The organism is Mesorhizobium sp. M0598, from assembly GCF_040320865.1.
Taxonomy (GTDB): Bacteria; Pseudomonadota; Alphaproteobacteria; order Rhizobiales; family Rhizobiaceae; genus Mesorhizobium.
The window spans coordinates 1-45,000 of sequence record NZ_JAMYQL010000038.1 but is presented as its reverse complement, the minus strand read 5'-3'; the positions used below and the strand labels follow the sequence as shown (position 1 = coordinate 45,000).

Below are 45,000 nucleotides of genomic sequence, written 5' to 3'. Positions count from 1 at the left end.
AGCAGGCGAAAGCGCCACCCGCGCAGGGCCTTCTATAAGAGACCAAACGGCGCCTCCCAGGCGCTTCCTATAAGAGACTAAAGAGAACCCATAGAGACAGACGTGTGATTGGGGATTTCGGCCGGGGCCAGGCGCTTCGTTGACTTCACCCGCCGTGACAGGCAAATGTCATGGCCACAACAAGAACGACAAGCCGTTCCGCCCCGGGGAAGAAGCAGCCTTTCTGGATGCCAGACACGGAAGATGTCATAGCCGACCTCGGCAACGAGCCGCCGCTGATCGCGGACGGCCGCAGCGGCCCTCCCGACCGGCGCGAGGTTTCGGCGCGCTGGCTGTCGGGCACCTTCCTTACCGGCGTGACCTCGAGCGTGCTGATGGGCGTGGCGCTGTTTGCAGCGCTTGACGGCCGCCAGCAATTGGCGACGCCACCCGAGATCGCCGAACTGATCAGCCTTGCCAGTGGCGACGATTCCGGTGAGATCGCCAAGACGACCAGGCTGGTGGCGCTGCGCCAGATCGCCAAGGCCAAGGATCGCCGGCGCATGGAAGTGTCGATGGTGACCAAGGTCGGCGACCGCGATGTCATCCACACCATGCCTTTCGTGCAGATCAAGATGGCGCTTGCCGCCGGTCACACGACCAGCCGGGCCTATCCGCCTTTCGACCCGATGCAGGTGTTTGGCAATGGCGACGATAATGCTGCCCAGCCGGCAGCCGCCGCCGCCAGCCAGATCTATGGCGCCAAGGTCGAAAGCGAGATGAGCCTGAAGACCGTCGATTTCCCGATCGAGACGGCGGCCTTCGACGAAAAGAGCGACCTTTCTGCCGACGAGGTGGAAAAGGTGGTGCACGAGGCCGGCACCGATCTGAGCGACGGCGCCGTCCAGGTCGCGTCGCTGCACTATGTCGACCCACAGCGGTTCGGTGACGGCTTCGCCGAGAGCATGGCCGGCTCCTATGACGTCAAGATCGTCCCGGAAAACGTCTCGGTGTCGCCGCGTGCCGCGGTCAACGATCAGGCGCCGGCCTTCGCCGAGGAAATCATCCCCTTCACCAAGGATCTCGACATTGCCGAGGCCTTCGCCGATTCGGGCTATACCGGTGACGACGCAACCGGGATGGCCGAGGCGATCGCCAAATTGCTGAATGCCACGGCCCTCAAGGCAGGAACCGTGCTGCGCGTTGGGCTCGAGGTCCATGGCGACGCCGCCAAGATCGTTCGCACCAGCGTGTACGACAGGACCCAGCACATCGTCACCATCGCGCTCGACGACCACGACCAGTACGTGCCGGCGCAGGAGCCGGAGCCAAATCCCGAATTGCTGACGGCGTTCGACGATTCGCCTGCGCCCATAGTGCGCGGCAATCTGCCGAACATCTATGACGGCATCTACCGCACCGCCTATTCCTACGGCATGTCCAAGGCGATGACGCAACGGCTGATCAAGTTGCTGGCATCCAGTGTCGACTTTCAGTCGCGCCTCAATCCTACGGACCGCATCGAGGTGCTGTTCTCGCAGCCCGATGGCGACGACCAGGCGTCTGACGAATCCGAGCTGCTTTACGTCTCCGCGACTTTCGGCGGCACGACGCGAAATTTCTACCGTTTCCAGATGCAGGACGGCAGCACCGACTACTTCGACGAAAATGGTAGCAGCGCCGAGCAGTTTCTGCTGCGCAATCCCTTGCCCAATGGCCGGTTTACGTCCGGGTTCGGTGCCAGGCGTCACCCCATTTTGGGGTATGTGAAAATGCACACCGGCACCGACTGGGCAGCTCCCGTGGGATCGCCGATCATTGCCGCGGGCAACGGCGTCGTCGAAAAGGCCGGCTGGGCCGGCGGCTATGGCAAGCAGATCATCTTGCGTCACGCCAATGGCTACGAGACGTCCTACAATCACCAGAGCGCCTTTGCCAAAGGCATCGAGCCGGGTGTTCGCGTTCGCCAGGGTCAGGTTATCGGCTATCTCGGCTCAACCGGCCTCTCCACCGGTCCGCATCTTCATTACGAACTGATCGTCAACGGCACAAAGGTCGATTCGATGCGCGTCCGCCTACCGGTCGGCAAGACGCTGAAGGGCGACGACCTCGTCGCCTTCAAGCGCGAGCGCGAGCGCATCGACGACCTGCTCAAGCAGGAAGACAGCAATCAGTTGAAGGTCGCGAGCGCCAAAATCGAAGGCTGAGCCGACGTTTTTCGTCGTCAGCCCTGCTGATTCGCTGTGTCGCGCGCCCATGGCAGCCGCTCGCCGGAAACCGTCGTCCACGCGGTGATTGCCGAAAACAGGCAAAGCAGCGCGGTCACCGCGGCAACGCCGGCGAATGCCGCGTCGCTGGCGGCAAGTCGTGCCGCATCGAGGCCGGTCGCCAGGCCGGCTGGCGGCGGTTCGCCGAAACCCGGAATGCCGGAGCCGGCAGCGGTGCCGAGCACGCCAGCATAGACCCAGGCCGCCAGCGATCCCATCGCCGCCACGGCAATCAGGCCGCCGATGCGCGAGACGGCGTTGTTGATGCCCGAGGCCGCACCCGTATCCTTGTCCTCGACCGCCGTCATGACGGCGGTCGACAGCGGCGATACCACCAGCGCCATGCCGAACCCCATCAGAGCCATCAGCGGGAATACCCCGATCCAGAAATTGTGGATGCCCCAATAGGCCAGCAAGGCAAGTCCGGCAAAGGCAAGAGCCACAACCAGACTGCCGCTGGCGATCGGAAAGCGAGGCCCGATGCGGTCGGACCACTGGCCGACCGGTCCGGACAACACTGCGATCAATGCCGACAGCGGCAGGAAGATGAAACCGACCTCGGCCGCGCTCAGCCCCCATCCGGCGATCATGAGCATCGGCAGATAGAACAGATTGGCCGACAGCGCGAAATAAAGGAAGAAGGTCGCCACATTGGCGCCCGCGAACGCGCCGATCCGAAACAACGACAGATCGATCATCGGCTCGCGCCGCCGGCGCTCGAAGACGATGAACACGACGAGCAAAACCGCACCGGCGGCAATACTCGGGCCGGACATCAGCCCCTCCCCGTCGCCGCTCATCGAGGTCAGACCGTAAGCGAGAGCTCCGAACGCCAATATGGCGAGTGCAGCGCCGCCGAGATCGAGGCTGCGCTTTTCCGCCGGCGCGTCGGCAGGGACCTTGGCCAGCAGAAGATAGACCGAGATAAGGCCGAGCGGCAGATTGATGGCGAAGATCGCCCGCCAGATGCCGTCGCCGAACGCCGACAGCACGAAGCCGCCCAGCACCGGGCCGAGCGCCGTCGTCAGTGCTGATGCTGCGGCCCAGATGCCGATCGCCCGGCCGCGTTCCTTTTTCGGATAGGCTTTGGCGATAATGGCCAGGCTGCCCGGCACCATGATGGCCGCTCCGACACCCTGGATAGCCCGAAACGCAATAAGCACCGCCGGGTTAGGCGCCAGCGCGCAGGCAAGCGAGGCGGCAATGAACAGGACGATGCCGGCGACGAAGGAGTGGCGCAGGCCGAAGCGATCGCCGGCGGCGCCGCCGACGAGAATGAGGGCTGAGAGTGTCAATGCGTAGGCATTGGAAATCCATTGTGCCTCGGCGAGGCTGGCGCCGAGGTCGACGCGGATCGCCGGCGTCGCAATGGCCAGGACCGACCCGTCGATGAAGCCGAGCGCAGAAGCCAGGATCGCGGCGATCAGCACGAACCGCCGCTGCGCCTGCGGACAGAACGTATCGGCGGGAAGTGAGCCGGTCAGGGGAACGGCGCCGGTACCGACTTTGGTTGGCGTGTGCATGCCGCCTTACCTAGATCGCCGGCGCGCCGGCGACAACCGGCCAGCACGCTGTTCTCGTTGAAACCAGGCCCAACCTGGCCACACAGGCAGGATCACGCCGCTCAGGGTGCAAACGGCAAGTGCCGTGCTAGGCTTCTCGCAGCGCTACAAACAAGGGGGAAATACCGCATGAAACGACCGCTCGAACCCTCGGCGGAAGGACGCGGGCGCGTCGTCGGCATCACGGACGGCGTGTTCGCCATCGCGCTCACCCTGATCGTTCTCGAGATCAGGGTGCCGGCGCATGAAACGGTGCATTCCGAACGCGAGTTGATCACAGCGATCACAGCACTGGCGCCGCGCTTCCTGACCTATGCGCTCAGCTTCCTGACGCTGACCATCTTCTGGTTCGGCCAGCAGGCGCAACACGGGCTGATTGCAAAATCCGACCGGCGGCTTGCCACGCTGAACCTCTGTTTCCTCGGCTTCATCGCCTTGCTGCCGTTCTCGACCGACCTTCTCGCCGACTTCCTCGAATTCAGGACTGCGGTGCTCGTCTACTGGTTCAATCTTTTGATGCTCGGACTGACGCTGCTCGCCAGTTGGCGCTACGCGGACAAAAACGGATTTCTGGCCGAAGGTGTCGACGCGGAGACCACCCGAACGGTCTATCTGCGCATCGTCAAGGCACAGATCCTGTGGGCCGTCGGCGCTGCACTCTGCCTGATCAGCCCGTCGCTCAGCGTCGGCTTCATCCTGGTGGTGCAGCTGATCTATGCCGCAGCGCTGCGCCACTGCTGCGCAAGGTCATCGGGTGATTCGGGCGCAGGCGTTGCGCTTTAGTCGACGAACTCCACGATAACGCCGGGCGTCACGATCTTGGCAAGCTCGCGCGCGTCCCAATTGGTCAGCCGCACGCAGCCATGGCTTTCGGTCTTGCCGATCTTGGACGGATCCGGCGTGCCGTGAATGCCGTAGGTCGGCTTGTCCAGCGCAATCCAGACCGAGCCGACCGGGCCGTTCGGCCCCGGCGGGATGGTCAGGATCCTGTCGTTTTCGCCCTGCTTGAAATTGATGTTCGGGTTGTAGGTGTAGTTCGGGTCCAATGCGACACGCGACACCGCATGCGTGCCGGACGGCGACGGCGTGTCGGACGAGCCGATAGTCGCCGGATAGGCTGCGACCAGCTTGCCCGCCGCATCATAGGCGCGGACCTGCTTATTGGACTTGTCGGCGATGATGCGCGCCACCGGCGTCGCCACCAGCCTGCCGAAATTGGCGACCTTGATGATGGTGCCCGGACGATTGAAATTGGCGTCCGGATTGAGCTTGTTCAGATAGGTTTCATCCATATGGAAGCGCTCGGCCAGCGCTTCGGGTACCGACGTGTAGCCCATCCGATCGAGCTGGGCCTTTTGGCTGTAGTCCTCCGGTATCGAGGCGACATAGGGACCGGCCGCATCCTCGGGCGTGATCGTATAGGAGGCGAAGGCATCGCCGCCGGATTGCGCCAGGGCCGCCTGGATGCCGATTGCGTCGGTCGATTTCAGATTGCTGCCGGTGATCTCATTATAGGCGGCGAGCGCCTTGTCGACATTCGAGCCGAAGCGTCCGTCGATGACGCCGGGCGATGCACCGGCACGGTCGAGCAGCACCTGCAGTGCCGCCACGTCCTCGCGGGCGCCGAGCGCAAGCGACGGGTCGACCGCCGTCTTGCCGCCAGTGCTTGGCGGCGGGGCTGTGTCTGGCGGTAAGGCCGCCTGCTCGTTCGGCACCGTCGGCTCGACCGGCTCGATCGAGGCCTCGTTGAGCGGCTGGCGCTCGATGGTGCGCGGCTTTACCGGCTGCGCTGCCTCCGGATAACCGTTGCCGTAGCCGTCATCCCGTGGCGCTTCGGGGAAGGCTTCCACCGAATTGTCGCCATAGGGGTCGTACTCGTCAGCCGGCGGTATGATGACCCTGCCCTCGTCTTCCATCTGCCTGCGGCGGAACCGCGCCGTGTCCTCAGGGTCGTCGAGATAATAGGGGTCGTCCTCGACCGGTCCGAGGTTGCGCAAGCGCTCGCGGCGCAAGGCGCGGCGGTCGAGCCTGGTCTGCGGCGGCTGGATGGCGATGACCTTGCCGGTCTCCGCATCGACGATGACGCGGTTTCCCCTGGCATCGTAGTAGATATCGAGATTGCCGTTCTGGGCGACAAGAATGCCGCCGCCATTGGCGGCACGAACCACCCGTGGCGCGGTATCCACTATTGGCGAGGCCATCGCATTCGACGCCAGCTGCCCGGCAGCAAGCGCTGAAAGGGTGAAGATGGTGCGCAACATGATGGCCAAATTCTCCGGTCCGTAATTGCCGCCGCCGGCATTGTCTCTTCAAAGCGCCGCGCGTCTTTTTCGACGCGCAAAGGACGCTCTAACGCTTTAAATCTCCGCATCGTGCTTTGCGAAAATCAAAACTCGATTTCGGGCCGATGTGGTAGGCGAACCCCTTCGCCAGCAAATCAGTTGCCAACGATAAGGTTCCAATATGAACCGGGCATGAAGATGGCGGATTTCTGACCGATTAACCGGCAGCGAGTCCCAATTCCTTGCGCGCCTGCTTCGTCAGCTTCAGCACGACAAGACGGTGGCTTTCGCGCAAATAATCCTTCAGCGCGCCATCATCCATGCTTTCGCCGGTCTGGCGCTGGATCCATTTCATGCCGCGTGAGGCAAGATAGGGCGCGGGCCGAAGGCCCGGCTGCTCCCTCAGCACGTCATAGGCGATATCGGAGCATTTGAAGGTAACGAACGGCTCCTTGCCCTCACTCCAGCCGCCGATCGCGAAGACCTTGCCGCCGACCTTCCAGACATGGGCGCCGCCCCACTGCACGACATGGGTCGCCGAAGGCAGCGAGGCGCAGAAGCTGTTATAGTCGTCCAGCGTCATCTGCGCCCCGCCAGTGATGTTGGACCATGAACCGAAGGCCGGCGTAACAAAAGGGTATGCCGGTTTTTCGGAAAGGATCATGGTCGAGATTGAAGATAGGAATTCCATCCCGATTCGATCGGGATGGAACAGGCTCTTGGCTTGAGCTCAGGCGGCCGCTTCGGTTGCCACGACTGCCGGCTTCGAGCGGAAGTTCAAGCGGTCGGACCCAGCGGTGACCTTGACGGTCGAGCCGTCGAGGATCTCGCCGAGCAGGATCTTTTCCGCCAGCGGGTCCTGCAATTCCTTCTGCATCACCCGCTTCAGCGGCCGCGCGCCATAGGCCGGGTCGTAACCCTTGGCCGCCAGCCAGTCGATCGCCTCCTGATCGAGCGAAAGCGATATCTTGCGGTCAACAAGCAGGTTTTCCAGCCGCTTGAGCTGGATTTGGACGATCTGGCCCATATCCTGGCGGCGCAGCCGGTGGAACAGGATCACCTCGTCGATGCGGTTGAGGAATTCCGGCCGGAACGAAGCCCTGACGACATTCATCACCTCGTCGCGCACGACGTCGACATCCTGGTCCTCGCCGAGATTGACCAGATATTCGCCGCCGAGGTTCGACGTCATGATGATCAGCGTGTTGCGGAAATCGACCGTGCGGCCCTGCCCGTCGGTCAGCCGGCCGTCGTCCAGCACCTGCAGCAGCACGTTGAAGACATCAGGATGCGCCTTCTCGATCTCGTCGAACAGCACGACCTGATAGGGCCGGCGCCGTATCGCTTCGGTCAGCGCGCCGCCCTCCTCATAGCCGACATAGCCGGGAGGCGCGCCGATCAGCCGGGCGACCGAATGCTTCTCCATGAACTCCGACATGTCGATGCGCACCATCGCGCTCTCGTCGTCGAAGAGGAAGCTGGCCAGCGCCTTCGTCAGTTCGGTCTTGCCGACGCCCGTCGGCCCGAGGAACATGAACGAGCCGAGCGGCCGGTTCGGGTCCTGCAGGCCGGCGCGCGCACGGCGCACCGCTTTTGATACCGCCTGCACCGCCTCGCCCTGGCCGACGACGCGCTTGCCGACCTCGTCTTCCATGCGCAACAGCTTGTCGCGCTCGCCTTCCAGCATCTTGTCGACCGGGATCCCCGTCCAGCGCGACACAATATGGGCGACGTGATCGGGACCGACCACTTCCTCGACCATGCCGGCCTTGCCATCCCTGGCTTCAGCCTGCTTCAGCTGCTTTTCGAGTTCCGGGATCTTGCCATAGGCAAGTTCGCCGGCGCGCTGGAATTCGCCCTTGCGCTGGGCAATGGCAAGTTCGTTGCGCGCCTCGTCGAGCTGCTTCTTGAGGTCGGCGGCAAGCCCGAGCTTCTGCTTCTCGGCCTGCCATTTCGAGGTCAGCTCGGTCGATTCCTCCTCGAGGTTCGAGAGTTCCTTCTCGAGCCGCGCGAGCCGGTCCTTCGAGGCATCGTCCTTCTCGACCTTGAGCGCCTCGCGCTCGATCTTGAGCTGCATGATGCGGCGATCGATCTCGTCCAGCGCCTCGGGCTTCGAATCGACCTGCATGCGAAGCCGCGACGCGGCCTCGTCGACCAGATCGATCGCCTTGTCCGGCAAGAAGCGGTCGGCGATGTAGCGGTTTGACAGTGTAGCGGCCGCGACCAGCGCCGAATCCGAGATGCGCACCTTGTGGTGCTGCTCGTATTTCTCTTTCAGGCCGCGCAGGATCGAGACGGTGTCTTCGACCGTCGGCTCATTGACGAAGACCGGCTGGAAGCGGCGGGCAAGGGCCGCATCCTTCTCGACATGCTTGCGGTATTCGTCGAGCGTGGTTGCGCCGACACAATGCAGTTCGCCGCGGGCGAGCGCCGGCTTCAGCAGGTTCGACGCGTCCATGGCGCCATCCGCCTTGCCGGCACCGACAAGCGTGTGCATCTCGTCGATGAACAGAATGATGCCGCCGGCGGCAGACGTGACTTCGGAAAGCACCGCCTTCAGCCGCTCCTCGAACTCGCCGCGGTATTTGGCGCCGGCGATCAGCGACCCCATGTCGAGCGCCATCAGCTGCTTGTCCTTGAGCGATTCCGGCACATCGCCATTGACGATGCGCAGCGCCAGCCCTTCGGCGATCGCCGTCTTGCCGACACCGGGTTCGCCGATCAGCACTGGGTTGTTCTTGGTGCGGCGCGACAGCACCTGGATGGTGCGGCGGATTTCGTCGTCGCGGCCGATGACCGGATCGAGCTTGCCCGCGCGGGCGTCCGCCGTCAGGTCGCGCGCGTATTTCTTCAGCGCGTCGTAGCCCTGCTCGGCGCTCGCCGAATCGGCAGTGCGACCTTTGCGTACGTCGTTGATGACCTGGTTCAGCGCCTGCGGCGTGACACCCGCCTTGGACAGGATGTCGGCGGTCTTGGCCGATTTTTCCATGGCCAGCGCCTGCAATAGCCGTTCGACGGTAACGAAGCTGTCACTGGCCTTCTTGGCCAGTTCCTCGGCGGTCGAAAACACCTTTGCCAGCGGCTGCGCCAGATAGAGCTGGCCATTGCCGCCCTCGACCTTGGGCATTGCCTCCAGTGCCGTTTCGACGCCGAGCTTGACGTCACGGACATTGCCGCCGGCGCGCTCGATCAGCGACGCAGCCAGGCCCTCGTCGTCATCGACAAGGACCTTGAGGATATGCTCGGGGGTGAATTGCTGGTGATTGCGGGAAAGCGCCATGGTTTGCGCGGACTGGATAAAGCCGCGCACACGCTCGGAATATTTTTCAAGATTCATGCCTGTCTCCTTCCGTCACCGGCCCGCTTCGCGGCACCGGATCAGATTGCGGTGACGGACCCGCCCGTTCGAGCCGGGTCCTGTTCACGCAAGATATGGGACGCAAACCACGGACCCTCAAGACGCCTCGACACTGGCGAACGCATAATATTCCGAGCGCGCAAAACAAAAACGGCGGAGATTTCTCTCCGCCGCCTAGGGTACGCTAAGATCGCCTGAGCGTTTCTTCGATCAATTCTCGACGTCGGCAATAATAGGTTGACCGCCAGCGTCTTCAGTCGGCGCCGCATCGACATTGCCAGTCTCGGCACTGTCAGGGCCGGCATTGTCGTTGCCGCCATTTGCCTGTTCGACATCGAGGCGCGGACGGCGCGGACGCCTGGGGCGGCGTGCCGGGCTGTTTTCGGCCGCGGCTTCGTTGAGCTCGGCCTGGGCGGCGAGACCCGCCGGCGAAAGGTTTTCGAATTGCGGTGCGGGCTCGCTCACAAAGACCGGCTCAGCGGCCGGTACGGGCTCCGCCTGCGCCGGCGTCTCGTCGCGCCGTGGCTGTTCGACGCGCTGGCCGCCCTGCTCGCCGCGCGCGCCATACTCGCCGCGCTGGCCGTTCTGGCCGTAACCGCCATTGGGGCGACGGTCGCGGTGGCGTCCGCCATTGTTGTCGCGGCCGTCACGGTTGTCGCGGCCGCCCCGATTGTCGCGGCTGTTTTCCTGGTTCAGCGCCAGCTCGGCCGGCGTGCCATCGATGACCGGCTGCGGGCCGGCCCCGTGATTGACCGCCGAACCCGACGTCTCGTTGGCATTGTTGTTGCCGGCATTGTCGAACTCGTCGCGATCCTCGTCGCCGTCATCGTCGAAATCGTCGCGATTCTGCTGGGCGTTCTGGATCGGCATCTGCGCCTGAGCGGCTGCGATGATGCGGTTATAGTGCTCTGCATGCTGGAGATAGTTTTCCGCCATCACCCGGTCGCCGGAGCTTTGCGCGTCACGGGCAAGGGTTGCGTACTTCTCGGCAATCTGCTGAGCCGATCCGCGGATCTTCACGTCCGGGCCGTTGCTCTCATAGTTACGCGTCAGGGGATTCGGCCCCTTACGATTGTTGTTGTTATTGTTGTTGCCGCCGCCGCCACTGTTGTTGCGACCGCGCATGCGCCTGTTTTGCTGTTGTGGCCTCATTAGACTCTCTTCACTTTGAAATTTTCGAAAAACTCTTCACGAACGGAGGCGCTCATGCGGCCAGCCGTTTCGTTCCTTCACCGGCGTTCGCCCGCATCAATTGCGTTGGCGCCACGTGCCATCCTGTTCCGGTTACTTCACTTGCCGGACGATTCCCGCACGAAGCTTGGGCGTCGTTTGCGCAAGAAGGCAGCTATTTCCAAGGAAAACCGAATCGCTAAGAGCACTGCCTGCTTCGTCTCATCCGGTTATGGCGACCCTAGCCGCATTCCCCGGTATTGCCAAGCGCTTTTTTCGCACTGCATCACGGCTTCCACCGTTCGAACACAAGAACTCTGTCGTTTCCGCCGAGATCACGAAACACCCCGACCGAACGGTACCCGGCCGCGGAGAATATCTCCGTAACCTGTTGGTGCTGCGTATGGCCGATCTCGACCGCAATCCTGCCTTGGAGTTCCAAATACGCTGCCGCTCCTGCGGCGATCTTCCTGTAGGGGCTCAGACCGTCCACGCCGCCATCGAGGGCCTGGCGTGGATCGAAACCGCGGACCTCGTCCTGCAGATTTCCAATGTCGTCTGAGGGTATATAGGGAGGGTTTGCGACAATTACATGGTACCGGCCAGAAACTTTTTCAAACCAGTCGGATTTGAGCGGCGTGAACCGGCCGGCGAGCCCCAATTCCCCGGCATTACGCATGGCTGTGGCCAGCGCCTCCTGCGAAATGTCACCGCCGGTGGCGGTCGCGGCCGGAACGGCGCTGAGCAGCGCCAGCGCGATGGCACCGGTACCGGTCCCTAGATCGAGGATGCGGCAGCCGCCCTCGCGTGCCGCCATTGCCTTGACGAAGGGCAGTATAGCCTCGACCAGCGTTTCGGTATCCGGCCGCGGCTCCAGCGTTTGCGGCGAAAGCGAAAGGCGCAAGCCGTAGAATTCGCGGTAGCCAAGGATCCGGTGTACCGGCTCGCCGGCGATGCGCCGCCGCAAGGCGGCTTCGATTACCGCCGTCACGTCCGCATCGACAGCGCGCCCGGGATCGGCGATGGCCTGCGTGCGACTGGTGCCGGAAAAATGCTCGACGATCAGCCTGGCATCGAGCGCCGGATCCGCGATCCCGGCTGCGGTGAGCCGGTTTCGCGCCTCCCGCAGCAGCGGCGCCAGCGTGGCGGGCAGGCTGTCAGCCATCGATGCCGATATCGGCGAGCAGCTTCGACTGGTGATCGGCGATCAGCGCGTCGATGATCTCATCGAGTTCGCCCATCATCACCCGGTCGAGCTTATAGAGCGTCAGGTTGATACGATGATCGGTGACGCGACCCTGCGGAAAATTATAGGTGCGGATGCGTTCCGAGCGGTCGCCCGAGCCGACCTGCGACTTGCGCGATTCGGAACGTTCCTCGTCCGCCTTGCTGCGCTCGAGGTCGTAGAGCCTGGCGCGCAGGATCTGCATGGCCTTCGCCCGGTTCTGGTGCTGCGACTTTTCCGCCTGCACCACCATGATGCCGGTCGGCAGATGGGTGATGCGCACGGCCGAATCGGTGGTGTTGACGTGCTGGCCGCCGGAACCCGAGGCGCGCATCGTGTCGATGCGGATGTCTTCGGCCCTGATGTCGATATCGACCTCTTCCGCTTCCGGCAGCACCGCGACCGTCGCCGCCGAGGTATGGATGCGCCCGCCCGCCTCGGTCGTCGGCACGCGCTGCACCCGGTGCACGCCGGATTCGAATTTCAGATGGGCAAAGACGCCCTTGCCCGAAACGGTGGCGATGATTTCCTTGTAGCCGCCGACCTCACCCTCGCTGGCCGACACCGTCTCGAAACGCCAGCCATGCGCCGCGGCATAGCGCTCGTACATGCGAAACAGGTCGCCGGCGAAAAGCGCCGCCTCGTCACCGCCGGTGCCGGCGCGGATTTCGAGGATGGCGTTCTTGTCGTCGGCGGCATCCTTGGGCAACAACAGGATCTGGATGTCCTTCTGCAGCGCCTCGATGCGATGCTTGACCTCCGGCAGGTCGGCCTCGGCCAAGGCGCGCATCTCGGCGTCGGTGCCCTTGTCGGCGAGCATCGCCTCCAGATCGCCCTGTTCGTGCTCGGCGGCGCGCAGTGCCCTGATCTTTGCCACCATCTCCTGGATATCGGCATATTCGGAGGCCATCCTGACATAGGCGTCCGGCGCTGGCCCGGCCGACATCTGCGCTTCGAGCATGTCGAAACGCTTGACGACTTGATCCATACGGTCGCGGGGCAGGTTGATCATGGCGAAGTCTATAGCGGTATAGAGCGGTCGTCGGCAAAGGCTTGCAGCAGCGCCCGCATCGGCAGGCCATGCGCCGGCGCCATCAGATTGTCGTCGAAGAACGCTTCCAGTTCGCTGAGCGGCAGTTCCGTCAGCATCGCCTTGACCGGGCCGATCGATGCCGGCGACATCGAGATCGAGCGATAGCCAAGGCCGATCAGCGCCATCGCCGAGATCGGCTTGCCGGCAAGTTCGCCGCACAAGGTCACCGGCGTCTGGTTGCGCGCCCCGGCGTCGGCAATCTGCTTCAGGACGCGCAGGAACGGCGTCGACAGCGGGTCGAAGCGGTCGGACAATTGGGTGTTGCCGCGATCCACCGCCATGACGAACTGGAACAGGTCGTTCGAGCCGACCGAGACGAAATCGACCGCCTTCATCAGTTCGTCGAGCTGGAACAGCAACGACGGCACCTCCAGCATCGCCCCAAGCTTCAGGCTGGTCGGCAAATGATGGGCAAAGCGCGACAGATGCCGCACCTCGCGATCGATGATCTCGCGCGCCTGCGCGATCTCGCCGAGTTCCGTCACCATTGGCAGCATCAGCTTCAGTTCGCGCCCGCCGCACGCCTTGAGCAGCGCGCGGATCTGGGTGCGCAGCAATCCAGGCCGGTCGAGCGTCAGGCGGATGGCCCGCCAGCCGAGCGCCGGATTTTCCTCCTGGATCGAGCCCTTGAAATAGGGCAGCACCTTGTCGCCGCCAATATCGATGGTGCGGAACGTCACCGGCTTGTCGCGCGCCGCCTCGAGCACGTCACGATAGAGCCGCTCCTGGGCTTCGGCGCGCGGAAAGGTCGAAGCGACCATGAATTGCAGCTCTGTGCGGAACAGGCCGATGCCGGCCGCACCCGCTTCGGCCAGTTGCGGCAGATCGACCGCCAGCCCGGCATTCATCAGAAGATCGACCTGGACACCGTCCTTGGTCACCGACGGCTTCTTGCGCAGTTCGCGGTAGACCTCCTGCCGGCGCGCCCGGAAACGCACTTTCTCGGCATAGGCCGCCTCGAGGTCGGGCTGCGGGCGCAGATGGATCGCGCCTTCCTCGCCGTCGACGATGATGGCATCGCCGTTTTCCGCCATGGAAACGGCGCCCTTCATCTGGCCGGCGACCGGTATGCCCATGGCCCGCGCCACGATGACGACATGGCTGGTCGCGGCGCCGTCCTCCAGCACCAGCCCGCGCAGCTTGTCTCTGGGATAATCGAGCAGCTCCGCAGCACCCATCGAGCGGGCGACGATGATGGCGTCCTTGGGCAGCGAGGCCGCGACGTCCTCCGGTCCGCGCCCCATCAGCTGCCGCAGCAGCCGATTGGCGAGATCGTCGAAATCGCTCATCCGTTCGCGCAGATACGGATCGGTCATGTGCAGCATGCGGGCACGCATGTCGCTCTGCACCTTTTCGACCGCCGCTTCGGCCGTCAGGCCGTTGCGGATCGCCTCCTCGAGCCGGCGCACCCAGCCGCGGTCGTTGGCGAACATGCGATAGGCTTCGAGCACCTGGCGATGCTCGCCCTCGAAGGCGACGTCGCGGCGCTCCAGCATGTCGTCGATGGAGAGCCTGAGCGAGCCGAGCGACGCGTCGAGCCGCCTGACCTCTTCCTCGCTGTCCTCGTTGAAAAGATTGGTGACGACGATGCGCGGCTCGTGCAGCACCACATGGCCGAGACCGACGCCTTCGTTGAAGGACAAGCCGGTAAAGCTTACCGGGCGGCGCAGATCGAGCTCGAGGCCGGGCCTTGTCAGCCGCTCCAGATCGCCGGTGGCGATCATCTCGGCGATCACCATCGCCGTTGTTTCCAGCGCCTCGACCTCGTCGTCGCGATAATGGCGCATGGTCTTGTTCTGCACGACCAGGACGCCGAGTGTCCGCCCTGCCCGCAGCACCGGCACGCCGAGGAAGGAATTATAGATTTCTTCCCCTGTCTCCGGCAGGTAGGCGAAGGCAGGATGCTCCTGTGCATTGGAGAGGTTGAGCGGCCGCGCCGAGGCCGCGATCGTGCCGACCAGGCCTTGGCCCAGCCTGAGCTGCGCCAGGTGGACGGCGTTCGGGTTCAGGCCTTCGGTGGCGTAGAGTTCGAGCACCGAATCGGCGCGCAGCACATAGAGCGAGCAGACCTCGGCAACCATGTTGGAGGCGATGTCGCGCACGATTCGGTCAAGCCGCTCCTGCGGCTCCAGCGGCTCTTGCATGAGCTCGCGGAGCCGTTTCAGCAAAACGCGCGGGCCACTGGCCGAATCACGCATCGCGGCTTCTTCTCCAATAGCGTTTCAACCGGTGCAGGTTGCCCTGCACAGCGGCACAAACGCAACAACTCAATTAGAGCGCCATCGTCCAATTGGACGCATAAAGACCGCTCCAAGATTTTCGATCCGCTGCATCCTGCCTTCCGAAAATCGATTCCGATTTTCGGGCCGATGCAGTCTGCTACTGCTTATCCAGACCGTACACGGAATGCAAAGTGCGAACTGCTAGTTCCGTATAGGGACCGTCGATCAGGATCGAAATCTTGATTTCGGACGTCGTGATGGCGCGGATGTTGATCGCGCGGTCGGCAAGCGCCTTGAAGGCGGTAGCGGCGACGCCGGCATGGCTGCGCATGCCGATGCCGATGACCGAGACCTTCGACATGCCGGCTTCCGACTGCACCACGTCGTAGCCGATCGTCGCCTTCAGCCGCTCGAGCACGGCGAGCGCCTTGTCGACGTCGCCGGATGGCACGGTGAAGGTCATGTCAGTGAACTTGCCGTCCTCGGAGATATTCTGGACGATCATGTCGACATTGATGTTGGCCTCGGCCAGCGGCCCGAAAATGCCGGCGGCGACGCCCGGCCGATCGCCGACGCGGCGCAACGAAATCTGCGCCTCGTCCTTGGCGTAGGCAATTCCGGTGACGACCTGCTGTTCCACGATCTCTTCCTCGTCGCAAATAAGCGTTCCCGGCGGATTAAGCAAATCCCCCATTCCGGGTGCGTCGGGATCGTCGAAGGACGACCGCACGAAAGTACGCACCCTGTGCACCATGGCAAGCTCGACCGAGCGCACCTGCAGGACCTTGGCGCCGAGCGAGGCCATTTCGAGCATTTCCTCGAACGAAATCTTGGCCAGCCGCCGCGCCTTCGGCTCGATGCGCGGATCGGTCGTGTAGACCCCGTCGACATCGGTGTAGATATCGCAGCGGTCGGCCTTGACCGCTGCCGCGATGGCGACAGCGCTGGTATCGGAACCGCCGCGGCCGAGCGTCGCGATCCGATTGTCCGGCCCAATGCCCTGGAACCCGGCAACCACCGCCACCTGGCCTTCGCCGAAGCGCTTGATCAAGAACGCGCCGTCGATGTCGAGAATGCGCGCCGCGCCATGCGCGTTGTCGGTCTTGATCGGGATCTGCCAGCCTTGCCAGGAGCGGGCATGCACGCCGATATTCTGCAGCGCGATCGCCAGCAAGCCGGCAGTGACCTGCTCGCCGGAGGCGACCACGGCGTCATATTCACGCGCATCGTGCATCGGCGAGGCCTCGCGCGTCCATTGCACGAGCTCGTTGGTCTTGCCGGCCATCGCCGAGACCACGACGGCGACCTCATGGCCGGCGTCGACCTCGCGTTTGACATGACGCGCCACATTGCGGATGCGGGCGATGTCGGCGACGGAGGTTCCGCCGAATTTCATCACGATGCGCGCCATAGAAGCGAAATGCCTTTGACTGGATGCCGGACCGGAGGCCGAAAAGCGGAAAAATGCGCCAAGCTGTGGCCGGGCGCTCAATGCGCGGCCTCCTTAGCCAAATGATAGCGGTTTCGCAAGGCGGTGAGGATTCCGTCGCCTTGCCCCGTCCATCAACCAGATTTCAAGCCATGCTCTTGGTGAGTTTTGGCTTTTGCTGCTCGACACGGGCGAGACCCGCTCCGGCGATGACGCGGTCACGGCCCTCAGCCTTTGCCTGATACAAAGCGCGATCCGCGGCATTGACGATCTCCGCCCATGAGGCGCCGAGCTCCGGGAAGGCGGCGACCCCGAACGACGCGGTGATGGTGCCGAGCGTGCGGTCGCGGTGCGTGACATGCAGCTGCTTGATCGCCTTTCGCAGAGCTTCGGCGCGATCGGCGCCATCGGCCAGTGACGTTCCCGGCATCATCAAGGCAAATTCCTCGCCGCCGTAGCGCGAAACCACGTCGCTTTCCCTGACATGGTCGACCAGCGTGGCGGCCACCTGCTTGAGGACGAGATCCCCCGCTTCGTGGCCGAACGTATCGTTGAACTGCTTGAAATGATCGACGTCGAGCATGATCAACGTCAGCGGCTGCTCGGCACGTTCCAGGCGCCTGAGCTCGCGGCTGCTGGTCTCCTCAAGGTAGCGGCGATTGTAGAGCCCGGTGTTGGGATCCCGGATCGACTGCTGCCGCAACGTCTCGCGCAGACGCAGATTGGCAAGCGCCAACGCCAGCGTATCGACGACGCCACGCAGTATCTGCTGCCGTTCGGCAAGCCACTCCGGCTTGTCAACGGCATTCGGCTCGCACAGATGCAGGATGCCAAGTGTCTCTCCCTGCGCTGCTAGAGGCATACAGACATAACCGCGGCCGCCATTTTCGGTGATGTGGTTGCAGCGCGGCGTCAGCATGCCTGGACCGGCGACGTGCTCCTGGCCGCGCCGCAGCGCCCAACAATCTTCCGGTCCGAACTGGCCGACGCTCGACCGGATGGTGCCCCAATGCGCCATCTCCTCCACGAGGTTGCGCGACGCACTGGTCAGGTGAACGGTTCCGCTCAATCCGCCGAAGAAATCAGGCATGGCGGAGCCGACGACGGAAAATGCCTCGCGAAAAGTGACGCAGGCCTGAAGCAGTTCGCCGAGCTTGACCAGGCGGGTCGCTGAGCGTCAGCACGATGCCGCCATCGGCGCGGTTGAGCGGATTGCAGCTGACGACCACGGGCAAGGAGGTCCCATCCGGTTTTGCCAGCCTCACCTCATTCTGGTGGCGGCGGCCGGTGGTCATGGCCAGTTCGACCGGAGATGTTCCCGACGCGGGCTTGTCTCCCGACGGCCCCCTAATATCCAGGGCCGACTGCCAGTCCTGCCCCACGACCTTGTCGCTGCGCCGCCCGATGATCTCGGCTGCCGCCGGATTGACGGACACGACCTGACCCTTGCCGTCGATGACGGCGATGCCTTCGGCAACGGTCTGGACGATGTCTTCGATGTAGGCCTTCTGATCGACAAGTTGAGCGCGCGAGGCTTCGATTTCGGAGGCCATAGTGTCGAAACCTTGCGCCAACTGTCCGAACTCGTCATCGGAGGTGCGGCCGATACGGGCCCCGGCGTCGCCGCGCGCCAGCGATTCGATGCCGCGGTTGAGACCAGCAAGGCCTTTACTGAAGCCTCGCAACAACAGGAAGGCGGAGGCCGCCGCGATCAGCACGGCTGCCGCGGTACACAGGCCCACAAGCCACAGCATATCATTCGTGCGCTGCTGTGCGGCACGCAGCAGCGGCGTATACTCGAACAGGACGGCGCCGACGATCTTGCCGGGTGCATCCTCGATCGGCACCGCAACCAGGTCAATCGGATCGGCCACGTCGGCACTGGCCTCGACGAAGTTGCGCGGCACGCCGTCGTCAATCGTCCGGGCGATTTCATTGCCGGGATCGTAGTCGAACGTCGTGCCGATATTTTGCTCTTCTCCCGGAACGTCGGCGAAAATAACCTTGTTTTTGTCTACGATGACGAGATCGCGTTTCGAGCGGCCGTGCTGCAAAGTCACGAATTCGCGGAGCGCATCGGGTCTCTCGAATAATGAACGCGGCGCGTCCGATGCCCTGAAGGCAATAGTTTCGGCCAACTGCCGTGCGACGCTTGTCGCCTCGGCCAGCGCCACGGATTTGGTCAGCGATATCTGCGAGACGATCGCAACGCCGCCAACCAGGCCGATCAAGGCCACGGCGCTGAACAATGTCGCGACTATCTGGGTTCTTATGCGCACCGGGCTGCCCTACTCGGACAGCAATCTAAATGCCAAACACTGACCCAACGTTAAGAAACCGCCAATATCGTAAATTTGCCGTTAAGCCACACCGGCCAGTTGCACTCCCAACGCGGGCGGTTCAGCCCGTCCGCACGATGGCCTGCCACAGGCGCGGATAATCGAGGACGAAACCGAGCGACGAGACCTCCAGTGTCTCGTGGTAGCCGAACATCGGGGCGGCATAGGCGTAATGTGCAGCATCGACGCGCTGATAGGTTTGCTCGAGGCGAACGAGCCTGAGTTCGGGAAATGTCAGATAGGCTGCCGGCGCGGGCGTCGCCATACCGACATCGAGGGCAAAACGGCGAAGCGCCAAAAGGTTTGTGGCGGGCGTGAAGCCGAGATCGACATCGATGAGACCGTCGACTTCCGCTTGATGCTCGCCGTTCAGCGTCCATTGGCGCTCGGTCAGCCGGTCGATCCTGTAATCCAGCTCTTGCGTGCCGAGAAAGCCGTCGGCGCGCGCCGATCGTGTATGCCAATCGGCGTCGCAGTCCGCCTCGTAGGCGATGCTGCACGGCTCGCCGTCCTGGACGAAAAGCGCGTGTCCCCTGAGGTTCCACCCGGAACTCGCTTCCGACAGAAGGCAAGCGTCGTGGCCTTCCTGGTCAAGCCGGCGCCAAAGAATGGAAGCAACCGCTCGCATCATTGCGCACTCCTCCGAACCCGATGTCTCTGCTTCGTCCGTCAAGCCTAGGCGTTTCCTTCCGGCACACCATCAACTGACACGTGCTGACACAAATGCACCGGCAAAAGGCGGCGCCGGAAGGCATCGCGCGCATCGCACCGCCGGCGGTGAATTTCGCGCCTTGACATTCGCAGCCTCGCGCCCGACTTCCTAGCGTCCGAGGAGACCACGCCATGCCAGAGCCCCGACGATCGACGATCGATGCCGGAGAGGTGGAACGCTTTTCCGCCCTTGCCGCCGAATGGTGGAACCCGAACGGCAAGTTCCGCCCGTTGCACAAGTTCAACCCGATCCGGCTTGCCTATATCCGCGACCAGGTGGCGGCCCGCTTCGGCCGCGATCCGCGTACGGCACAGCCGTTCGAAGGCCTGCGCTTCCTTGACATCGGCTGCGGCGGCGGGCTTTTGTGCGAGCCGATGGCGCGGCTTGGCGCCGAAGTGGTCGGCGCCGATGCCTCCGCCACCAACATCGAAGTGGCCAAGCTGCATGCGGCGGAAGTCGGCGTGAGCGTGGATTATCGCGCCACGACCGCGGAAGACCTTGCCGATGCCGGCGAAAAATTCGACGTCATCCTCAACATGGAAGTGGTCGAGCATGTCGCCAATGTCGATCTGTTCCTGGCCAAATGCGGCGAGATGGTCAAGCCTGGCGGCATCATGTTCGTCGCCACCATCAACCGCACGCTGAAGGCCCTGGGCCTGGCCATCATCGGCGCCGAATATGTGCTGCGTTGGCTGCCACGCGGCACCCACCAGTTCGGCAAGCTGGTGCGCCCCGAGGAACTGGAAAAGGCGCTTGCCGGCGCCGGCCTGGCCGTCATCGACCGCACCGGCGTCACCTACAACCCGCTCGCCGACCGCTGGCAGCGCTCGAAGGACATGGACGTCAACTACATGGTGCTGGCGGAGAAGGCATCCGTCTGAAGCTTACGCCTTCTGGCCCCTATGGCCTCTGGCTTTGCGCCTTGGTGGTGATGAACACGCCGGCGGTGATGATGACGGCACCGGCCCAGGTCAGCAGTTGATAGCGCTCGCCGAGGAAGAGGGTCCCGGCAAACAGCCCGACCGCCGCCGCGACGTAGCCGATCTGGCTGAGATAGACCGGGCCGCCGACCGCTTGCAGGCGGAAGAAGAAGGCGAACATCGCCGAGGCTGATGCCACCTGTGCCGCAGCGACCAGCGGCACGCCGCCGAGCGAGCCGAATGCATTGCCGCCAAGCAGGACCAGAATGCCGGCAAACAGCATCAAGGCTGCTGCCAGGTGGCTGCCGACGGCGAGCTCGATCGGGCCGGTGCCTTCGGGCCAGTCGACGGTACGGTAAATGTTGCCGGCGGCGAGGCTGACCGGGATGAGCAGGCCCATCGCAACCCAGAAAAATTCGGCCGGCTGGCCCGCTTCGCCGCGCGTCACCGCCACCATGACTGCGCCGACGAAACCGACGACTATGCCGACGATGCCCAGCATGGTCGGGCGCCTGACGCCGAGCAGCATCGAGAACACCAGCGTGACGACCGGCGACAGCGTGAACATGATGCCGCTGTAGCCGGCGCCCAGATGCGGAATGGCTGAAAACATCAGCAGATTGGGGATTGCATATGAGACGGCCGCGGTGACGAAGAAATAGCGCAACCTGTGCGGCGTAAGCCGCATGCGCTTCCCGTTGAGCAGCAATGCGCACAAAAGCACGCCGCCGGCACCAAGCGAGATGACGAAGGCCCAGACCATGGCAGCCACGCCGGCCGCCGTCGCGATCTTGCCGAACGGCAGCGTCAGGCCGAGCAGTCCACCGGTGACAACCAGAAGGCCAAGCGCCGAGTCCCAGAGAAATTTCATCGCACCGTCCCGTCGCTCGTTCGCGGCACTTGGCCAACATCGCAAGCTGAGGTAAGATAAGGTAAAGATTCTTCACGTCAAGATACATAACGGTGAGAGACATGGATCGCGCAGCAAAAGCGATCGGGCAATGGAAAAAGGAACGGCCGGATCTCGATGTCTCGCCGATGGCCGTGCTCGGACGGTTGAACGAGGCCGCCTCGCTGATCGCACGAGAGCGGCTGGCGCCGCTGTTTGCAAGTTACGGGCTGCAATCCGGAGAATTCGATGTGCTGGCGACGCTGCGTCGTTCCGGGCCGCCATACGCGCTGACGCCGACGGCTCTCTACGAGGCGACGATGGTGACGTCGGGCGCGATGACCAACCGCCTCGATCGGCTCGAGAAATCCGGCCTGATCAAGCGCGGGCCGCACCCCGACGATCGCCGCGGCATTGTCGTGCAGCTGACTAAAAAGGGTCTGGCGTTGATTGACGAGGCGGTTACCGCTCACGTCGCCAACGAGCACCAGATACTTTCCGGCCTGATACGCCCGGAGCAGATCATGCTGGCTCGCCTGCTCGAAAAATTGATAGCGAGCCTAGGCTAACCCAAACGGCAACCACTGGGACTCTGCGATCATTGCATTGGGAGTCGTAACTGCCAGAGGAGTTTGCCGATGACAGAACATGCAGTCGTGATTGCCGGAGGAGGTCCGACGGGCCTAACCCTGGCAGGCGAGTTGGCGTTGGCAGGCATTGACGTAGCCATTGTCGAACGCCGCCCGAACCAGGAGCTTGCCGGTTCGCGTGCTGGAGGTCTGAGTTCACGCACTCTCGAAGTTTTCGATCAGCGCGGCATCGCGGACCGGTTCCTCGCGGAAGGACAAATAGCCCAAGTCACGGGATTTGCGGCGATGCGTTTAGACATCAGCGATTTTCCGACCCGCCACAACTACGGGCTGGCGCTGAGACAGAAACACATTGAGCGCATTCTCGCTGGATGGGTCAGCGAGCTGGCAGTGCCGATCTATCGCGCCCGTGAATTGACGTGTTTCGTGCAGGACGACGCCGGCGTCACCATCGAACTGTCCGATGGTGCGTCGCTGCGGGCAAGCTATCTCGTCGGGTGTGATGGAGGCCGCAGTCTGGTCCGCAAAGCTGCTGGCATTGAGTTTCGAGGATGGGATGCGACGACCAGCAGCATCCTCGCCGAGGCCGAGATGGCGGAGGAGCCGCCACTGGGCATTCATCGCACCGCACTTGGCATCCATGCCTTCGGCAGGGAAGAGTACGAAATTCGTGACGGCAAGGTCGTCTTTGCCGATAAAGGTCCCATAGGCGTCATGGTCACTGAAAAGAATGTCGGCGCCACGACCGAACCCACGCTGCGCGATCTCCGCGAAGCGCTCGTCGCCGCATGCGGAACAGATTACGGAATCCATAGCCCAACCTGGATTTCCAGGTTCACGGACATGTCGCGGCAGGCGGCGGCTTACCGCAAGGGCCGGGTTCTCCTAGCGGGCGATGCCGCCCATGTGCATTCCCCGGTGGGCGGACAAGGCCTCAATATCGGTGTGCAGGATGCGGTGAACCTCGGTTGGAAGTTGGCCCAAGTGGTGAAAGGAACATCGCCTGAACGCTTGCTCGACACTTATCACATCGAGCGGCATCCGGTTGCGGCCCGCGTGTTGCGTACGACAATGGCACAGGTCGCATTGCAACGCACTGATGATCGCACTGAAGCCTTGCGTGAAATCGTATCAGAGCTCCTTGGGATGGAGGAGCCTCGCAAACGGATCGCTGCCGAGATGTCCGGACTTGGTATCCATTACGACCTCGGCCAGGGGCATCCGCTGGTCGGCCGCCGCATTCCTGACCTCGACCTGGCCACGCCTGATGGTCCCATGCGCGTATTTGCGCTCCTCCAAAAAGCGCGGCCAGTGCTCTTGAATCTCGACGCGCCGGGCAGCCTCGACATCAAGCCGTGGTCAGACCGCATTAAGTCGGTTTACGCCAAATGGGACGATCCATGGGAGTTGCCTGCGCTAGGTTTGGTCTCCGCTCCAACCGCAGTTTTAATTCGGCCCGATGGATATGTTGCTTGGGTAGGCGACAGGACGCAGGATGGTCTTCAAGACGCGATGAACACCTGGTTCGGACCACCGGGCTAAAAACCGCAAAAACCAGTTAGCTCGAATGGTCCCGAAATCAAACGGCTACGGACGGCAAAAACTCAGATCCTGGTCGCCGAGCCTCGTTTGGGCCGGCGAACAGCTCTGATCTTGCCGCTGTTTCCGCCGCCACAGAAAAACTGGTCGCCGCCATCGGATTCGAGCCCCGACACGCCTGTTCCCGGCGGCATATCGAGCTTCTCAAGGACCTTTCCCGTTTCAGGATCGATCCGCCTGACATCGCTCTCCTCACCCTCCCAGGTGCCATGCCACAGCTCGCCGTCGACCCAGCTGACGCCGGTGACGACGCGGTTGGAAACGATGGTGCGAAGGATTGCCCCTGTCTCGGGATCGACCTGATGAATCTTTCGGCCCCGATGCTGCCCGACCCAGAGTGTTCCTTCGGCCCAGGCGAGCCCGGAATCACCGCCATTGCCGGGCGCCGGGATCGTCGCCAGGACCTGGCCATTCTTCGGATCGATCTTCTGGATACGATCCTCGGCGATCTGATAGAGGTGCTGGCCGTCGAAGGCCGTTCCGGCGTGTGCCGCGACGTCGATCGAGCGCACCACTTTGCCGCTCGCCGGATCGAAGGCGTTCAATCTGTCGCCTGAGGCAAACCAGACATGCTCACCGTCGAAGGTAACGCCGTCCACGTGGTCGACACCCGGAAAGGGTCCATATTCTCGAAGGATTTCGGCTGCGGATCGTTCCATGATTCCATCCTAGTAGCCCGGCAGTGGGCCGGGGAGTAACAAGATTGTCGGGAAACCCGTCAGCGGCGGGGTCATCCAGCGACGCGCCCGTCCGCGGCCGAACGACTGCACCTTGCCGGCCTGGGCGAGCTGCTCGAGCGCTCGCTGCACGGTACGCGAACTGGCTCCAAGCGCAATCGCCAGGGCCGAACTCGACCAAGACTCGCCGTCGGCGAGGAAGGCGAGCACGGCGGCATGCTCTTCTTCGACGGGTGGCGCCAGCACGACGACCTCACCTGCGCGGCGCGGGGCCAGCGCAAAGCCCCGCTTCGTCGCGCTCACATCCGCCAAGCTCCGAAGCTCCGCGCGAAGCCGCCCGACTTCGACGCGCAATCGTGCGCGATGTGATTCGTCCGCGTCCTTTCCGCGGAAAGCGCGCGCAATGAGCGTCGCTCTTGCCACGTCCCCCGGCCAGGCTTCGGCCAGCGCGCGGGCCAGCGCGAACAGCACCGGGCGGGTCGCCAGCGAGACGACGGTGTCTGCGACCCGCACGACATTGCGGCATGCATCCACCACGAGCGCCCCCGACGCCAGGAGCGCTTCGACTTCATTGAGCAGGAGGGGCCGTTCCCCGCCACGCGCGACAAGGCGTGCGGCCGGCGTGTCCAGCACCAGCGATGCGCTCTCCACCTCCGCGATCAGCGCGGGGATGCCCGCCGCGCGCGCCCCCCCCCCCGCCCGGGCGAGTGCGGCGCGCGCAGGGCCCGGCCGCCAGCGGCCGATGGCGCTCCCGGCGCCCGCCAGCTGGTGGGCCGCCCGCGAAGCCGGCGGCAGCGGCGAGGGATCGAAGCCGTCCAGCCTGCGCTCGGCTTCGTCGAGATGGCCGATCAGCAGCAGGCGCCGAACGTCGAGGTTGCGCGCATGCGCGGCGTTGACGCGGTCGCCATGCTTTTCAAGCGTCGCCCGTGCGGCGTCGAGTGCCTTGGCCGGCCAGGTAAGGTCGCGCGAGACGAGCGCGATCTCGGCCTCGGCGACGATACACCGCGCGCGGGCCACGGCCTCCCTCGGGCTGAATGCGTGCGCCGCCCTCTTGAGGAGAACCTTCGCCCTATTCAGGTCGCCAAGCTGCGCCATCGCGATACCGCGCAACGCCAGTGCCGGCGCATCGTCGCGCAGCGCAACCCGCTTCAAGGCGCCGAGCGGATCGCCCGCCGCAAGCGCATGCGCCGCGGCCGTGATCAGCGAGTCCATCGGAATCCCGTCACACTTGTCACTCCCATGGCTTCGATGCCCGGCGCTAAGTCCATCTCACCAACCAGTCGTATCGACAACGGCGACTGTAGCCAACCTGAGTTGCGGCGCGCCAACCTTGTGTCGCGGCTAGACCGTGCACTGGGCTCGAACACAACGATAAGCATTAGGAGAGACGCAATGAAGATCGAAGGTACAACCATCCTGGTGACTGGAGCCAATCGGGGCATCGGTCGGGCACTGGTCGAGGAAGCCCTGAGCAGAGGCGTAAAGCGCGTCTATGCCGCAACCCGCCAACCGATGGCTCATCCGGACCGGCGTGTGACGTCCCTGACCATGGATGTGACCAACGCTGCGCAGATTGGGGAGGCGGTCGAGAAGATCGATGCTCTTGATATCCTCATCAACAACGCCGGCGTATCGCCCATCGATGACCTCAGCGACCGTCGTGTGCTCGAACAACAGCTCGCCGTAAACCTCTTCGGCTCGTACGACGTTACCCAGGCTCTGCTGCCGTTGCTCGCCCGGTCGCGGGGAGCCATCGTCAACATTCTGTCGCTGGCCTCGATTGCCGCCGTGCCGTTCAGTCCGGCTTACTCCATCTCGAAGGCGGCCTCGTTCTCGCTGTCGCAGTCGTTGCGCACGCTCCTGGCCGGACGGGGTGTCAGCGTCCACAGGGTCCTTCCCGGCCCGGTGGACACGGACATGACACGGGGCCTGGACATCGCGAAAGCCTCTCCGGAGTCTGTCGCGCGGGCGATCCTGGACGGCGTGGAGAACGGCGAAGAGGAAATCTTCCCCGATCCCATGTCGGAATCCCTGGCGGAGGGCTGGCGCAGCAGTGCAGTCAAGGCGCTTGAACGCCAGTTTGCAGCCTATGCGGAAGCAAGTCCGTCAAGTGGCGGGCATGAAAGACGGAGCGAGACGATTACCCGCGAGGCCCATCCTTGCTGCTCGGCCTGAAACTGTAGACGCCTGTGCGGGGTGGCGGCATCGCCGCCCTTCGGCGCCGCCCCGACCTTCACGGCTCTGCCTGGCGGAGAGATGCCTCGCTATGTCTAGAGCAAGTTGACCGATCAGTTGCGGTCGTCGGGGAAACTTGGAATAGGCATGAACTCGACGCCGTCTTCGGCCAGGCTCTTGGCCTCGTCCAGCGTCGCCTCGCCATAGATGCCGCGCGGATCGCTTTCGCCGAAATGGATCTTGCGCGCTTCCTCGGCAAATTTGTCGCCGACATAATCGGCGTTCTCGCGCACCTTGTCGGCCATGGCCTTGAGCTGCGCCAGCGCCTGCTTTTGCGCCTCGCCCATGGCCAGCGCGATGCTTTCGCGCTTGCGCCCGGTGGAGACGGCAGGCGCCATCAGCGCCTTCTCGACCTTGTGCGAGCCGCAGGCCGGGCAATCGACGAAACCGCGCCTCTTCTGTGTGTCGAAATCGTCGTTGCTGCGGAACCAGGCCTCGAATTCGTGCTCGTGTTCGCAGATCAGGGAAAAGCGGATCAAGAGGCGGCACCCCTGAGCGGCATTGCCTCCGCCGAACCGGCGTTTACGGCAAAATCGCGTGCGTTCTTGAGATTCGGTATCTTTTTGCGCGCAGCGACTGACTGCGCCGGGTCGATCTCGGCGACGATCACCGCCGGCTCGTCATGGGCAGCTTCGGCGACGATGCGGCCCCAGGGATCGACGATCAGCGAATGGCCATAGGTTTCGCGGCCGTCTTCATGCACGCCGCCTTGCGCGGCGGCGACGACATAGGCGCCGTTCTCGATGGCGCGCGCCCTGAGCAGCACGTGCCAGTGCGCTTCTCCGGTCTGGCGGGTGAAGGCTGCGGGCACCGAAAGCAGATCGGCGCCGGCCAGCGCCTCGGCACGGAACAGCTGCGGAAAGCGTAGATCGTAGCAGACGGCAAAGCCTAGCTTCGCGCCCTCGATTTCGGTGACGACAGCCTCGGTGCCCGGCTCATAAGCGGCGGATTCGCGCCAGCTCTCGCCATTGTCGAGATCGACGTCGAACATGTGGATCTTGTCATAGACGGCAAGGATTGCGCCGTCCGGCCCGAACAAAAGCGCGCGGTTGGCGAGCTTGCCGTCGGCGCGCAGAATGGCGGTCGAGCCAATATGCAGGAAGATGCCGAGCTCCTTGGCCAGCTTCCGCGAAATCGAGACGATGACGTCCTTGTCTTCGGAGGTGAAGGAAGCGGCCCGCGCCTGGCTGTCGCGGATCAGCGCGCCGGTCATTTCCGGGGTCTGGATGTAGCTCGCGCCAAGGCCTGCCGCCTCGCGCACCAGCCGTTCCAGATCGACCGCATTGCGCTCCGGGCTGGTTCCCGAACGCATCTGGATCGCCGCCGCCTTGAAACCACCCATCGTCATGTCCCTATCTGGCCGAGCCGTTGGCGAGCAATCCGTCCAGCCGTCCTTCCGCCTCCAATTCGTGGAGATCGTCGGAGCCGCCGACATGCGTGTCGCCGATGAATATCTGCGGAAAGGTGGAACGGCCGTGAGCCCGGGAGATCATCTCCTGGCGCAGCTCCGGCGAGAAGGAGGCGTCGTGCTCGGTGTAGGTCACACCCTTCCTGTCGAGCAGCCGCTTGGCCGCGGTGCAATAGCCGCACATCATCCGCGTGTAGATCGTCACATCGACCATCGGTCAGCAACCCTGCCTCGTTCCGCTGTCATCTAGGCTATATAGGCGCCGATTCGTCGGCCCGAAAGTCCCCCGGCAGCACACGCGCGAAGGTCAGTACGTCGACCGCGCCGGCACCGCCCTTCTTCAATGCCCTGGCGACCGCGCGGACGGTGGCGCCGGTGGTGTAGACATCGTCGATCAACAGCACCCGGCGGCCGGCGATTTCGATCTCCGCCTCATCAGGCACTTTGAATGCGGCGCGAACATTTTCCTCGCGTTCCCGCCGCTCCAGCCCGACTTGCTGGCGCGTGAGTTTGATGCGCCTGATGGCTGATGGCGCGAAAGGCCGCTCCCCGAGCTGCGCCACCGCCCGTGCCAGTTCCGCCGACTGGTTGAACTGCCGTCGGAAGAAACGCCGCCAGTGCAGCGGCACCGGCACGACCACGTCGGCCTCGGCGATGAGTTCGGCACCGGCGCGAAGCATCCAGCGCGCCATCCACGGCGCCAGATCGGTGCGGTCCTGGTATTTCAGCCCTTGCACCATCTGGCGGGCAACGCCGGAATAGGCGACCGCCGCCCGCGCGCGCTCGAACGGCGGCGGGTCGGCTATCGCCTCCGCCGAAAGGAAACCCTCACCCATACTGTGGGTGAACGGCGTGCCCATCACCGGGCACCATGGCTGTTCCAGCAACCTGAGTTTCGGCCAGCAGGCGCCGCACAACACGCCGGGCTGCGAGACATGGCGGCGGCAGCCGGCACAGACCGGCGGGAACAAGAGGCGCGCTGGCCAGCCCAACGCCTTTCGGGCAATGCTCTTGATCGCAATACGCTTGATCTCTGGCATCGGATCGGCCACGTGGTTGGTCCTCGGCATCACTATATCAGAGAGCGAAGCACAAGGACCTGCCCATTGCAGCCCGTAATCGACACCTCGCTCTGGCTGGCGCGCAAGCGCCGGGCAATGGCCCGTCCCATCGCCGGCGCGGATTTCCTCATGCGGCGGGCGGCCGAGGATCTTGCCGACCGGCTCGGCGCCGTCGAACGCAGGTTCGGCAAGGCGGCCTCATTGTTTTGCCAGACGCCGGCAGCAGCAGAGGTGCTCGCCGAAAGCGGCAAGGTGACGGAAAACGTGCGCGTCGAGGCCGACGCCGCTTTCCTGGGTGGCCAGCCAGGACTGTTGGCGCCGTTGGAAACCGTGCCATTCGAGCCGGAAAGCCTCGACCTCGCAGTCTCGCTGCTGTCGCTGCAGGCGATGAACGACATTCCCGGCATGCTGGTGCAGATCCGCCGGGCGCTGAAGCCGGACGGGCTTTTCCTCGGCGCCTTCGCCGGCACAGGCACGCTCTCCGAGCTGCGCGAAAGCCTGCTTGCCGCCGAGACCGAGCTCTATGGCGGCGCCAGCCCGCGTGTGATCCCGTTCACCGACGTCCGCGACGCCGGCGCGCTGCTGCAGCGCGCCGGCCTGGCGTTGCCGGTTGCCGACGTCGAGACGATCACGGTGCGCTACGATTCCCTGTTTGGTCTGATCGCCGATCTGCGCGCCATGGGCGAGACCAGCGCGCTTGTCGACCGCAGCAGGCGGCCGGGCACGCGAGCGCTGTTCGCGCGCGCCGCCGAAATCTATGCGGAGCGGTTTTCGGATGCCGATGGCCGCGTCAGGGCGAGTTTCTCGGTGGTCTGGATGTCAGGCTGGGCGCCCGATGCCTCTCAGCAAAAGCCGCTGAAGCCGGGCTCCGCAAAAATATCGCTGAAGACAATCCTGGAAAACCCCGGCGGCCCCTGAGCGGATCCTTGCGCAGAAGCTAAGCGTATCCCACGCAAAAGCTAAGCGGGTCACTGTGCAAAAGCGTTGGCAAGCTTGCTGCTGTTGTCGCTGAACAACCACTGGATGGCGCCGGCAGCCTGGCCAATACCAGCGACAATGGCAAGCGACAGAACGGCGACGATCAAACCATATTCGATAGCCGTCGCACCCCTCTCGTCTTCTAAAAATCGTTGCAGCAACATTTTCATGGGCGCCTATCCCTCTTGCCCGAACCTAGCGCCGACCCGTTAAGAAAGGTTAATGCGACAGGCTTAACGCGCGGTGAACCAGCTGCATTCTAGGAAACAGCCGAATCCTAGAGATCTGTTGAGGAGTCAGCAGTCGCCGCTGCTTCTGCCATCGGCCCGTATAACGCAGACCGAACTGGGCAGCGGCTGCAGCACGCTCTTGCGTAGCGTATAGCTATCGCGCTGTGCGATCGAGCCGGTGCTCATCGTATCAAGCCCGTCGCGGGCAAACTGCGAGCGGGTCCGGCTGTCGAGGTAGGGCGTCGCGATCAAGGCCAGAGCCACCGCGGCCGAGCCGAACAAGAGGGCGATGCGCAATATTCCCATGCCGGCATTGGCGGCGCCAGGAAGGCGGTCGGGCCAAGGCGAGTCCCAGTCCTTTTCAAGGCTCATGCAAATCGCTCCCCAGCGGTGGAATCGGCGTAACCGCCTAGCGTCAATTTTTCACGGTCAGATAAATCTTTCATTAACGCTGCTGCCAGCGCGTTGCGGCGCTGCCCGATTTACGGCAGGTCGGCCGTTACAGCAGATCGATGAGGAACTGGATCAGCGGGGCATCGGCCGGCGGCATTGGAAAATCGCGCATCTGGCGCGGCCGCACCCATTTCAGCACCTGGCCTTCCTTCGGCTGGGCAATGCCGCGGAATCGACGGCAGACGAACAGCGGCATCAGCAGGTGAAAATCATCGTAGGAATGGCTGGCGAAGGTGAGTGGCGCCAGGCAAGGGATGTCGGTTTCGATGCCGATCTCCTCGTACAATTCGCGGATCAGGCATTGTTCCGGCGTCTCACCGGGCTCGACCTTGCCGCCCGGAAACTCCCACAGGCCGGCGAGTTGCTTGCCTTCGGGCCGCTGCGCCAAAAGCACGCGCCCGTCGGCATCGACCAGCGCGCAGGCCGCGACCAGGAGCAGGCGTTTGCCGATCGTATCCAAGCCGCTCATGCGCCGGGTGGCCGGCGATAGCGATAGCGATAGACTTCGTCGAATCCGAGCGAACGGTAGAGCGCCAGCGCCGGCGCGTTGTCCGCCTCGACCTGCAGCCAGGCTTCCCGCGCCCCGCGCAGCCGCGCCCATTTCAGCGCCGACCGGATGAGATGGCGGCCATGGCCCTGGTTGCGCACCGACCTGTCGGTGGCGATCTCGAACAGGCCGGCAAGGTCGCCGTCATGCACGCAGATCAACGTTGCCAGCGGTTCGCTGCCGGCCTCCAGCGCAAACAGCCCGGCCTCCGGCTGGATGGCGCCGATGATCTCCGACAGGCCCGGCCGCAGCGACACATCCGAGCCGCTCACCTTGAGCGCCGCGCCGATGAAACGGCTGATGTCCTTCAACGGAATCTGGTCCATGGCGTCGTCGAGCGCGGCGTCCGCCAGCGGCAGCCGCATGACCAGCGACTCCGCGAACGTGCTCCAGCCTTCGCTGTCGAGGTACTTCGAAAGATCAGGCCCCGACAGCGGCGAGATGCGAAAGGTCAGCGGCCTGCCATAGGCGTCGAAGCGGCGGCTGGCGCGGCCGATGCGCTCGGCAATGTGCTGGATGTCGCCCGGATCGAGCGGATTGACCGAGTTCAGCCGCTTGGCCGGGTGGCCGGCCGTCAGCCGAACCACCCAGGTGCCGTCATAATGGACGGCGGCCGCCGGCCAGGCGCGAAAGCCGGCCGCCTCATAGCGGCGCACGATCGCCAACACGCTTGCCGGATGTCTGGAAGCCAACGCCATCAGCTCCGATAATCGCCGTTTATGGCGACATATTCCTTGGTGAGATCGCAGGTCCACACCGTCGCCTTGCCGCGGCCGATGCCGATATCGGCGCGGATGCGGATCTCGTCGCGCTTCATATACGCCGAAGTCGCCTCCTCGGAATAGGCGGCGTCGCGCTCGCCCTGATAGGCCAGGCGGTTGTCGCCGAACCAGATCGACAGAAGGTCGCGGTCGGCCGGTTCGCCGGCCTTGCCGACGGCCATGACGACGCGGCCCCAATTGGCGTCCTCGCCGGCGACTGCCGTCTTGACCAGCGGCGAATTGGCGATCGACAGCGCGATGCGCTTGGCCGAGCGGGCCGATTTGGCTCCGGTGACGGTGACCTCGACCTGCTTGCGGGCGCCCTCGCCGTCGCGCACCACCTGCAGTGCCAGCGATTTCAGCACCTTGCCAAGGGCACGGCGGAAGGCGCCGAGGCGCGCATCCTTGGGGTCGGAAATTGCCGGCGCGCTGCGCCTGGCGGCAGCACCCGTGGCGAACATCAGCAGCGTGTCGCTGGTCGAGGTGTCACTATCGACGGTAACCGCGTTGAAGGTCTTGGCCGTGCCGCGCGACAGGAGGTCCTGTAGCACGGGTGCTGCGATCGGCGCATCGGTGGCGATGAAGGAAAGCATCGTCGCCATGTCGGGCGCGATCATGCCGGCGCCCTTGGCGATACCGTTGATGGTGACGTCGGCATCGCCGAGCTTGACCGTCGCGGTCGCCAGTTTGGGATAGGTGTCGGTGGTCATGATCGCCTTGGCGGCTTCGGTCCACAATTCCGGCTTGCCGTCCTTGACCAGACCGGCCAGCAGATGGCTGAACTTGCCGGCGTCGAGCGGTTCGCCGATCACGCCGGTCGAGGCCAGGAACACCTCGCCCGCTGTGCAGGCGGCCGCCTTCGCCGCCACCTCGCCCGTGAGTGCCGTCGAGGCGCGGCCCTTCTGGCCGGTAAAGGCATTGGCATTGCCGGAATTGACGACCAGCACGCGTGCTTTGCCAGCCACGAGGTTCTGCCGGCAGAAATCAACTGGCGCCGACGGGCATTTCGACCTGGTGAACACGCCGGCGACGGTGGTGCCGGCGTCGAACACCATGGCCAGCAGGTCGGTACGGTTCTTGTATTTTATGCCGGCCTCGGCGGTGGCGATGCGCACACCCTCGATGGCCGGCATCTTGGCATATTTCTTCGGCGCGAGCGGCGAAACCTGTGTGGACATGGAAGACCCCGGGCGGGAAAAATCGCGAAAGGAACGCCGGTTTGCCCGATAGCACGCGCCGGCGCAAGGCGTTTCACAGCCGTTACGGGTGCCGGAAGCCTGACACCTGCCGCGGCCGCAAGCAGGCTGTTGCAAATTTGTTGGCGTCGCTGCGACCGATAGCGCTATGATCATGCCCCATGGGCAGGCTTGTGGTCTTGGCACTGGCGTTTCTGGGCTTTCTGCTGCTGCGCGCCGATGCGCAGACGGCGCGGCGCGTGGCGCTTGTGGTCGGCAACGGCAGCTACGCCGAAGCCGGCACGCTGGCCAATCCCGTCAACGATGCGCTCGACATCGCCGACAAGCTGCGCGCCATCGGTTTCGAGGTGATCGAAGGCAACGATCTCGGCAAGCGCGAGCTCGAACGCAAGATCGGCGAATTCTCCGATGCGCTGCAAGGCGCCGGTGCCGGGCTGTTCTACTATGCCGGCCACGGCCTGCAGGTCGACGGGCGCAACTTCATCGTGCCGGTCGACGCCCGGCTGGATATGCCGGTCAAGCTGCAGCTCGAGGCGGTGCCGATCGACGAGGTTCTCGACATCATGGAGCAGCAGACCAAGGTCAGCCTGGTCTTCCTCGATGCCTGCCGCAACAACCCGTTTGCGCGAAGTCTCAGCCGCAGGGCCACGACGCGCTCGGCGACGGCTCTCGCCGGCCTCGCCCAGTTCGAGTCGACACGCGGCTCGTTCATCGCATTCTCGACTGCGCCCGGCGCCGTCGCAATGGACGGGACGGGGCGCAACTCGCCCTTTGCGGCGGCTCTTTTGCGGCATATGGCCGAGCCCGGACAAAGCATCAACGACATGATGATCGCAGTGCGCCGCGACGTCGTTTCCGCAACGCGCGAGGCGCAGCGTCCCTGGGAGCAGGGGTCGCTGCTCGAGCGTTTCGAATTCGTTCCGGGCGGAGACACTGCCCAGCAACCGAAACCGGCCGTCAGCCCGGCTCCCGCGTCGCAGGTGGCTGCGCTCGAACGCTCCGTCGGCGACGAGGGTGCCATCGAAAAATTCTTGCGCGAAAACTATCTGGCGCCTGATGCCAGGAGAATGCGCGAAACCGTCAAGCGGCTCTACGGTGCGTCGGCCACCATCTACGGCACGCGCTACGACAGCGAGGCGATCGTCAAGGTCAAGACCGACTGGTTCGCGCAATGGGCATCGTGGTCGTTCGGTCTCGAGCCCGGCAGCCTTGAGGTGACGCCGCATGGCAAGGACCGTGCCGACGTGGTTTTCGCCATGCGCTACGACTATGTGCCGAAGGACAAATCGGCGCAGCGCCTGACCGGCAAGGCGCGGGTGACGCTGGAACTCGTGCTGGCCGATGGCGCGTGGCGCGTTGCGTCGGAAACGTCGCAAGCGCTGGAATGAACATCAGCGGACCGCTGGGTTGATGAACCCGCGAAACGCCCGCTGCACGCCCGGAATCAGTCCCCAGATCATGATCGAGACCATCAGCGGCGCGATGACCAGCGTGCGTTGCCAGATTTGCCATTCCTGCGTCAGCGGAAAAACCACGTACAAAATGGCAGTGATCAGCGGATAGACGCCGAGCAGCACAAGCAGGGCGAAGCGCAGGCGCGAAAAACGCGTGGCGGCGGTCGAGGTCATTTGCGTTCTCCTCATCGTTACGGAACGTTCCGTTACATATAAAACGGATCGTTCCGTTTCGTCAAGAGTTGTATATGATGGCTGCTGAACTCACGGGTAAGGAAGAAGAGATGGGCGAAATCACCGATCCCGGGCGCAAGTCGGCTGGCGCACGGCGCAGCCCGGAAAGCGCCGATGCCATTCTCGATGCCGCCGAGGCGGTACTGGTCGAAGCCGGCTATTCCGGCTTCTCGATCGAGGCGGTGGCGCGCCGCGCACGCGCCGGAAAACCGACGATCTATCGCTGGTGGCCAAGCAAGGCCGCCTTGCTGCTCGATGTTTACCAGCGGCAAAAGCGCGTCGACAATCCCGATACCGGGAACCTTGCGGAGGATCTCGTCGGCTTCCTGAAGAGCTTGTTCGCGCATTGGCGCGACACATCGTCGGGCAGCGTGTTCAGATCGCTGATTGCCGAGGCGCAGTCGGACGAAAAAGCCGCCGCCGCCCTCGCCGAATACGCAAGAGGGCGTCGTGTCCATACCGGCCAGATGATCGAACGCGCCAAGGCAAGGGGAGAGGTGGCAGCCGACGTCGATGCCACTGTCGTCGCCGACCTGATCGCCTCGTTCGGCTGGACGCATCTTCTGACGAACCGCCTGGACGAGGACGAGGCGATCTTACGCAGGGCGATCGGCTATGTCTTGAAAGGCATAGTCGCTGACGATGCCGGCGACGCCACGGCGGTCCGGCGGCGGCGTCGACGCATCATCGCTCGCCCTGCCAAATAGAAGCGACAGGGCGGCAGCGCGCCCTGTCGTAGCCCAATCTGGCCTATTTGGCGCTTTCCAGCGCGTCGACCGTCTTCTTCAGGTTCGCATCGGGGATGTCGACCTTGGCGTTGGCGCGCAGCGACTTGACCAGCGCGAAATACTTGTCGCGGATGACCGCCTGGCGCGCCTGGTCCTTGACCTGGTCGAACGCCGGCGGCTGCTTGGTGCGCTTGTCCTCGACCTTGATGACATGCCAGCCGAACTGTGACTGCACCGGCTGGTCGGTATATTTGCCGACCGCCAGCGCAAACACCGCCTTGTCGAATTCCGGCACCATCTGGCCAGGTCCGAACCAGCCGAGATCGCCGCCGCTGGTCTTGCCGCTCGGATCGCTGGTGTGCTCGTTGGCAAGCTTCTGGAAGTCGGCGCCGCCGTCGAGCTGCTTGATGATGGCGTCTGCCTCTTCCTTCGTCTTCACGAGGATGTGACGGGCGTGCACCTCATTGGTGGGCGGCGTGTTGGCGATTTCCTGGTCGTAGCGGGCGCGGACCTCGGCATCGGTAACCTTGTCGACGACGCCCTTCTCGACCATTTCGCCATGCAGCGCGCGCTGCTGCAGGAAGGCCATGCGGCGCTGGAAGTCGGGATCCTTGTCGAGGCCGGTGGTCACCGCCTGAGCCGCCATCACGCGGATTTCGATCGCCGCCGACAGCGCCGCGGCGCGGCGCTGCTCGGGCGGAAGTTGCGCGAACTGCTGCGACAGCTCGCCCTCGGCAAGCCCAAGGTCTGCCTCGGTCAGCGTCTGGCCGTTGACGGTGGCGACCACGGCGTTCGGATCGACCGGCTTGGCCGCCGGAGCGGGTGCTGCCGGCTGGGCAGGGGCGGCTTCCTGCGCCATCAGCGGCGACAGCGAGAGGGCCGATAGCCCGAATGCCAGACCAAGGCTGGCGAGCGACGCGCGGCGGAACAATACTGACATTACGATTATCTCCAAAGCGGGGTAGCTAGAGCGGAATGGCTTCCAGACCAGCAGGATTGTGGCGGAATTTGGCGCGGTCGACAGGGCGAGCGCGGCGTTGACATCGAATGAGCCCCCTCTTATCTGTCCAACGACTTTGCGTCCAGAACCGTTTTCCGGGCGCTTTTTGCGTTTGTCCGCGTTCACGCGCATTTGATGGGGGCCGGCCGGCGCCCGTCGCAATGACTTGGAATGCTATCGAAAGGGCCATTGGATGGTCAGTCTCGGCGGTCTCGCCCGTAAGGTTTTCGGCTCCTCCAACGATCGTCGGGTCAAATCGACCCGGCCGCGCGTCGAGGCGATCAATGCCATGGAAAACGAGATGCGGGCGCTTTCCGACGCCGAGCTTCAGGCCCGCACGGACAAATTCCGCCAGGACATTGCCAACGGCGCCAGTCTCGACGACCTCCTGGTGCCGGCCTTCGCCACCGTCCGCGAGGCCGCCCGCCGCGTGCTCGGCATGCGGCCGTTCGACGTGCAGCTGATCGGCGGTATGGTGCTGCACAATGGCGGCATTGCCGAGATGCGCACCGGCGAAGGCAAGACGCTGGTGGCGACGTTGCCGGTCTACCTCAACGCGCTCGCCGGCAACGGCGTCCATGTCGTCACGGTCAACGATTACCTGGCCACGCGCGACTCCGAATGGATGGGCCGCGTCTACAAATTCCTCGGCCTCAAGGTCGGCGTTATCGTCCACGGCCTGTCCGACGAGGAGCGCCGCGTCGCCTACGCCGCCGACGTCACCTACGCCACCAACAACGAGCTCGGCTTCGACTATCTGCGCGACAACATGAAGTACGAGCGCGCCCAGATGGTGCAGCGCGGCCACAGCTACGCCATCGTCGACGAGGTCGATTCCATCCTGGTCGACGAAGCGCGCACGCCGCTGATCATTTCGGGTCCGCTCGAGGACCGTTCGGAAATGTACAACACCATCGACACCTTCATCATCCAGCTGCAGCCGCAGGACTACGAGATCGACGAGAAGCAGAAGACGTCGATCTTCACCGAGGAAGGCACCGAGAAGCTGGAGAACATGCTGCGCGATGCCGGCCTGCTCAAGGGCGAGTCGCTCTACGACGTCGAGAACGTCGCCATCGTCCACCACGTCAACAACGCGCTGAAGGCGCACCGGCTGTTCCAGCGGGACAAGGACTACATCGTGCGCAACGGCGAGATCGTCATCATCGACGAGTTCACCGGCCGCATGATGCCCGGCCGTCGCTATTCGGAAGGCCTGCACCAGGCGCTCGAAGCCAAGGAGCATGTGGCGATCCAGCCGGAGAACCAGACGCTCGCCTCGGTCACCTTCCAGAACTATTTCCGCCTCTACAAGAAGCTCGCCGGCATGACCGGCACGGCGCTGACCGAGGCCGAGGAATTCGCCAACATCTACAATCTCGACGTCACCGAGATCCCGACCAACCTGCCGGTCATCCGCATTGACGAAGACGACGAGGTCTACCGGACGGTCGAGGAGAAATACAAGGCGATCGTCAAGGAGATCAAGGAAGCCCGCGCCAAGGGCCAGCCAACGCTGGTCGGCACGACTTCCATCGAGAAGTCCGAGCAGCTGGCCGAACGCCTGCGCAAGGAAGGTTTCAAGGATTTCGAGGTGCTGAACGCCCGCCACCATGAGCGCGAGGCGGCGATCGTCGCCCAGGCCGGTAAACCCGGCGCCATCACCATCGCCACCAACATGGCCGGCCGCGGCACCGACATCCAGCTCGGCGGCAATGCCGACATGCGCATTGCCGAGGAGCTTGGCGACATGCCGGCCGGCCCCGAGCGCGAGGCCAGGGAAAAGGAAATCCGCGACGACATTGCCCGGCTGAAGGAAAAGGCGCTCGCCGCCGGCGGTCTTTACGTGCTCGCCACCGAACGCCATGAATCGCGCCGCATCGACAATCAGTTGCGCGGCCGCTCGGGCCGCCAGGGCGATCCCGGCCGCTCGAAATTCTTCCTGTCGCTGCAGGACGACCTGATGCGCATCTTCGGTTCCGAGCGCATGGACGGCATGCTGCAGAAGCTCGGCCTCAAGGAAGACGAGGCGATCATCCACCCCTGGATCAACAAGGCGCTGGAAAAGGCGCAGAAGAAGGTCGAGGCGCGCAACTTCGACATCCGCAAGAACCTCTTGAAATATGACGACGTCTCCAACGACCAGCGCAAGGTGGTGTTCGAGCAGCGCATCGAGCTGATGGACGGCGAGGGCCTGTCCGAGACCATCACAGAGATGCGCGAAGGCGTCATCGAGGAGATCGTCGCCAAGAACATTCCCGAAAACGCCTATGCCGAGCAGTGGAACGTCGCCGGCCTCAAGGCCGAGATCGCCGAATTCCTCAATCTCGATCTGCCGGTCGAGGACTGGGTCAAGGAAGAAGGCATCGCCGAGGACGACATCCGCGAGCGCGTCAGCCAGGCCGCCGAGGCCGCCGCCAAGGAACGCGCCGAGCGCTTCGGCCCCGACGTGATGACCTATGTCGAGCGCTCGGTGGTGCTGCAGACGCTCGACCATCTGTGGCGCGAGCACATCGTCAATCTCGACCATCTGCGCTCGGTCGTCGGCTTCCGCGGCTATGCGCAGCGCGATCCGCTGCAGGAGTACAAGGGCGAAGCGTTCGAGCTGTTCCAGGCGATGCTGGGCAATCTGCGCCAGGCCGTCACCGCGCAATTGATGCGCGTCGAGCTGGTCCGCCAGGCGGCCGATGCGCCGCCGCCCGAGGCGCCCGACATGTTCGGCAGCCACATCGACGGCTTCACCGGCGAGGACGATTTCGAAGGCGGCGAGACGGCCGTTCTGGTCCGCCAGGAGACCAACGCCATCGTCGCCCCCGAAGACCGCGACCCGAAGAACCCGGCGACCTGGGGCAAGGTCGGCCGCAACGAAGCCTGCCCCTGCGGCTCAGGCAAGAAATACAAGCACTGCCACGGGGCGTTTGCGTAAGCGCCTACTTTCCTTCTCCCGTCATGCGGGGAGAAGGTGCCCGAAAGGGCGATGAGGGGCAGCAGAGGCGTTGGCGACTAGTCGATCTCCCCATTTGAGGGGGAGATGGCCGGCAGGCCACAGGGGGCGCTGTCCCGCCGACACCAAAATACGCATTTCGAATTTTCTGTATCTCGACCGTCGGTGGTGTTTCAGTTTGAAATCTAATAGCCGGGTGACGCACGCGCTGATGTCCGCGCTTCATGAAGATCGGAACTTGCTAAAGTGGGTAAAGACACTACTTCGATTCAATAACCCCGTTCGAGGTCGATCTTGTTGGACAGAGGCTCTCCTCTTGCGACTTGACCGCAGAGATCTGCGGCCTGGTCGATTCCAGAATCCACCCAGAAGCTCGCGACATGAGGTGTGACGGTCACCTTGGGATGAGTCCACAACGGCGATGAAGCCTCCAGCGGTTCACGCTCAAACACGTCAAGACAAGCACCAGAAAGCTGACCTTCGTCGAGAGCGCGGATCAGGTCGGCTTCGTTGACATGCGCGCCCCTGCCGACATTCACAAGGTAGGCACCTCGCTTCATTTTTCCAAAGGCACTCGAGTTCAGTATCCCACGAGTGTCACCAGTCAGGGGAAGTGAACAGATAACGTAGTCCCGACTTGTGAATGCGTCCGCAAGCTGGGCACGGCCAAAGTAACTGTGTATACCAGGAAGCGTCTTTTGATGACGAGACCAGACTGCTGTGTCGTAGCCCAAGTCCGCAAACAGCTTTGCGGCCCAGCCACCGATCCGGCCCGCACCCAGCACAACTATTCTTGTCTCGGAGATCTTCCGCGGCGCGATCGGATTCCACAACTTGCGGGCTTGTAGACTAATGTAATCCGCAACATGCCGTTGCTGGCAGAGAACGCGAAGGACGATGTACTGCACCACTTCCGAAGCCTGCTCACGCGTTGCGAGCCTGATGAGCGGAACACTCTTGGGAAAGCTCTGAAGATCAATACCCTCGACACCAGCTCCCAAATAGACGACGGCGCTTAGCCCCGTCATGGCATCAAAAAAGCCAGGACTGGCGCCCTTGTCGATCAGCACAATATCTATGTCACTTTTGTTCCCGGCGTCTGGCCAAAGCCTGAACTCCAGCTGCGGCACACGGGTTTTCAGCTCAGCAGCCCACACTTGTGCATCAATGTAGTCAGGATACTCATTGACCATCAGAACGGTAATGGGCTCGCCTAACACTTCGCCCCTCCCAGATTCAGGTAATCAGGCATCCACCGGATTACCGGTCTGTTGAGACTGAGGTTTGCGCAAACTGGCACCAGTTGCAAGACCAGACCCGGCAAAAATGGCGTTGGTGATCGGCCAAAGTCGTGATGTCTGCCCGCTGCTGGCCGAGGATGTCGATTTCGCTTTCTTCAAGGCATAGTTCTCCCCTGGTTTTGCTGAAACGCATGACAACCGGGCCGGTCACGCCGGTGATGGATAGGGCGATGGCCGGAGTTCCGCGATCAGCCGCAGGATGTCGGGGAAGAGTTGCCTCGGGATAGCGACCTCCGCATCTGGAAGGCGACATAACACCCATGGCTGATAACCTCGGCACCGATCTTGATGAGCTTGTTTGTGAGCTGGTAAGTGGTGGCAGAACATCCTTCCTGGCCTTTAGGTCCGGTTGGCATTCCTAGTTCTCCGCATGGCTAAAGACGACAGCGCCGTTGTCCTTACGAACTTCAACGGACACGATTCCATCGTCACCCTTTCGGGTTTGGAACATGGAGGTTGCATGATCTTTCGCGGTCTTCTCCTCGTCGAAGATCACCTTGTCGACGATGCCCTGCCTTCCATACCAGATGACAGTGTAGACCATTGTTGCTGCCATGCGTTCCGCTAAGCATATAGGCGTTTTGGCATATGGGGCAAACGAGATAGGCGTTTCCGCGTATTTCAAACTGAGACACTACCGAGCAGGGTGAAGGGTTGCGCGAATGATGAATATGAAGCAGCGCACCCGCCCCTCATCCGCCTGCCGGCGCCTTCTCCCCGAGACGGGGCGAAGGAAAGCCCACCCAACCGTTTCTTAATGTGTCTCCGCTACACCAACACCCTGTAAATTGGCGGAAAACGGAGAGTATCGGGGTGCGCTTTTCCGCGGCGACGACAGCCGGGCGGTTCTTGCCGCAGCGCCTTGCGCTGCGCATAAGGCCGCTGCTTGGCCTGATCGATGCCGTCCTGTTCAGCGCCGGCGCGCGCGGCGAGGCCGGCCGCATGTCGCTGATCGCCTTTTCGGTCCGCATCGTCAGCGCCGTCATCGCCTTCGTCAGCCAGGTTTTGATGGCGCGCTGGATGGGGTCGTTCGAATACGGCATTTTCGTGCTCGTGTGGGTGACGATGGTCATCGTCGGCAATCTCGCCTGCCTCGGCTTCCACACCTCGATCATCCGCTTCATCCCGGAATATCGCGAGCGCGGCATGCTGGCCGAACTGCGCGGCATCGTGCGGGCCAGCCGGCTGTTCGTGCTGGTTGCTTCAACGGTGATCGCCGGCCTCGGCGCGCTCGGCGTCTGGCTACTGTCGCCCTTTATCGAGAACTATTATGTCGTGCCGTTCATCCTCGGCATCATCTGCCTGCCGATGATCGCCATGTCCGACCTGCTGCAAGGGCTGGCGCGGGCCAATTCCTGGGCGCTGTTTGCGCTGTCGCCGACATTCCTGGTGCGGCCGCTGCTGATCCTGGCGTTCATGGCGCTGATGCTGCTGGCGGGCTACGCGCCCGACGCCAGAACGGCGATCTTCGCCGCGATCGCCGCCACCTACGCCACCACGCTCGGTCAGCTCGTCGGCGTCACCTCGCGCATCGACAAAAGAATTCCGGCCGGGCCGATGAAGCTGCATTTCGGCCAATGGTTCATCGTCTCGCTGCCGATCTTCCTGGTCGAGAGCTTCTTCTTCCTGCTCACCAATGCCGACGTGCTGATGGTCGGCGCCTATCTCGATCCCAACGACGTCGCCGTCTATTTCGCCACCGTCAAGACGCTGGCGCTAGTGCATTTCGTCTATTTCGCGGTCAAGGCCGGCGTCGCCCAGCGCTATGCGCAGTTCACCCATGGCGAGCCGCACAGGCTCGCCGCCTTCGCCCGCGAAACCGTGTCGTGGACCTTCTGGCCGTCGCTGGCGATGGCGCTGCTCGTGCTGGCCCTAGGCGAGCCGATGCTGACCCTGTTCGGCCCGGAATTTTCCGCCGGCTATCCGCTGCTGTTCCTGCTGGTGTTCGGCGTCGTCGCGCGGGCCGCCGTCGGCCCTTGCGAAAGCCTGCTCACCATGAGCGGCAACCAGAACATCTGTGCCGCTGTCTATGCTATGACGCTGGCCTTCAACATCGCGCTTAGCGTCGTGCTGATCCCGCTCTTCGGTCTGTGGGGCGCGGCGATGGCCACCGTCTTCGCCATGATCTTCGAGGCCGGCGCGCTGTCCTTTACGGTCTGGCGCAAGCTCGGCATCGCCATGGTCATTTTCGTGCCCGCCAAAGGAGCTGCCTGATGGCTGCCGTCCCCTTGCTCGAGGAAACCAGCGGCGGCCCGGCCGGCGCCATGGTGTCCGGCCTTGCCGGGCTTGCCCGCGAAGCCGATCCCGCCCATGTCGAGATCCTCGCCAACAACCGGCCCGAGCGCAAGCTTGCCATCTATCCGGCCTCCGCCGGCTTCGACCTGGTCGAGGAGCTCGACTATCTCTGTACCCGCACGATCGAGCCCAACGTCTTCTTCAATCCGCGCTTCCTGGCGCCGGCCATGCCCAGGCTCGAGGACCGCGAGGTGCGGCTGGCCGTCATCCGGGACGGCGACCAGTATCGCAACCGGCTGCGCCTGCTGGTGCCGTTCTCGGTCGAGCGACCGGTGGTGCCGCTCGGGGTTCCCGTCATGCGCACCTGGTCGAGCCCGTTCGGCCCGATCGGCACGCCGTTGGTCGACCGCGACGATCCGATCGGTGTCATCGAGGATTTCTTCGCGATGCTGTCGAGGCCGCATCTCAAGCTGCCGAAGGTCTTCGTGCTGCCCGACATAAGGCTGGATGGCCCGGTGGCGAACCTGCTCGCCAGCGTCGCCGAAACGCGCGGCCTGACGCTGGTCACCACCGGCAAGGCCGAGCGCCCGGTGCTCGAAAGCGAGCTCGATGGCGAGGAATATCTGAAAGCTTCGCTGCGCGCGCACCATTATCGCGAGTTCCGCCGCCTGAAGCGCCGCCTCGCCGACCTCGGCCGGCTGCAGCATGTCGTGGCGCGCGGGCCTGACGAGATCCGCCACGCCATCGAAAATTTCCTGACGCTGGAGGCTGCCGGCTGGAAAGGCCGCGAGCGCACTGCCATGGCGATCGACCGCTACCGCGCCGCCTTCGCCCGCGAGGCGGTGCACCGGCTGGCCGAGCAGGATCTCTGCCGCATCCATTCGCTGACGCTCGACGGCCGCACCATTGCCTGCCTGGTCGTCTTCGTCGAGGCCGGCGTCGCCTACACCTGGAAGACCGCCTATGACGAGACGCTCGCCGCCTATTCGCCGGGCACGCTGCTGATGATCGAGGTGACCAGGCAGCATCTCGACGACCCCAACATCATGATGACCGATTCCTGCGCGGTGCCCGACCATCCGGTGATGAGCCGGCTGTGGAGCGAACGCAAGCCGATGGGCACGCTGGTGATCGGGCTGACGCCGGATGCCGACCGCCCCGCCCGCCAGGCGGCGTCGCAGCTTCACCTCTACCGTGAAACCCGCAACATGGCGCGCCTGCTGCGCAACCGGATGAGGAGCCTGCTGCGCCGGCGCTAGTGCATCGGTCCAAAGCGGGCCCGGCCGTCCGTCTCCGCACCGTCGGCCCGCTCGGGCCTAGGTCGTCAGGGTTAATTCTCCCGATCAGCGGAAAGGATTAGCATCGACGCAGTCCCAACCGGGATGAGGCGATCAATTACGGCCGCGCGTCCAGCATCACTGCCGCCTCGGTCCTGCACGGCCAGAAGAAAAAAATCTGGGAGGAATGCATGATGAAAACAACTCACCTCAGGCGTGTCGGTATCCTCACCTTGGCAGGTCTCATTGGCGCGTGGCTGAACGCCGCCACTCCTCGGGCGGCCGAACCCGACAAAGCCGAGATCGATGCCCTGCGTAAATCGCTGTCCAGGTATGAAGACTACAAGGTTGCCATTCGCGAGCTTTATCTATCGACGGTAGGATGCGTCTTCTACAGCGGCGAAAAGGTAGAGGGGGCGATGGACTACCCGAAGGGCGCGATGGGCATCCATTTCGTCAACGTCACGACTGTCGGCCCGACCGCGGATCCGACGCGCCCCAATGTGCTGATCTATGAGCCGGTCGGCGGCGAATTGCGCCTGGTCGGCGCGGAATGGCTCGTGCCCTTGACGCCGGACACAAAGGAGCCGCCGAAGCTCTTCGGCCAGACATTCCAGGGGCCGATGGAGGGGCATTACCCGCTCA

42 protein-coding genes and 1 pseudogene are annotated in these 45,000 nt (G+C 63.7%); 13 read left to right on the top strand and 30 right to left on the bottom strand.

Annotation, left to right across the window (positions count from 1 at the left end):
• Positions 1–227: 227 nt before the first annotated feature.
• A complete protein-coding gene (locus tag NKI59_RS29955) occupies positions 228–2,186 on the top strand; it encodes a M23 family metallopeptidase (RefSeq protein ID WP_352708246.1) in 1,959 nt (652 codons plus the stop codon).
• A gap of 17 nt (positions 2,187–2,203) precedes the next feature.
• Here the strand turns inward: NKI59_RS29955 and NKI59_RS29950 are convergent, their stop codons facing one another.
• Positions 2,204–3,769 (bottom strand): MFS transporter, encoded by a 1,566-nt coding sequence (locus NKI59_RS29950; RefSeq protein ID WP_352708244.1) that lies wholly within the window; start codon positions 3,767–3,769, stop codon positions 2,204–2,206.
• A 168-nt stretch (positions 3,770–3,937) separates the two neighbouring features.
• Between NKI59_RS29950 and NKI59_RS29945 the strand changes: the two genes are divergently transcribed.
• Positions 3,938–4,591 (top strand): TMEM175 family protein, encoded by a 654-nt coding sequence (locus tag NKI59_RS29945; protein ID WP_352708242.1) that lies wholly within the window; start codon positions 3,938–3,940, stop codon positions 4,589–4,591.
• Here the strand turns inward: NKI59_RS29945 and NKI59_RS29940 are convergent.
• The 11 genes from NKI59_RS29940 to NKI59_RS29890 all read right to left on the bottom strand — a co-directional run bounded on the left by NKI59_RS29940 (position 4,588) and on the right by NKI59_RS29890 (position 19,557).
• The gene (locus tag NKI59_RS29940) at positions 4,588–6,069 is read right to left on the bottom strand and encodes a L,D-transpeptidase family protein (RefSeq protein ID WP_352708240.1); all 1,482 of its coding nucleotides are present in this window, start codon (positions 6,067–6,069) and stop codon (positions 4,588–4,590) included. The genes NKI59_RS29945 and NKI59_RS29940 overlap by 4 nt on opposite strands.
• A 238-nt stretch (positions 6,070–6,307) precedes the next feature.
• The gene (locus NKI59_RS29935; protein WP_352456638.1) at positions 6,308–6,673 is read right to left on the bottom strand and encodes an MmcQ/YjbR family DNA-binding protein; all 366 of its coding nucleotides are present in this window, start codon (positions 6,671–6,673) and stop codon (positions 6,308–6,310) included.
• A 147-nt stretch (positions 6,674–6,820) separates the two neighbouring features.
• On the bottom strand, positions 6,821–9,427 hold the full coding sequence (gene clpB, locus NKI59_RS29930; RefSeq protein ID WP_352708239.1) for an ATP-dependent chaperone ClpB: 2,607 nt from the start codon (positions 9,425–9,427) through the stop codon (positions 6,821–6,823).
• Between the two features lie 231 nt (positions 9,428–9,658).
• Complete coding sequence (locus NKI59_RS29925; RefSeq protein ID WP_352708238.1) at positions 9,659–10,573, bottom strand: DUF4167 domain-containing protein; 915 nt, start codon at positions 10,571–10,573, stop codon at positions 9,659–9,661.
• Between the two features lie 331 nt (positions 10,574–10,904).
• Positions 10,905–11,783: a peptide chain release factor N(5)-glutamine methyltransferase gene (prmC, locus tag NKI59_RS29920; RefSeq protein WP_352708236.1), complete on the bottom strand. Its 879-nt coding sequence runs from the start codon at positions 11,781–11,783 to the stop codon at positions 10,905–10,907.
• Positions 11,776–12,855: a peptide chain release factor 1 gene (prfA, locus tag NKI59_RS29915; protein WP_352471314.1), complete on the bottom strand. Its 1,080-nt coding sequence runs from the start codon at positions 12,853–12,855 to the stop codon at positions 11,776–11,778. The genes prmC and prfA overlap by 8 nt, the downstream gene beginning before the upstream one ends.
• An 8-nt stretch (positions 12,856–12,863) precedes the next feature.
• Positions 12,864–15,134 carry a phosphoenolpyruvate--protein phosphotransferase gene (ptsP, locus tag NKI59_RS29910; RefSeq protein WP_352471315.1) on the bottom strand — a complete coding sequence of 757 codons (2,271 nt, stop codon included), beginning with the start codon at positions 15,132–15,134 and terminating at the stop codon, positions 12,864–12,866.
• Between the two features lie 181 nt (positions 15,135–15,315).
• Positions 15,316–16,569 carry an aspartate kinase gene (locus tag NKI59_RS29905; RefSeq protein WP_254816709.1) on the bottom strand — a complete coding sequence of 418 codons (1,254 nt, stop codon included), beginning with the start codon at positions 16,567–16,569 and terminating at the stop codon, positions 15,316–15,318.
• A 163-nt stretch (positions 16,570–16,732) separates the two neighbouring features.
• Positions 16,733–17,731: a sensor domain-containing diguanylate cyclase gene (locus NKI59_RS29900; RefSeq protein WP_352708248.1), complete on the bottom strand. Its 999-nt coding sequence runs from the start codon at positions 17,729–17,731 to the stop codon at positions 16,733–16,735.
• Positions 17,670–18,866: a PAS domain-containing protein gene (locus NKI59_RS29895; RefSeq protein WP_352708235.1), complete on the bottom strand. Its 1,197-nt coding sequence runs from the start codon at positions 18,864–18,866 to the stop codon at positions 17,670–17,672. Before NKI59_RS29895 ends, NKI59_RS29900 begins: the two co-directional genes overlap by 62 nt.
• A 121-nt stretch (positions 18,867–18,987) precedes the next feature.
• Entirely contained in the window at positions 18,988–19,557 is a 570-nt protein-coding gene (locus tag NKI59_RS29890; protein ID WP_352708233.1) for a putative glycolipid-binding domain-containing protein, read from the bottom strand.
• Between the two features lie 212 nt (positions 19,558–19,769).
• On the opposite strand from NKI59_RS29890, the gene ubiG reads away from it, so the two are divergent.
• Complete coding sequence (gene ubiG, locus NKI59_RS29885; protein ID WP_352708232.1) at positions 19,770–20,519, top strand: bifunctional 2-polyprenyl-6-hydroxyphenol methylase/3-demethylubiquinol 3-O-methyltransferase UbiG; 750 nt, start codon at positions 19,770–19,772, stop codon at positions 20,517–20,519.
• 19 nt (positions 20,520–20,538) lie between these two features.
• Here ubiG and NKI59_RS29880 read toward each other — a convergent pair whose 3' ends face one another.
• The gene (locus NKI59_RS29880; protein ID WP_352503215.1) at positions 20,539–21,429 is read right to left on the bottom strand and encodes a DMT family transporter; all 891 of its coding nucleotides are present in this window, start codon (positions 21,427–21,429) and stop codon (positions 20,539–20,541) included.
• Between the two features lie 101 nt (positions 21,430–21,530).
• Between NKI59_RS29880 and NKI59_RS29875 the strand changes: the two genes are divergently transcribed.
• Both NKI59_RS29875 and NKI59_RS29870 read left to right on the top strand, forming a co-directional pair.
• Positions 21,531–22,016, top strand: coding sequence for a MarR family winged helix-turn-helix transcriptional regulator (locus NKI59_RS29875; protein ID WP_352633862.1), 486 nt, complete (start codon positions 21,531–21,533; stop codon positions 22,014–22,016).
• Between the two features lie 69 nt (positions 22,017–22,085).
• A complete protein-coding gene (locus NKI59_RS29870; protein WP_352708231.1) occupies positions 22,086–23,579 on the top strand; it encodes an FAD-dependent monooxygenase in 1,494 nt (497 codons plus the stop codon).
• A gap of 62 nt (positions 23,580–23,641) precedes the next feature.
• Here NKI59_RS29870 and NKI59_RS29865 read toward each other — a convergent pair whose 3' ends face one another.
• Positions 23,642–24,295: a Vgb family protein gene (locus NKI59_RS29865; RefSeq protein WP_352471321.1), complete on the bottom strand. Its 654-nt coding sequence runs from the start codon at positions 24,293–24,295 to the stop codon at positions 23,642–23,644.
• 9 nt (positions 24,296–24,304) lie between these two features.
• Positions 24,305–25,525 (bottom strand): winged helix-turn-helix domain-containing protein, encoded by a 1,221-nt coding sequence (locus NKI59_RS29860; RefSeq protein ID WP_352708230.1) that lies wholly within the window; start codon positions 25,523–25,525, stop codon positions 24,305–24,307.
• 180 nt (positions 25,526–25,705) lie between these two features.
• Between NKI59_RS29860 and NKI59_RS29855 the strand changes: the two genes are divergently transcribed.
• The gene (locus NKI59_RS29855; RefSeq protein ID WP_352708228.1) at positions 25,706–26,488 is read left to right on the top strand and encodes an SDR family NAD(P)-dependent oxidoreductase; all 783 of its coding nucleotides are present in this window, start codon (positions 25,706–25,708) and stop codon (positions 26,486–26,488) included.
• 113 nt (positions 26,489–26,601) lie between these two features.
• Here the strand turns inward: NKI59_RS29855 and NKI59_RS29850 are convergent, their stop codons facing one another.
• Genes NKI59_RS29850 through NKI59_RS29835 form a run of 4 tightly spaced genes read right to left on the bottom strand, consistent with a single transcriptional unit; the run spans position 26,602 to position 29,008 of the window.
• Positions 26,602–27,027 (bottom strand): DUF1178 family protein, encoded by a 426-nt coding sequence (locus tag NKI59_RS29850; protein WP_352577149.1) that lies wholly within the window; start codon positions 27,025–27,027, stop codon positions 26,602–26,604.
• Positions 27,024–27,890 carry a carbon-nitrogen hydrolase family protein gene (locus NKI59_RS29845; protein WP_352677702.1) on the bottom strand — a complete coding sequence of 289 codons (867 nt, stop codon included), beginning with the start codon at positions 27,888–27,890 and terminating at the stop codon, positions 27,024–27,026. The genes NKI59_RS29850 and NKI59_RS29845 overlap by 4 nt, the downstream gene beginning before the upstream one ends.
• 10 nt (positions 27,891–27,900) lie before the next feature.
• Complete coding sequence (gene grxC / locus NKI59_RS29840) at positions 27,901–28,170, bottom strand: glutaredoxin 3 (RefSeq protein ID WP_023677983.1); 270 nt, start codon at positions 28,168–28,170, stop codon at positions 27,901–27,903.
• A 37-nt stretch (positions 28,171–28,207) separates the two neighbouring features.
• Positions 28,208–29,008 (bottom strand): ComF family protein, encoded by an 801-nt coding sequence (locus tag NKI59_RS29835; RefSeq protein ID WP_352708226.1) that lies wholly within the window; start codon positions 29,006–29,008, stop codon positions 28,208–28,210.
• A 54-nt stretch (positions 29,009–29,062) separates the two neighbouring features.
• Here NKI59_RS29835 and NKI59_RS29830 point away from each other — a divergent pair, with 54 nt between their 5' ends.
• Positions 29,063–29,935 (top strand): methyltransferase domain-containing protein, encoded by an 873-nt coding sequence (locus tag NKI59_RS29830; protein ID WP_352708224.1) that lies wholly within the window; start codon positions 29,063–29,065, stop codon positions 29,933–29,935.
• Between the two features lie 50 nt (positions 29,936–29,985).
• Here the strand turns inward: NKI59_RS29830 and NKI59_RS29825 are convergent, their stop codons facing one another.
• From NKI59_RS29825 to argJ, 5 genes are all read right to left on the bottom strand, one after another.
• Positions 29,986–30,165 carry a Flp family type IVb pilin gene (locus NKI59_RS29825; protein WP_023677981.1) on the bottom strand — a complete coding sequence of 60 codons (180 nt, stop codon included), beginning with the start codon at positions 30,163–30,165 and terminating at the stop codon, positions 29,986–29,988.
• 126 nt (positions 30,166–30,291) lie between these two features.
• A complete protein-coding gene (locus tag NKI59_RS29820; protein ID WP_352708223.1) occupies positions 30,292–30,597 on the bottom strand; it encodes a hypothetical protein in 306 nt (101 codons plus the stop codon).
• A gap of 127 nt (positions 30,598–30,724) precedes the next feature.
• Positions 30,725–31,147 carry a (deoxy)nucleoside triphosphate pyrophosphohydrolase gene (locus tag NKI59_RS29815; protein ID WP_023677979.1) on the bottom strand — a complete coding sequence of 141 codons (423 nt, stop codon included), beginning with the start codon at positions 31,145–31,147 and terminating at the stop codon, positions 30,725–30,727.
• Positions 31,144–31,923, bottom strand: a complete 780-nt coding sequence (locus NKI59_RS29810) for a GNAT family N-acetyltransferase (RefSeq protein ID WP_352471332.1) — start codon at positions 31,921–31,923, stop codon at positions 31,144–31,146. The genes NKI59_RS29815 and NKI59_RS29810 overlap by 4 nt, the downstream gene beginning before the upstream one ends.
• Entirely contained in the window at positions 31,923–33,164 is a 1,242-nt protein-coding gene (argJ, locus tag NKI59_RS29805) for a bifunctional glutamate N-acetyltransferase/amino-acid acetyltransferase ArgJ (RefSeq protein ID WP_352593930.1), read from the bottom strand. Before argJ ends, NKI59_RS29810 begins: the two co-directional genes overlap by 1 nt.
• Before the next feature lie 179 nt (positions 33,165–33,343).
• Between argJ and NKI59_RS29800 the strand changes: the two genes are divergently transcribed.
• A complete protein-coding gene (locus NKI59_RS29800) occupies positions 33,344–34,570 on the top strand; it encodes a caspase family protein (protein ID WP_352708222.1) in 1,227 nt (408 codons plus the stop codon).
• A gap of 3 nt (positions 34,571–34,573) precedes the next feature.
• Here the strand turns inward: NKI59_RS29800 and NKI59_RS29795 are convergent, their stop codons facing one another.
• Complete coding sequence (locus NKI59_RS29795; RefSeq protein ID WP_352456657.1) at positions 34,574–34,810, bottom strand: putative antibiotic biosynthesis monooxygenase; 237 nt, start codon at positions 34,808–34,810, stop codon at positions 34,574–34,576.
• A 110-nt stretch (positions 34,811–34,920) separates the two neighbouring features.
• Between NKI59_RS29795 and NKI59_RS29790 the strand changes: the two genes are divergently transcribed.
• Positions 34,921–35,577: a TetR/AcrR family transcriptional regulator gene (locus NKI59_RS29790; RefSeq protein WP_352708247.1), complete on the top strand. Its 657-nt coding sequence runs from the start codon at positions 34,921–34,923 to the stop codon at positions 35,575–35,577.
• A gap of 43 nt (positions 35,578–35,620) precedes the next feature.
• Here the strand turns inward: NKI59_RS29790 and NKI59_RS29785 are convergent, their stop codons facing one another.
• Positions 35,621–36,538 carry a peptidylprolyl isomerase gene (locus NKI59_RS29785; RefSeq protein WP_352708221.1) on the bottom strand — a complete coding sequence of 306 codons (918 nt, stop codon included), beginning with the start codon at positions 36,536–36,538 and terminating at the stop codon, positions 35,621–35,623.
• Positions 36,539–36,791: 253 nt separating this feature from the next.
• On the opposite strand from NKI59_RS29785, the gene secA reads away from it, so the two are divergent.
• Complete coding sequence (gene secA / locus NKI59_RS29780; protein WP_352471337.1) at positions 36,792–39,524, top strand: preprotein translocase subunit SecA; 2,733 nt, start codon at positions 36,792–36,794, stop codon at positions 39,522–39,524.
• A gap of 287 nt (positions 39,525–39,811) precedes the next feature.
• On the opposite strand, the gene NKI59_RS29775 is transcribed toward secA, so the two are convergent.
• From NKI59_RS29775 to NKI59_RS29760, 4 genes and pseudogenes are all read right to left on the bottom strand, one after another.
• Entirely contained in the window at positions 39,812–40,762 is a 951-nt protein-coding gene (locus NKI59_RS29775) for a 2-hydroxyacid dehydrogenase (protein WP_352621680.1), read from the bottom strand.
• A 24-nt stretch (positions 40,763–40,786) separates the two neighbouring features.
• Complete coding sequence (locus tag NKI59_RS29770; protein ID WP_352456661.1) at positions 40,787–40,942, bottom strand: hypothetical protein; 156 nt, start codon at positions 40,940–40,942, stop codon at positions 40,787–40,789.
• 48 nt (positions 40,943–40,990) lie between these two features.
• Positions 40,991–41,148 (bottom strand): annotated as a pseudogene (locus tag NKI59_RS29765) (IS1380-like element ISCARN79 family transposase); the annotation flags it as partial.
• A gap of 53 nt (positions 41,149–41,201) precedes the next feature.
• On the bottom strand, positions 41,202–41,387 hold the full coding sequence (locus tag NKI59_RS29760) for a hypothetical protein (RefSeq protein ID WP_352456662.1): 186 nt from the start codon (positions 41,385–41,387) through the stop codon (positions 41,202–41,204).
• Positions 41,388–41,656: 269 nt separating this feature from the next.
• On the opposite strand from NKI59_RS29760, the gene NKI59_RS29755 reads away from it, so the two are divergent.
• The 3 genes from NKI59_RS29755 to NKI59_RS29745 form a co-directional block, all read left to right on the top strand.
• Positions 41,657–43,057 carry a lipopolysaccharide biosynthesis protein gene (locus tag NKI59_RS29755; RefSeq protein WP_352570532.1) on the top strand — a complete coding sequence of 467 codons (1,401 nt, stop codon included), beginning with the start codon at positions 41,657–41,659 and terminating at the stop codon, positions 43,055–43,057.
• On the top strand, positions 43,057–44,337 hold the full coding sequence (locus tag NKI59_RS29750; protein WP_352570533.1) for a GNAT family N-acetyltransferase: 1,281 nt from the start codon (positions 43,057–43,059) through the stop codon (positions 44,335–44,337). The genes NKI59_RS29755 and NKI59_RS29750 overlap by 1 nt, the downstream gene beginning before the upstream one ends.
• A 212-nt stretch (positions 44,338–44,549) precedes the next feature.
• The coding region (locus NKI59_RS29745; protein ID WP_502901118.1) for a hypothetical protein at positions 44,550–45,000 on the top strand (451 nt) is incomplete at its 3' end.

Bases quoted from the DNA above. Each gene is read 5' to 3' on its own strand.
- NKI59_RS29790 (WP_352708247.1), top strand. From the start codon at position 34,921: ATGGGCGAAATCACCGATCCCGGGCGCAAGTCGGCTGGCGCACGGCGC.
- ptsP (WP_352471315.1), bottom strand. From the start codon at position 15,134: ATGCGTGATTCGGCCAGTGGCCCGCGCGTTTTGCTGAAACGGCTCCGC.
- ubiG (WP_352708232.1), top strand. From the start codon at position 19,770: ATGCCAGAGCCCCGACGATCGACGATCGATGCCGGAGAGGTGGAACGC.
- NKI59_RS29905 (WP_254816709.1), bottom strand. From the start codon at position 16,569: ATGGCGCGCATCGTGATGAAATTCGGCGGAACCTCCGTCGCCGACATC.
- NKI59_RS29815 (WP_023677979.1), bottom strand. From the start codon at position 31,147: ATGAGCGGCTTGGATACGATCGGCAAACGCCTGCTCCTGGTCGCGGCC.
- NKI59_RS29865 (WP_352471321.1), bottom strand. From the start codon at position 24,295: ATGGAACGATCCGCAGCCGAAATCCTTCGAGAATATGGACCCTTTCCG.
- NKI59_RS29875 (WP_352633862.1), top strand. From the start codon at position 21,531: ATGGATCGCGCAGCAAAAGCGATCGGGCAATGGAAAAAGGAACGGCCG.
- prmC (WP_352708236.1), bottom strand. From the start codon at position 11,783: ATGGCTGACAGCCTGCCCGCCACGCTGGCGCCGCTGCTGCGGGAGGCG.
- NKI59_RS29820 (WP_352708223.1), bottom strand. From the start codon at position 30,597: ATGAGCCTTGAAAAGGACTGGGACTCGCCTTGGCCCGACCGCCTTCCT.
- NKI59_RS29925 (WP_352708238.1), bottom strand. From the start codon at position 10,573: ATGCGCGGTCGCAACAACAGTGGCGGCGGCGGCAACAACAATAACAAC.
- NKI59_RS29880 (WP_352503215.1), bottom strand. From the start codon at position 21,429: ATGAAATTTCTCTGGGACTCGGCGCTTGGCCTTCTGGTTGTCACCGGT.
- NKI59_RS29955 (WP_352708246.1), top strand. From the start codon at position 228: ATGCCAGACACGGAAGATGTCATAGCCGACCTCGGCAACGAGCCGCCG.
- NKI59_RS29950 (WP_352708244.1), bottom strand. From the start codon at position 3,769: ATGCACACGCCAACCAAAGTCGGTACCGGCGCCGTTCCCCTGACCGGC.
- NKI59_RS29855 (WP_352708228.1), top strand. From the start codon at position 25,706: ATGAAGATCGAAGGTACAACCATCCTGGTGACTGGAGCCAATCGGGGC.
- NKI59_RS29760 (WP_352456662.1), bottom strand. From the start codon at position 41,387: ATGGTCTACACTGTCATCTGGTATGGAAGGCAGGGCATCGTCGACAAG.
- clpB (WP_352708239.1), bottom strand. From the start codon at position 9,427: ATGAATCTTGAAAAATATTCCGAGCGTGTGCGCGGCTTTATCCAGTCC.
- NKI59_RS29945 (WP_352708242.1), top strand. From the start codon at position 3,938: ATGAAACGACCGCTCGAACCCTCGGCGGAAGGACGCGGGCGCGTCGTC.
- NKI59_RS29795 (WP_352456657.1), bottom strand. From the start codon at position 34,810: ATGACCTCGACCGCCGCCACGCGTTTTTCGCGCCTGCGCTTCGCCCTG.
- NKI59_RS29810 (WP_352471332.1), bottom strand. From the start codon at position 31,923: ATGGCGTTGGCTTCCAGACATCCGGCAAGCGTGTTGGCGATCGTGCGC.
- grxC (WP_023677983.1), bottom strand. From the start codon at position 28,170: ATGGTCGATGTGACGATCTACACGCGGATGATGTGCGGCTATTGCACC.
- NKI59_RS29860 (WP_352708230.1), bottom strand. From the start codon at position 25,525: ATGGACTCGCTGATCACGGCCGCGGCGCATGCGCTTGCGGCGGGCGAT.
- prfA (WP_352471314.1), bottom strand. From the start codon at position 12,855: ATGATCAACCTGCCCCGCGACCGTATGGATCAAGTCGTCAAGCGTTTC.
- NKI59_RS29935 (WP_352456638.1), bottom strand. From the start codon at position 6,673: ATGACGCTGGACGACTATAACAGCTTCTGCGCCTCGCTGCCTTCGGCG.
- NKI59_RS29750 (WP_352570533.1), top strand. From the start codon at position 43,057: ATGGCTGCCGTCCCCTTGCTCGAGGAAACCAGCGGCGGCCCGGCCGGC.
- NKI59_RS29890 (WP_352708233.1), bottom strand. From the start codon at position 19,557: ATGATGCGAGCGGTTGCTTCCATTCTTTGGCGCCGGCTTGACCAGGAA.
- NKI59_RS29940 (WP_352708240.1), bottom strand. From the start codon at position 6,069: ATGTTGCGCACCATCTTCACCCTTTCAGCGCTTGCTGCCGGGCAGCTG.
- secA (WP_352471337.1), top strand. From the start codon at position 36,792: ATGGTCAGTCTCGGCGGTCTCGCCCGTAAGGTTTTCGGCTCCTCCAAC.
- NKI59_RS29785 (WP_352708221.1), bottom strand. From the start codon at position 36,538: ATGTCAGTATTGTTCCGCCGCGCGTCGCTCGCCAGCCTTGGTCTGGCA.
- argJ (WP_352593930.1), bottom strand. From the start codon at position 33,164: ATGTCCACACAGGTTTCGCCGCTCGCGCCGAAGAAATATGCCAAGATG.
- NKI59_RS29825 (WP_023677981.1), bottom strand. From the start codon at position 30,165: ATGAAAATGTTGCTGCAACGATTTTTAGAAGACGAGAGGGGTGCGACG.
- NKI59_RS29870 (WP_352708231.1), top strand. From the start codon at position 22,086: ATGACAGAACATGCAGTCGTGATTGCCGGAGGAGGTCCGACGGGCCTA.
- NKI59_RS29800 (WP_352708222.1), top strand. From the start codon at position 33,344: ATGGGCAGGCTTGTGGTCTTGGCACTGGCGTTTCTGGGCTTTCTGCTG.
- NKI59_RS29845 (WP_352677702.1), bottom strand. From the start codon at position 27,890: ATGGGTGGTTTCAAGGCGGCGGCGATCCAGATGCGTTCGGGAACCAGC.